Source organism: Corynebacterium sp. HMSC05C01, assembly GCF_001807155.1.
GTDB classification, from domain to species: Bacteria; Actinomycetota; Actinomycetes; order Mycobacteriales; family Mycobacteriaceae; genus Corynebacterium; species Corynebacterium coyleae.
On sequence record NZ_KV787976.1, the window covers coordinates 1 to 43,070 of the forward strand.

The window sequence follows — 43,070 nt, forward strand, 5'->3', positions numbered from 1 at the left end:
TCCATGTCCAAAATGTTCATGGACATAACACGTCTAGTTGTGCCGCGAGGGAGCTAGACGATCAGGGAGCAGGGCGGGCAACAGGGCGGCGCGGGGCAGGGCCGCGCGGGGCGAGCAGCGGGGCGAGGGCAGACCGCCGACGCAGGACGGGCTAGTCGAAGTCGAAGGTTTCGGGCTCGTACTTGGGGGTCGTGGAAGTAGGCACCAGGGCGGCGAGGGCGGACTCGCGGGACATGCCGCACACCATCAGCAGATCCACGATCAGGGAGCGGGTCTGCGCGAGGATGGCGTAGGCGGACAGGACGGCATCCTTGGGCACGATATCCATGCCGGCGGCCTGGCCCGCAGCACGCAACTCGTTGACGCATTCCGGGATGACGGTGGCCTGGGCGACGCGGGAGTTCACGTCGTAGACCTCGGAAAGTTCGAGGCAGACGCGGGACAAGGTGTCCAAGAGCTCGATTTGTTGTTCGGTGATGGTGTCGCTGTCCTCGACAAGAACGTGAGCCCGGCGCGCGAGCACACGGGAGGTACGCACCGCGTCGTCCACCGGCGGGATCACGCGCGCCAGGGAGTTGATGTAGCGGCGAGTGCCCCACAAAAACGGAGAGACACGGCTGGCTTCTTCGCCGGACTTGATCGCGGCGGCTAAGTCATCGATACCCGTTTGGGTGCCACGGATTTGCTCGAGGGCCTCGTCGATGATGTTGGGGTTGCGTTCGCGGAGGCCGGTGGCCACGTCGTCGAGAACCGAAGAGACGATGCCCATCACTTTGGACACTTCCGCGCGGGCCTCCGACATCGGAGCCTGAGGCACCAGGGCGATGACTGCCATTGCAATCAAGCAGCCGATGATGGCGTCGATGGTGCGGTCCACGCCGGTGAACTCGCTACCAGGCGGCATGATTGTCGCGATCAGGATCGAACCGATCGCAGCCTGGTTATTCACCAGAACCGACTTGCTCAAAAACGACGCGATCAACAACGACCCAGCGACAATCACCGCGATCTGCCAGCCGCCGGCGCCGAGCCGGTAGAAAATCAGGTCGCCCACCAGCACGCCGAGCACGCAGCCCATGGCCATCTCCACCGACTTCGACACACGGTCGCCGCCCGTCATGCCAATGATGATCACCGTGGCAATCGGGGCGAAAAACGGCCGCGCGTGACCCATCACGTCGTGCGCGATGTAGTACGCGAACCCGGCGGCCAAGGCGATCTGCAAAATTGGCAACAACCGTTTCCGCACACGCTTCACCCGCGACTGCAGCGACTTATCAACCAACTGCAGACGCGCGCGCGTGCCCATCCTCTGCTTAGCCATGGTTAAACAGCTTAGGCCCGAAAGGGAAAACCTCCCTGGGCTGTGGGCCCGGGGAGGTGGTGTCGTCGATAAGCAGTGGCTTACTTGGAAACCGACTTGCCCACCGAGTGGAGGTCCTGGCACGCCTCAATGACGCGCTCGGCCATGGCATTCTCGGCCTTCTTCAGGTACGAACGCGGGTCGTACATCTTCTTGTTGCCCACCTCGCCATCAATCTTGAGCACACCGTCGTAGTTCTCAAACATGTGCGACACAACCGGGCGGGTGAACGCGTACTGAGTATCCGTGTCCACGTTCATCTTGATCACGCCGTAACGCAAGGACTCCTCGATCTTCTCCTTCTCCGAGCCGGAGCCGCCGTGGAAAACGAAGTCGAACGGATTCGTGCCCTCAGCCAGGCCGAGCTTCTTCTCCGCAACCTTCTGGCCCATATCCAGGACCTCGGGGCGCAGCTTCACGTTGCCCGGCTTGTACACGCCGTGGACATTGCCGAAGGTCGCCGCCAGCAGGTAACGGCCGTTCTCGCCGGTACCCAGGGCATCAACGGTCTTGGCGAAGTCCTCCTCCGAGGTGTACAGGTTCGCGCCAGCCTTCGCCTCAACGCCGTCCTCTTCACCCCCGACAACACCAATCTCCACCTCGAGAATGATGTTCGCAGCGCGAGCCTTAGCAAGGAGTTCCTGGGCGATCTCCAGGTTCTCGTCGATAGGAACCGCGGAACCATCCCACATGTGAGACTGGAACAACGGCAGCTCGCCGGCGTTCACGCGCTCCTGGGAGTACGCGATCAGCGGACGCACATAGTCGTCGAGCACTTCCTTCTGGCAGTGGTCGGTGTGCAGTGCAATGTTGACGTCGTAATGCTTCGCCACCTCATGCGCAAACGCAGCCAACGCCTTCGCGCCCGTCACCTTGTTCTTCACAGCCTGACCAGACGCAAACTCCGCGCCACCGATGGAGAACTGAATGATACCGTCCGACTCCGCCTCCGCGAACCCCTTGATGGCCGCGTTGATCGTCTCCGAAGACGTGCAGTTAATCGCCGGAAACGCGTAGCCGCCCTTCTTGGCGGAATCCAGCATCTGGTTATAGACCTCGGGGGTTGCGATAGGCATGAAAATCCTCCTGGGATTGGGACCGTTTACGCACACCAGTATGCCCGTTTTAGAAAACTACCGCTGACGGAAAACCACAATGCCCCCAACAGTGGCCAAGAGGAGCCACGCAGCGAAAGAAAACGGGTGGGTAGCAAACGTGTTTGGGCGGAGTGGAAGCTCGACAAGAAGCTCGGCTAGACCCGCTACACCGAAAACCCACGCTGCGAATTCAATGAGTCTTCGGCCTTTTAGGTTCGAGCGTTCGTCGTAATACGCCATCGTTGCAACAGCAGATTCGAGGTTTGTCTCGGCTCGAGCTATTTCGGCGTCGAGATCACTCGAACGATTGATTTCGTCCAACAAGCTTGAGTGGAGTGCAGGTGAATGAGCCCCTAAGCGTTCACGGTGCCGTGCGACAACCAATACAAAGTCAGACTGGAGGAATCGCATTTTGGAGGATCCCTTCGAATCGAGTCCTGCGAGGTCAACCTGTGCTGCCATCTTCGCGGTCTTGTGTGCAGCGAGCCAGGTCGACTGAACTCTGAATTCACTAAGTGAGACGAGTTCCTCTAATCCTGAACAACTTGCCCCGATAACGCTGGCCGACCAGCTGCTCCAGAAACGGTGCCCTTGACTATCAATGATCGGGCACGGAAGATTTGGGATTGTTCCATTGATTCGGTCTACCAAGTGGTTGGTCGACGGAAGGTTGGCTTGATCCAGTCCTAGGGAACAACCAACATCTCTTGGATGCAGAAGCGCGTGGACCAAGCGATCGTCGACGGGCTCAGATACCGCGTAGACCGAGAATGAATATTCGTGCACCGCGTCGTTTGCAGAACCTCGGAAGAGTTCCCGCCGGTAACGCTCCTGAATCTTCCTAATATGCCGAATCAATTCTTCGACTTCACGCACTGTCTTATCTGGTGAATCGCTGAGTGATTGTTGGAACAGAACACGATCCCGAAGCGCGTTTGCCACGGATGCAACTGGCTCTTCCCCGATATCAGCGCGGTAGTCGAATTGGTATCGGGCCACTCCGTACCCGGACTGGGAAAGATAAAGCAAGGTATCGCCCTTTGAGACGATTGCATACGTGCGTGGTAGCAACAATGCGTGATCGCGCGTACCAAACACTTCCGTGCATTGCTCCCACCCGAGAGCTCGGAATTCGCCTTCGATACGAGCTATGACGCGCGCATCTGTGATCGGCCCACCGACATCTGTCGGTGCAAACTCGTATCTTGTAAACCCCCACTGCATTTCGCCCCCCCGAAATTGTTCTTACGCTGCGGTGTGTCCGCGCGTGTGTTTATAACCGATTGTCCGCCCCATCAGACGTGCCGCGGCAGCGTCTGCTTCGGGGCCACCGTTTGTGGCGCAACCCGCTAGGTCCACATCAACATTGACGCCATGGTCAAAGAGGTACGCAGCGTTTTGCAAAACGCACACGTCAGTATCAATGCCGACAAGGGTAGCCCCCGAAATCCCGTGAGACTTCAGTGCAGAAAGCAAAGCCTCGCCGCAACCGTAGGTGTCCTTGTCGATGATGATGTCCGCGCGCTCTTCCACGAGCCGATCGAGCTGCACTTCCTCAGGCGAGGACAACCGATCCCAGTTAATGCGGGTACGGAACGCCGACCCATCAGGGTTGAAAAACCTGGTAGCGATAACCAGGTCAAACTCATCAGAAGCGAGGAGCTCGTGCACGCGCGGTAGGCAACGCGACGTGTAGTCGGACAGGAATCCTGCCTGCACATCAACGACGATCAACGCCCGCTTGTTCTTCTGCATGCGTCCCGAGCACCTCCCTTTGCCACAACGGTGCCCACGATATTACGCCATTGCTGCAGACACCTTCGCCGCTGCTTCAAGCAGCATCCAGCCGGAGAGTTGGACGGAGAGGTCGCGTTCGTCGATACGCACGAGCCCCACGGCCTCGCTAATCGACGCCGGCCCCAACCCATAGTTATGCGGCAGCCGCGCATCCTCGGTCCACTCCGCGGCGAAAACCGGCAGGCCGTCGACCTCCAGGCGGTGCGACCACAGCGACTCCGCGGACTGCATGACCAGGCGCGCCGCGATCTTCTTCGTGGCGATGTTCTCCTTCGAATCCTCCGGCAGACGCGTGGCCACGTCGGCGAGGTAGCGCGCGAGGATGCCCTTGAACAGGCCGCCGTCGCCCTCGCCGGACTCCTCCGGCGGGCTCAGCAGCACGCCCTGCGGAGTGGCCATCTCCAGGGCGATGGCCTGCACGATCGCGCGGATGTGGGTGATATAGAACATGGAAGCATCGGCGCGCTCGGAGTTTTCGAACGAGTCGATGGGTTCGTCGTGGGCCAGGCCGACATCCTCACGCAGCGCGAGCGCGATCTCCAGGCTCGCGCCGAGCACCGTGCCCTGATTGTAGGTGTAAATCTTATCGACGACCTCAGGCCCCGACATACGCATCCGAACACCGTCGCTGAGCAGACCGTCCTCGCGCACCAGGTTGTCAAAGATCCAGTCGACGATCTCGCGCGCCTTATCCAACCGGCCCGTGCGCGCGAACACCATCGCGGCGGTCGCGTTCGACGGAATGTTGTAGAACGTCTCCCCCGTACGCCACGGCAGCACGCCCACCACCGGGTCGATGCCCGAGAGCAGGTCAAACTCCAGATCCTCGAGCACCTTCGAGCGTTTCGACGACACCTTGCCATTATTCTTCGGCAACTGCCCCACACGCGCCCAGGCAAGCGCAAGCCACGCCTTGTCGTCGTAGTAAATGTTGCGGGTCAAGCGGCCGCGGCTACGCCCCTGGATCGTGCGCATCGTCTGGAGGATCCGGCGCCGACGCGTCTTCGTCGGACGTCGCATCGCCGCATCCACCTGACAATCTAGGTACTGCGCCTGCCACCAGTAATGCCAGTGCCAAAACAGCTTGTCTTTCAGCCCCGGCGGCCAGGCGACGACGGCCATGTTGGTCTTCGGCAACATCCAGAGCTTCTGGGCGTGACGTTCAGTAATTGCCGATTCCGCCAAATCAGCACGATGCGCCCAGGTTTCAGGCACTGATGTCTCCTCTAAGTAGTGACGTTTCCACGTATGTTGCCAGTTATTTTGCCTGTTATATTGCCAGACCGCGCCGTTTTGCTACCACGCGTGAGACAGGTCTGCATGCTGGCGGATCCAGGCATGCATGGCGATCCCCGCCGCCACGCCCGCGTTAATCGAGCGCGTCGAGCCGAATTGGGCGATTGAGCAGGTCATCACCGCCGCCTCCTGGGCGGCCTCGGTCACGCCGGGGCCTTCCTGCCCGAAGAGGAGCACGCACTCGCGGGGCAGCTCGGCTGTTTCCAGGGGTACGCATCCGGGGGTGTTATCGATGGCCACGACAGCGATGCCCTCGCCGTTCGCCCACTCGATGAGATCCGCGACCGTTTCGTGGTGACGAATATGTTGGTAGCGGTCCGTCACCATCGCGCCGCGCCGGTTCCAACGCTTCCGGCCCACGATGTGGACCTCCTTGGCCAGAAACGCGTTCGCGGTGCGCACGACCGTGCCGATGTTCATGTCGTTTTCAAAGTTCTCAATCGCGACATGGAACGGGTGCCGGCGCGTATCCAGATCTGCGACGACCGCGTCCAGCGACCAGTAACGGTAGGCATCGACAACGTTTCGGGTGTCGCCGTGTTCGAGGTACTCCGGGTCGTAGCGCGGATCATCCGGCCACTCGCCCTCCCAGGGGCCCACACCGTGGCGGCCCTCCATCCACTCGGTCGGGCCCTTCCCGTTATCTAACTCAGGCAAGCCCGAGATCCTCCAGGCCCAGCAGGTAGCGGTACTCCAGGCCGGCGTCCGCAATCACCTTGTCCGCACCCGTCGCACGATCCACCACCGTGGCCACCGCAACCACCTCGGCGCCCTCCGCACGGCAGGCCTCCACGGCGGTCAGCGGGGAGTTGCCGGTCGTGGTGGTGTCCTCCACCACCAGCACGCGCTTGCCCTTGATGGACGGGCCCTCGATGCGGCGCTGCATGCCGTGCTTCTTCGCTTCCTTGCGCACCACAAACGCGTCGATCGGGCGCCCCTCCGCATGCATCACGGCAGTAGCCACTGGGTCCGCGCCCAGGGTCAGGCCGCCAACAGCGTCGAAGTCCAGGTCAGCGGTGAGTTCACGCAACAGTTTGCCGATCAGCGGGCTGGCCTCGTGGTGCAGCGTCGCGCGACGCAGATCCACGTAGTAATCAGCCTCCTTGCCCGACGACAGCGTTACCTTCCCGTGCACCACGGCAAGCTCTTTGACCAGTTCAGCAAGTTGTTCTTTCATCATTTCTCCTCAGAATCAAAAATCGACGACGGTCCCTGCACACGCTTTACCCGTGTCAGGTCGGTGCCGGTGCGCTCGTCGCCAGCAATCGCGGCAACATCGTCGCCACCAAGATCGCGCTCCTCGACCTCACCGCGCTCCCCACCCGTGACCCGCGTGGGCAGCTCCACCGGATCTTCCGGCCGCTCAGGGCCCGCTTGCTTTTCGACGACCCCCTGCACCTTCTCCTCCCCCACCCACAACGGAGCATCCTCGACCGGCGGGAGTGTGCGCGCAGCATCCGCCAGCAGCGCCACCGCGGCCAACGACGCATCCCAATCCTGCGCCGTTGACCCCGGCGCGAACTGGGCAATCACCCACGCCCCCTCGAACCACACCGCGTTGACTGCGGGCGGGAGGGTGGATAAGGCGGTGCGCACGCGGTCGTCGATAAGCCTGCGCGCAGGACCAACACTCGTGGCATGGACCGTGAACGCGCCCTCGCGGGTGGCCTCCACCAGGTCATCGTCGCGCTGTGTCGGCTCGAACCCGTCGCGGCGCATATCCACCACAACGTCCGCCTCGCAGCCCGTGGGCACTGCAAGCACCGTCGTCTCCCCCAAATCCGCCAAGTGCAGATCATGGCCGAACGCGGAGCCCGACACAACCTCGCGCGCCGTCGCCCCCGCAGACGCCGCACCACGACGCCACTCCGCCGCCAACAGATCGTCTACCTTGGCAAACGTAAATCCGTGCTGTCGCGCCCACGCACGCCGTGGGCTTCGTTCACGCGCATCAGCGACAAACAGCGCAACACCAGCGGCGAGCGCCACAAACGCGAGAACTAACAGCACAGCAATCATCAGCGACGATGTTACAGCGCCCGCCGACACGACACGCTAAACACGCGTAACCACGCGGTTCTCCTTATTCGCACTCCACTGCGACCAACCGCCCACATAGTGCGTCAACACCGGCAGGCCAGCGTGCTCCATCGCCGCCAACAACTTCGCCGAGTGGTTGCCCGAACCCGAATACGTAATCACGCTCTCCGGATCCGTGTTCTGGGTAATGCCGACCTCCGCCAGGCGGCCGCGGATGGTGTTGGTGTCCTTGATCAGGTGCGTGGTGTCGTCGAAAAGATCTGTCACCGGCAGATTCACCGCACCCGGAATGTGACCCGCGCGCAGGTCCAGGATCTCGCGGCGGCCTGCGAAACGGCGCGCGCTCCTCGCGTCCAGGATCATGCCCTCAAACTCGCGGACATCCTCCATCGACGCCGTCGGCATACTCCCCGGCTCCAGGCGCTCCGGCTCGCGCGGCACCACAATGCCACCCGGGCCCGCCACCGTGGGGAGCTTCTCGCGCTTCCACGCCGCAAACCCACCATCCACGATGTGCACATCAGTCACGCCCACCCAACGCAAAATCCACCACGTGCGCGCCGCGAACAGCCCGTTGCCACCGTCGTAGATGTACACCGGGCGATCCTCCTCGATCCCCCAATTCGCAACCGCCTTCTTCACCACACCAAACGCCGGCAACGGGTTACGCCCCGCCTTGCGCCCCGGCAGCCCCGCCAACTGCGACGACGGATCACAAAACAACGCCGTCGGCACATGCTCGGACTGAAACTTCGACCACGCCTTACCGGCCTCCGGCTCCCACAGCGAAGCAATAACGGTCTGCTTCAGGCCAGCCTGAATACGTTCATTGAGATCCGCGGCAGAAACGAAAACGCTCATGCGCGCAAGTGTAACGAGGTTTCGGGGTCGGGGCGCGGTGTAAGGCGGTTGGTGCCGCTGCTAAGCCATGTAGCCCGGAGCAAGCTGAATCGCACCCTGCTCCGCCAAACCGCCAAGCCACTCCGCGATCCCCTCGCGCGGACAATCCGCACCAATGCTCGCCGCCAACATGCCGCCAGGGCCCAACTCCACGCGACAACCAAACGCCAGCAGCGTCGCCGCAATCTCGTGCGGGCTCTCATCCTCCGGCAGCACACGCACCGTCGACGCACCCCCACGCACCACCACCTTGTCCACGTGGAACGCGCCCCCGACCAGCACGCACTCCACAATGTCCCCCAATGCGAGCGTCGTATCGACGAACGGCACACTCGCCACCACAAACAAATTCGACCCAATCTGCTGAGCCCGAAGCTGCTCACTCTCCACACCAGGAATGACAACACGGGTGAGAATCGTCGTAGTCGGCTGCATAAGGGGCAGTGTATCTCGGAGTGGCCGGATTGTTGGAAGGGTTGGTGGTTTGTAGGGTTTCGGTCGCTGTGCGCCGTCGCCCCCTTCGACGAAGTCACAGTGCTAAACGAAACGAGGGCCTTGCAAGCAACAAATGCTTCAACAAGACCCTCACCGCCGAAGACAAGGTCTATCAAGACGGTCTGTCGGCTAGTGTACAGAAAAACACTAAATACGGAATCCAAACGGGGGTTGGAATGAAAAGAAAAATCGAATGGGTTTCCCAAAAACGGCTGCAACCGTATCTTGAACAAACCGCTAACAAAGAAGAATCCGCTTGGGCTCTGCACGAGTGGAACGCAGCCGTGTCAGCAGCACTGTCCGAAGTAATTCACCACGTGGAAGTACTCCTAAGGAACTCCATGATGCAAAAGCTGGAGACCATCCACCCTCTTGCTTTCCCATGGAACGTTCACACCGACAACACAGTAGGCAAAGTTGCAGCGCGGTTGACTAACAAAACTCACCAAACCGCACCAGATGAAAACGACATAATCTCGCAGTTAAATCTCGGTTTCTGGGTCCAGCTCATTCATTCAAAAGATTTTCAAGTGGCTGAGCTTTGGAACACTCACCTGAACTCCGTGTTTCCAGGCAAGAGCGATAGGAAAGTAGTTGGGCGTGCACTCGAGGACCTTCGAGAGCTGCGCAATAGAGTCTCCCACCAGGACTCACTGCTCCACGTCGACCCCATCGTTGAACTCCGAAAGATCCTCAGACTCGCAAAATGGATTGATCCAGACGCGGCAACTTGGATCGAATCAATCTCAAAGGTTGATGAGGTCTTGCAAGACCGCCCTGGAAACGTTTACGAACCTGACACCGTTCTCTTCGCTTCTACGAGAAACACCACAGTTCAGCGTAGTGCGAATAAATCATTCCGATACCCACTGTTCGACACTTATCACCATCAATCGGCAATAATTCTTGAGGACTCAGTTCGAGTGAGCCGAGAGGTCAAACACCTAGGTTTCTACCTGCCGAAAGACGATCCTAAGAACAACCCTCAACCATCATCTTTTCTTCCTGATACCCCTGAAGCACACATCGCAAAAGTATTTCCCCTTATTCAAGAACGATTCGTCCCCCAAGACTGGTCTCACAACGAAGTCAAGCGGCTAAAGAATGGGGACCAGCGCGATCAAAGGATTGCAGCAGTCATGGGGTTCGGCCTAAGCAAGGGGTACCGCGCCGACCGGAGCTACATCATCTACCTGTTATCGGGACCTACAGACCCAGATACTGCTAGAACCTCAGCAGTGATCATCCACGATCAATCCGGTAAGGGTTCTGCTTTTGTGAAACTCAACCGGTATCTGAGACTCGACTCCCTCAAAGGAGCGCACCAAACCTCAGATCTCATTTAACTCACACAACGTGGAATCTTCGTTCCTCGCTCACTGCCTAACCGGCCTCCCTCACGTTTCTCCTGCAACGACGGTGAAGCCGAAGAACACCGAGAATAGGAAGCTAATCTTTACTCGACGATGTGTCTAGAACAGAGCGGGCATGTCAAGGTGCGGACCCGAACACGACAAAGCCCGGAGCCAGCCGGAAAAACCGTACTGACTGCGGGCTTTGGGCTGCAGGCTGCAGGCTAAACCACAGACGCCAAACGCCTAGTACTTGATGGACATACGGCCAGCGATCTTGCCGTTGCGCATGTCCTCAAACACCTTGTTCACGTCGTCGAGCTCGCACGCCGTGACATGCGGCTTCACCTCGCCGCGGGCGTAGAAGTCGAGCGCCTCCGCCATGTCCTGACGGGTGCCGACCAGCGAGCCGCGGATGGTGATGCCGCGCAGCACGATGTCGAAGATCGGTGCCGGGAACTCCCCCGGAGGCAGGCCGTTGAAGACGATCGTGCCGTTGGAGCGGCACATCGCGATGGCCTGGCCGAATGCAGCCGGGTGCACCGCCGTGACCAGCACGCCGTGCGCGCCGCCGTCGGTGAACTCCTGCACGGCCTCACCCGGGTCGGTGTTAGCAGCGTTAACGGTGAACTCGGCGCCGAGTTCCTTGGCCAGTTCGAGTTTGTCGTCGGCAATGTCCACCGCGATCACGCGCATGCCCATGGCCACGCCGTACTGCACTGCGAGGTGGCCGAGGCCGCCGATGCCGGAGATGACCATGAACTGGCCTGGCTTCGTCTGCGCTTCCTTCAGGCCCTTGTACACGGTGACGCCAGCGCAGAGGATCGGTGCGACCTCGACCGGGTCGGCGCCTTCCGGGATGCGCGGGGCGTAGCGCGTATCCACGAGCATGTACTCACCAAAGGATCCATTCACCGTGTAGCCGCCGTATTCTGCCTGCTTGCAGTACGTCTCACGGCCGGTGCGGCAGAACTCGCACTCACCACATGCGGACCAGAGCCAAGCGTTGCCGACCATGTCGCCAACCTTGACCGAATGCTCACCCGGCCCCAACTCGATGACCTCACCGACGCCCTCGTGACCAGGCACGAACGGCGGAGCCGGCTTCACCGGCCAGTCACCTTCCACTGCGTGGAGGTCGGTGTGGCAGATGCCGCTGGCGGAGAGCTTCACCAGTGCCTGGAACGGGCCCGGCTTGGGAAGGTCGATTTCCTTGACATTGACGGTTGGACCGAACTGTTCGGCAACTGCTGCGCGCATAGAAGTTGGGGTGGACATGTGGTGCTCCTTTCCTAAAGGGGACGGTCGTCATGAATGATACGGCTCACACCAGGGTACGTCGAGTGGATTGAAACACGTTTTCATTAAGCGACAAATGTCCGGGAAAAGGAGCGTACAGAAGAAAAGGCCGGGCGGATTTTCTCCACCCGACCTGGGCTTACAGCGACAGCGCCGAACTAGGCGGCGGTGGCGCCAGCGGTGACGTCGAGGAACTCGCCGCCGTCGGCAACATCGACGTGGACGGTGTCGCCGTCACAGATCTCACCGGCCAGCAACTTCTTCGCCAGACGGTCACCGATCGCCTGCTGGATCAGGCGACGCAGCGGACGAGCACCGTAGGCCGGGTCGTAGCCGCGATCTGCGAGCCAGGACTTCGCCGAATCCGACACCTCCAGCACCAGGCGGCGGGCGGCGAGACGCTCGGCCAGGCCCTCCAGCTGAATGTCGACGATGCCGACCAACTGGTCCTTGCTCAGCGGATCGAACACCACAACATCGTCGAGACGGTTGATGAACTCCGGCTTGAAGTGGCGCTTCACAGCCTCCATGATCTGGTCGCGGTCACCACCAGCGCCCAGGTTGGAGGTCAGAATCACCACCGTGTTGCGGAAGTCGACGGTGCGACCCTGACCGTCGGTGAGGCGCCCCTCATCCAGCACTTGGAGAAGCACGTCGAAGACGTCGGGATGGGCCTTCTCTACCTCGTCGAAAAGCACGAGCGAGTACGGGCGACGACGAACAGCCTCAGTGAGCTGGCCGCCAGCGTCGTAGCCGACGTATCCCGGAGGGGCACCGACCAGACGCGCAACCGAGTGCTTCTCGCCATATTCGGACATGTCGATGCGGATCATGGCGGTTTCGTCGTCGAAAAGGAACTCCGAGAGCGACTTGGCCAACTCCGTCTTACCCACACCGGTCGGGCCGAGGAAGAGGAACGAGCCGATCGGACGGTTCGGATCCGCCACACCCGCACGGGAGCGACGCACTGCGTCCGACACCGCGACGACAGCTTCCTTCTGACCGACGACACGCTCACCCAGCACAGATTCCATGTTGAGCAGCTTCTCGGTCTCGCCCTGCATCATCTTGCCGGCTGGAATGCCCGTCCAGGAAGAGACGACATCGGCGATGATGTCCGGCGTGACTTCCTCCTCCAGCATCGTCTTGTTGCTGGCCTCGGACTCCGCCTTGGCCACCTCCGCTTCCAGTTCAGGGATGCGCCCGTAGCGCAGCTCGGAGACCTTGGCATAGTCGCCGTCGCGCTCCGCGATCTCGGACTCGTTGCGCAGGCGCTCGAGCTCCTCCTTCGCGGACTGGACCTTGTTCACCTCAGCCTTCTCGTTTTCCCAACGAACCTTCATCTCACCGAGACGTTCGCGCTGATCAGCGAGTTCCTCGCGCAGGTGCTCGAGGCGCTGCTTCGACGCCGCGTCAGACTCCTTCTGCAGCGCGATCTCCTCGATTTCTAGACGACGAACAATACGCTCCAGCTCATCAATCTCCTGCGGGGAAGAATCGATTTGCATACGGAGGCGGGAGCCGGCTTCGTCCACAAGATCGATCGCCTTATCCGGCAGGAACCGGTTCGTGATGTAGCGGTTGGAAAGCTCCGCCGCCGACACCAGTGCCGAGTCCTGGATACGCACGCCGTGGTGCACCTCGTAGCGCTCCTTCAGGCCACGCAGAATGCCGATCGTGTCCTCGACCGTCGGTTCCCCAACGTAAACCTGCTGGAAGCGGCGCTCCAGGGCGGCATCCTTCTCAATGTACTGACGGTACTCATCCAACGTCGTCGCACCGACCAGACGCAGCTCACCGCGAGCCAGCAACGGCTTAATCATGTTGCCGGCATCCATCGCGGAATCACCGGTGGCGCCGGCGCCGACGATGGTGTGCAGCTCGTCGATAAACGTAATGATCTGGCCGTTCGACTCCTTAATCTCATCGAGCACAGCCTTCAGACGCTCCTCGAACTCACCGCGGTACTTCGCACCCGCAACCATCGAGCCAAGATCCAACGAAATCAGGGTCTTGCCCTTCAGGCTCTCCGGGACGTCGCCCGCCACAATGCGGCGCGCAAGCCCCTCAACGATCGCAGTCTTACCGACGCCCGGCTCACCGATCAGCACCGGATTGTTCTTCGTACGACGGGAAAGCACCTGAACCACACGGCGAATCTCCGAATCGCGGCCGATCACCGGGTCAATCTTGCCCTCACGCGCACGAGCAGTCAGGTCCGTCGAGTACTTCTGCAGCGCCTGGAACTGATCCTCCGGATTCTCCGAGGTGACCTTCTTGCCACCACGAACCGACGGGAACGCCTCCTTGAGCGCCTCAAACGTTGCGCCGCGCTTCTGCAGCAACTCAGCCGCATCGTCCTTACCCTTCGCAATCGCGGCGAGGAGAACATCGGCGGAAACGTACTCGTCGCCAAGTTCACCTGCAAGATCCTGCGCAACACTCAGCGCCGTCTGCAGATCCCTATTAATCCCCGGGTTGGCCATGCCCTGGCCCTCCGCGCTCGGGTAACCGCTAATCAGCTCGCCAGCCTCGCGCGCCACCGTCTCCGGATCCACACCCGTAGCCTTGAGCACCGGGGCAGCAATGCCGCCATCCTGCTTCAGCAACGCCTCAAGCACATGAGCCGGGCGCATATCCGGGTTCCCCGCAGCCGACGCACGCATCTGCGCTTGCTGCAAAGCCTCCTGCGTCTTCTGTGTGTACTTCGATGCCATATCGCATCATCCTTTCGTGCCTAAATTTTGTTTCGCACTATGTGTAACGCACGAGAAGTTGAGTCTGTTCCTGTCAACACGAAAAAAGTTGCGCGGGAGTGGCTCAAGGTGGGTTTGGTGGGGTGTTTTCGCTGGTCGTCTAGTTGCGTGGCAGTGCGTGCTAGACGATCAGCTTTCGTCGAAAATGTTTCCCCAGGTGATGATGGAAACGATGGTCGATAAAAGAAAGATCGTCTAGTCGCGCAAAAGAGCAGCTAGACGATCAGGGGGAGGCCAGCTCCTTTAAAAGACCAAAGGGCTTTGAAGACACGTTTTTCAACGTTTTTACCTCATGTTTTTTGCCCAACACTGCTCCCCGATAGGCAAATAAGTGTTGTGCAAGACAACATGTGCAATTAGCATTATGACTACAGCGCCAACCCGAGAAGGATAAAGCTGGGTTCCCGAATGGGAGTAGGGCTTCGGCCTGAGAATTCCTTTGCTCCGAGGGTTGGCGTTTTTATTTTTCTGCTTTTCTCTTAAGTGCGTCGAGGCACCCTTCTGGGTCCTTCTACAGATAACCAACTACAAACTCGACGGCCTGCTGGGAATATGTCCACATTGTCGCATTCTCTCCAGCCGTACTGCGGTCGTAGGCGTACCGTTCGTCGTCCCGGAGTTGAAAAACTTTGATGAAAAGATCGAAGTCATACTTGTTAAATCTGCGTTTTTCTCCACGGTGATAGATGGTTGTCTTCGACTTAGCGAGGCGCTTGAGCACCTCGTTAACCGCCAATTTTTTGGTGTATGGATAGTAACTAGCTGCATCGCGGACATCCTTGACAATGGCAATGCCCGCATCAGCATCGCTATCGATGTAGACATTGAGATCAGCATCCTTCGACTTCTTGACGATGCGGAGGTTCGTCTCATAAATCGCAGCAGCGGCTCCCCCTTCGCCTGTACCAGCCGCGTCTGCTGCAAACTGTCTCATTTTAAGGAGCTTCTCCGCGACGTGTGGTTCATATTTTGCCCGGATTACGTCGGGATCAATAGCGCCACGACGCACAGCAAGCGTGAGGTGATTCTCCGGAATTAATTCACTTACCGACTCCCCATGCAGCTCGAGCAGTTTGTCTGCATAATTCATCACCGACTTCTGCAAGAATGGACCGATAAAGATCTCATACTCATCAGTAATGAAGTGCGTATTGATGTTGCGGAAACGGATGATCTCGGCCATGTTCACCCGTAGTGGATCTTTGTCGTTCGTGAAAATTTTCTTCAGGCAATCTGCAAGCGCGATCGTCTTCCCCGACCCATCGGAGTAGTAGATTGCGTCGACCCCTCGGTCTTTAACTAAGTACGCCTTGAGCATGAGCTCCCAAGCATTACAAAGAAAGATCGAGCAGGACTCAGCGTGATATTTCAGAGTCGGGCGGTTGTAAAGCTCCAACGCAAGAATGAAGGCTTCTTTACTCTTCTCCAAAAGACGCTGGACGATTTCTTCATGCCCCATTTCCATAACGAATCAGTCTAACGATCAACGCGACACCCTTAATGCTGATCGTCTAGTTGCGCGGCAGTGCGAGCTAGACGATCAGCTTTCGGCAAAAACGTTTCCCCAGGTGATGATGGAAACGGTGGTCGATAAAAGAAAGATCGTCTAGTTGCACAAAAACGCAGCTAGACGATCAGGGGCGCGTTTGCCTCACGGTTGTTACGGGTTAAGCGACAAAAAGAAAGCCGCTGGGCGCGACTGCACCTAGCGGACATTCTCTTAATTACCGGATTTTAACCCGTCTTGTGAGAACCAACTGTATATATAGTTTTGTGCAGAAGCAAACTACATATTCGATTACGCGTGCTCTTTCTGACCCTCGCTTCAAAACTTACATACAGGCAGCCGGGGGCTCAGAAAAACAAGCACTTCTGCTCTACCTTTGGAATATCGAGATGGCGGGAGCTGTCGCTGCGACCACAGGTATGGTCGAAGTACAACTCAGAAACAGCATCAATTCACGCCTTCAAACTTGGAATGCATCCCAACCGGTTAATGATCCAAACCGTACTTGTGCGTACACAAGGGACTGGCTAAAGGATCCTGCACCTCGACTTCGCCAGATTATTTCGCCACCACGCAAAAGGCCACTTTGGCAAAAAGCGGAACCAGCCCTACGAGACGAACTTGGCAATTGTGCAAAGCCGAATCCTTCTCATGACGACCTTGTCGCGGCTTTGCCTTTCGGTTCATGGCTTTTCATCTTGCCTCAACCCCAGGTTTCTTCTCCTCAAAATCCCCGGATGCGGATTTGGGACGAGACTCTCAAGCATGCATTTACTGCTCGGAACGCTTCCGAATTCCAGAGCGCTAATCCCGCTGTCATTTACCAGTGGGCAAATGCAGTACGGCACGCACGAAATCGTGCAAGCCATCTAGAACCGCTGCTTGACCCTGGGCAATTGATCCGTGTTCATCGAATATCCGCACGCCTTATGCATTCAATGAACCCCGCTGCCGCATCCTGGCTAGCGGGGCAGCAATACATCCATTCAGTGCTTAAAAGGAAACCCGTGTAGCTACTCCCTTGCCGGGGAGGCGCTGCGGTCGTCGTTACGCACGGGCACCCACTTGAGCACGTAGGCGAGCACGACCACGCCCACGGCGACGGCGAAGGACACCCAGCCGAAACCGGTGGTGAAGCCGGCGATGACGGCGATCGGTGCGAGGATGGTCATGCCGATCTCGAAGGGGGCGAAGCCGACGTAGGCCACGCCGTACTCGTTGAGGGTGCCGGACTTGAGTTTCGGGTCGACCATCTTGAGCAGCGCGATGCCGGTGGCCACGGCGGCGGTGGCCCAGCCCCAGCCGAACAGGCCACGCTCGAGCCAGTTTTCGCCAAAGAAGGTCGGGCCGGCCCACAGCATCCAGACCACGCAGAACACGGTACCCAGGACGAACATGACAACCAGTGCCTGCCAGTAGCCGGCGAGTGCGGCGGGGACGATAGACGCGATGCCGAAGGCGATCATGTAGTCGGTGGCAGCGCCGGAGATGGAGTTGATGGTGGAGCCGTCGAGGTAGTTCGGGCGGCCTGCGAGTCGCAAGGCAAGACGGCCGACCAGACCGACCACGAACGACATGGCGAACAGCGGGATGGACACGTTTGGCCACTGCCCCTTGATCAGCGTGTTCAGCAGGTACGCGATGAGCACGGTGAACACGATGAAGCCGGCGTGCAGTGCGAGCGGTTCGATGGACGACGGGTTGGTGGTGGCTTTGCCGATGGAGGGGCGTTCTTCCTCGTTGCGGATGTAGCCGGTGCGCAGGTCGTCGGGAAGATCGCCCGCGAGCTGGGACGCCTTGCCTTTGCGGATGCCCCAGTTGGCCATGATCACGCCGCCGACAATCGCCACGAGGGTGCCCACGGTGGCGGAGGTGAAGCCGAGAGAGGATGCGCCTTCAACGCCGATCTCCTCAAGCGCGGAGCCGACGGCCGCTGCGGTGCCGAAGCCGCCGACGAAGCCGACGGGCAGCATCATGCCGAACCACGGCTCGGTGCCGAATACGGGTGCGAAGAGGTAGATGCCAAGCAGGATGAATAGGCCCCATTGCCCCATGAACATTGCGGTGGAATAGCCCCACATGTTGCGCGCACCGGTGGCCACGGACCCGCCGAATTGCATCGAGTACGCCATCGACGCGAACACCACCGCGATGAGCAGCGTGGTGTAGGTGCCCACCTGGTCGGACCAGTTGATCAGGCCAAGAATTTCGGGCCCGAGGATGAGCCCGAGCAGGCCTGCGGTGATCGGTGCGGGCAGCAGCAATGCTTGCAGTACGCGCAGTCGGTTGCGCAGGACGTTGCCGACGATGAGGAGGAGGGAGATCCATCCGATGTCGGTAAGCAGCGTGTATGGGGTGAATTCCATCGCAGCACCTTCCTTTATCCACTTATCGCATATAAAACAGTCTGTACTCTAACCCAGTACGCTGTTTTCATGACTTTTCCGGAGTCCGTTGAGTTGTTGCGCACCCACGGATCGCGCGTGAGTGAGGTGTGGCGCGCGAGGTTCGTGGAGGCGTATCCACATGCGTCGATGATGCTTGCTCCTGGTGAGCGCATGCCGCAGATGCTTATCGACGCCACCACGTTCCTCCTCAGCCACTCCCCCACCGAAACCACCGACCGTCTGCGCGCGATCGCGCTGGACCTGCGCCGCACCGGCTTCCCCGCCGAGGAGTACCCGAACGCGATGCAGTTGCTTGGCGACGCCATCCGCACCGTCGCCGGAGAAACCGGCGCCGAGGTCGGCACCGGTGCTGGCGGTGCCGACACCGAGGACCCCACCTCGGCGCTCGTGGCAGCGGGCGAGGTCATGCGCAAGGCAGCATCCCAAGCCGACTACGCGGGCGTGCCGGCGGCCTCAGCGGCGCAGGTCACCAGCGTGGACGTTCGAGACGGGGTGCAGATCGTGCGCCTCGAGGCAGGCACGCGCATCATCTATGCCCCCGGTGAAACGCTGCCCGTGATGTCGCCGGAAGCCCCCGGTGTGTGGACCGGGCTGATCCCGGCGCTGCCGTCGAACCCATTCGGACAAATGGAGTTTCACATCAGCACCGGCACCGATCTTGCGGTTGCGCCCGGCGCGTGGTTGACATTGGGTGTGGCGCGCGGGGGTCTGCAGGGGTTCGTCGATAAGCAAGTGCTCTTGGTGGCCGCGGGGACGGGGTTGGCTGCGGCGAAGGCGCTGGTTTTTCACTGGTTGGAATGCGAGGAGCACCCCGATGTGCACCTGGTTTCGGATGTGACGTACGACCGCGCGGCGCTGGACGCGTTGGCTGGCGCGCAGGACTGGCTGGACATGAGTTGGGTGGTGGAGTCGCGGCTGGGTGCGTCGCTGGAGCAGGTGGTGTCGGGCCCGGGAATGTGGTGGGGCCGCGACGTGATCGTGTGCGCGGACGAGGTGCGCGCGGCCGCGATCACCGACGCGTTGGAAGAAGCTGGCGCCGAGGGCGTGCAGGTCATCGCCCACGACGCGACGCCGGAGTGGTTTAGCGCATCGTAGTGTCCGCGCGGATCTGGCCGAGCGGAAGGCGTTTGCGCTGCTTGGCGGCCTCTTCGGGGTCGATGTCTACGACCAGGGTTTCGGGCCCGTAGCCGGCTTCGGCGATGCGCACGCCGGAAGGGTCGACCACGGTTGAGTGGCCCGCGCCGGTGGGACCGGACGGCTCGCCCGCTTTGGTTTCAAAATCCGGGCGCGACTGGCCAGCGGCCGCGATGAACACCCCGGCGTCGAGGGCGCGCGCGGCGGTTAAGATGCGCCACTGCTCCACCTTGCCGGGCCCGTCGGCCCAGCTTGTGGGTACGACAATGACTTGGGCGCCGCGGTCCGCAAGGGCCTGGAACTGCTCAGGGAAGCGAATGTCGAAGCAGGTGGCCACGCCCACCGTCACGCCGTCGTGTTCGAAGGTGACCAGGCGTTCGCCGGGGCGCACGGTGTCTGACTCGCGGTAGTTGAACGCGTCGTACGTATGGATCTTGTCGTAGCCCTCATGCAGGCCATTTCCCGTGATCAGGGCGGTGTTGTAGACGCGGTTGATGGTTTTCTCGCCACGCTGAACGGTATCGGCGGGCCGGAACATGCCAGCCACGATGGTCACGCCGAGCTCGCCTGCCAGGTCGCGCATGTTGGTGGCAAATGCGCCGTCGAGGTCCTCCGCCTGCGTATCCAGTCGGCCCTGCTCAAAGGCCTGACTGGCACCCTCCGGCAGCACGATCAGGCTCGCGCCCTTGGCGGCGGCGTCGCGCACCAGCGGAGCAAGGTGGGCAAAGTTGTCCATTGTGTCACTGCCTGTGACGGTTTGCACCAACGCGATCTTCATGTGGATAACTTTAGGTGGAGTTCGGGGCAGTTATCCACAGATTTTTCTTCGCCCCTTGTGGTTGTGTGCTGGTGCGCAGAGGATTCGGCCCATGACTCTTGAAATCTCAACACGCACCGCACCCGTCGCCCGCGGCCTCACCCGAACGTTCACACCGTTACCGTTTGCGCAGGTGGGGGTGTCGCGGACGGCGGAAGCGTTGTCGTCGATACGCAACAGCACGCACATGCTTATCGACGACACCACCGCCCACCTCAACACCCACCTTGATTCCATCGCGCGCTTTGCCCGCGCGGTGGAGGGCGTGGACGCCGACCTGGAAGCGAGGCTTGCGCCATGAGTGTTGCCACGTACCGTCCGGCGCTGGACGCGGCGGAACTCTCGGCGGCAGCGGCCGCGTTGCGCCTCGCCTCTGATGCCGCCCGGGAGCGCGCCGAGCATGTGCCAACCTCACGCGAGGCGTTAGCGTCCACCGGGTTTCGGGGTGTGGCGGCGGATGCGGCGTACGCGCGGTTAGATGCGTTCGGGTCTGTGTTTGCGCGCGGTGCCGACGACTTGGCCACGGCGGCGTCGTTGGTCGCCGCTGCGGCGGGGCTGCAACGGCAGTTGGACGAGGCCGCCATGTTTGCCACCCGCTACCTGCACTCGCGCACCGTGCTGTGGCTCAATGCGATGTCGATGGCGCTGGACCTGGAACTCGCACGGTCCTTGTTGCGCCTTGGCGGACACGAGCAGGACTACGACCCGCTGTTCGCCCACCCGGATGAGTCGTTTCAGGACCTGCACGCGCGTCATGTGCCGACCTTGCCCGCCGCGACTCGTGCCGCCGTGGAGGCTGCGGGCGGGACCGTTCTCGAGGCCGGACCCGCTTCGACCACCGTTGTCGTCGGTGATGTTGTAGACCCGGCGCGGGTGATCACCATGGTGGCCGGCGCGACCACGGGCGCGCCGGCAAAGTTGGAGGGTGAGTTGGCAAAGGCGTCGCGATTGGCGCAGCAGACCGGTGCTGCGGTGGTGGTGTGGCAGGGTTATGCACCGCCACGCTCGGTGCCGCGGGCGGTCTCTCCCCTGCGTGCGTCTGCCGGTGCGGATGATCTGGCGATGTTTCAGGCGGCGCTTGAGGAGCGCTTCCCGGACGCACAGAAGACCGTCGTCTCCCACAGTTACGGCACGCTGCTGGCCACCACGGCGGCGCGCGACCATGGACTTATAGCGGATGACTTATGGGTCCTCGGCAGCGCCGGCGTCGCAGGCCAGCACGTTTCCGAGCTCACACTTGCGGATGAGTACGCCACCGTTCACGTCGTCGATTCACCCCAGGACCCCATCCTGTTGCTGCGCTCTGGACCGTCGGCGGTGCTCGGTGCGTCGCCGTCGTATGTAGGGTGGGGCGCACAGCGCGTGGAGGGCGTGCGCGGCGGGCACTCCGACTACTTCACAGACCCGGCTTTTGTGTCTGCTTTGCAACAGCGCGCAAGCACAACTTAAGAAATGGCGTTACCATGGCGAACGTTTAAAGAAACTACCTTTAGGAGTCTGATAAACCATGGCAAACTTTGCAGAGCAAGTCGTCGAGCGCCTCGAGGCCCTCGGCATTAAACGCATTTACGGTTTGGTTGGCGACTCGCTCAATCCCCTTTCTGACGCGGTGCGCCAGAGCAACATCGAGTGGGTCCACGTCCGCAACGAGGAAGCAGCAGCGTTTGCTGCCGGTGCGGACTCGCTAGCTACCGACGAACTCGCCGTCTGTGGCGCGTCCTGCGGCCCGGGCAACACCCACTTCGTCCAAGGCCTGTTTGAGTCCCACCGCAACGGTGCGAAGGTGCTCGCCCTCGCGTCGCACATCCCGACGGCCGAGATCGGTTCCTCCTTCTTCCAGGAGACCCACCCGGAGATGCTGTTCCAGGAGTGCTCCTCCTACTGCGAGGTCGTCCACACCGCCGACCAGGGCATGCGCGTGCTGCACAACGCCCTGCAGAACACACTCGCCGGCAACGGCGTGTCCGTGATGGTCGTGCCTGGCGACGTGTTCGCCGCCGACGTTGCCGACGGTCCTCACACCGCCGACTCCGTCTACGCCACCGGCAAGGACAAGCGCGTCTACCCCGACCCCGCTGAGGCCGCACGGCTTGTCGAGGCCATCAACAACGCCGACAAGATCACCCTGTTCTGCGGCTACGGTGCACGCGACGCCCGCGACGAAGTCTTCGCTTTGGCCGAGAAGATCAAATCCCCGATCGGCCACTCCTTCCGCGGCAAGATGTACTTCGAGTACGACAACCCTTACGACGTCGGCATGTCCGGCCTCCTTGGCTACGGCGCCTGCCTCGACGCCATGGAAGAGTCCGACCTGTTCATCATGGTCGGCACCGACTTCCCGTACACCGACTGGCTGCCCGAGGAAAACGTCGCCCAGATCGACATCAACGGCACCCACATCGGCCGCCGCACCAAGGTCGACTACCCCGTCGTCGGCGACGTCAAGAGCGTCATCGAAAACATCCTCCCCCACATCGAGGAGAAGAAGGCCCGCAAGTTCCTGGACAAGATGCTCAAACGCCACTACCAGCTGCTGGACCACGTGGTGAAGAGCTACACCGAGGAAGCCTTCGAGTCGAAGAAGCCGATCCACCCCGAGCTCGCTGCCTCCGTGCTGGACAAGCTTGCCGACGACGACGCCTACTTCACCGTCGACACCGGCATGTGCAACGTGTGGTCCTCGCGCTACCTCACCCCGAACGGCAAGCGCGACGAAGGCGCATCCTTCCTCCACGGCACCATGGCCAATGCCCTGCCCATGGCCATCGGTGTCCAGGCCGCACAGCCGGACCGCCAGGTCATCTCCTGGTCTGGCGACGGCGGCCTGGGCATGCTCATGGGTGAACTGCTCACCATCAAGCTGCACCAACTGCCGGTGAAGGTGATCTGCTTCAACAACTCCTCCCTCGGCATGGTCAAACTCGAGATGATGGTCGCCGGCATGCCCTACTTCGGCACCGACCACGAACAGGTCAACTTCGCCGAGATCGCCAAGGGTGTCGGCATCAAGTCCTTCCGCATCGAGGAGCCCGAGGACCTCGAGCCGATGCTCAAGGAGGCACTTGCTTACGACGGCCCCGTGGTCGTCGACATCGTCACCGACCCCGAGGCTCTCTCCCTGCCGCCGGGAATCACCTGGGACATGATGAAGGGCTTTGCCAAGTCTGGCGCCCGCACCGCCTTCCTTGAAGGTGGCGTCGGCCGACTGTTCAACCTGGCCAAGTCCAACCTCCGCCACATCGGTGGTGCTGCCGCCATCGAATTCGGCGGGTAGGTCGCTGTAGTTCAGACGATGCGTTCGTCGCTACGAGTGTTAGAATCAAATCCGAAGGCGGGTGATTCAGAATGATACACGTAGAAAAGTCGATCGGCGAGCGCATCGTCGCAGCCCGACGCGCAGTTGGGATGACGCAGCGCGACCTTGCAGCGGTGAGTGGACTGTCTCAACCAACGATCCAAAGAGTTGAGACAGGAGCAAAGGAACCATCCACCCTTCAGCTCTCCGCTCTAGCCTTCGGGTGCGGTGTCTCACCAGAATCTCTTCGAGGTTCAGATTCCGCCCGAGCGAATGCATTGGTCGCAGGACGAACTGACGATGCTGGTTCCGAGGACTTAGCCAACTACCTCCTCTTCGCATTGGAGATGGCATGCTACCTCGACGAGCTAGGAGTTCCCGAACAGCCATGAGCAACGAGTCAATTGGAAAGCGTGCAGCAGAGCGCTGTCGAGACGAGTGGAACCTTGGGTTAGCACCAGTCAATAACCTCCCCAAGCTCATCGAAGAGAACACCGGGGTCGGGGTCGCACTCATTCGAAGCAAAGCACCCGGCCACGGTATGACCATGCGTCTATCCCGACACACCATCATGGCTGCTGCATGCACAGAACACCCGATGAGGCTTCGGTCGACTCTTGCCCACGAGCTCGGGCACCTCCGGCTGGGCAGCGTGAATCGACGGCTCGATGAGGGGAATTGGAACGATCGTCGGGCAGAGGAAATTCAGGCAGATGTTTTTGCCCGTCATTTCCTCCTTCCTTTGGGTGCGTTGCAAGGCACATCGTTGTCTTCGGATCTCGGGAACCATGTGTCGTACCTTGTCCAAACCTTTGGGGTGTCACCTGCAATCGCGGCAATTCAGCTAAAGGAGGCTGGACTCATCGACGATGCTGCGTGTGACCTATTCAGGCAGCGAACGACCAAATCGATGGCGTTGCAATACGGGTGGCTGTCCGAATACCAAACAATTGTCGTTGGTTCGTCCACCCCTCGTGCACCTCAAATGCTCATGGCTCGAGCAACAGAGGCGTACAGGTGGCACCAGCTGAGCTATCCAGCTCTCGCACGTTTACAAAGCGAAGAAAACGCATCACGCTTTGCCGAACTACTTTCACAGCAAGGCATCGCACCTATTGTTGACGACGAAGCTCCTGCTCGCCCAGTACCCAAGGATGGAGGCCTTACCGCTGAGGAACTCCACATTCTCATGAATGGATAGTCCGCGTGCACATTCTGGATACTGGCCCGATCTTTAAGTTTCTTGCAACCGATTCTGTTCCACAACTGATCGCGGCACTGGGTAACCATGCAATCCATGTACCGGAAGCAGTCGAGTACGAAATCAAGGACACTCCAACACGCAGGCCACAGTTCGCGAGGGCTGCCGAGCTCTGGCCACGCCTACCCGACCGCTTTAAGGTCTCCCTCTCAGACACGCCAACCGACGAGTTACGGCAACTCTGTCAGTCCATTCTGCATATTGGCTTCGACGAAATGTATAAGCAGACTCGTGACCGTGGAGAAAATATGGCCATTCTGCATGCCGTTGCACTAGCCCGAAAAGGTGAGCACGTCATCGTGGTGTGCGACGAAGAGGTAGGCACCGCAAAAATTCGTCGAGAGTCAAACGCATTAAAAATGCAGCAGACGTTTGGCCACCACATCCCTGGTGGCCGAATCCAGCATGCGGACACCATCACCTTGCTGCGCTGGGCTATCGAAGCTAATGCCTTCGACTCCCACGAAGCGTTTTTGAAGAAGTACCAGGCCATGACGAGCCTTGATGAAGCACTTCCAAAAGATGTGAAGACGACCGGACTAACCGGCCGTCCACCATGGCCACTTCTCAACTAGATTTCACAGCCAACCAACCTGGCTTGATCGGAATGTGTCCGATGATTGAAGCGACCTGGGGACTGTGCTCCCCAGGTCGCTTTGTTTTTCGTGCCGCCTTGTTATCTATGTCGCCAGCGGTGCGTTCCCGATTAGGCGTCGGGGGTGAGGTTGCGGCGACGGCGTCGTCGTGAAGCAGCTGGCTCCCATGCCACGATCGCGGTGGAACGTGGCACGTGCACCAACTCGCCGCCACGACGGGAACCGTTGCGCAACTTCTGACGCAACTCTTCGTTGTGACCGCGCTGGGCATCCAACTCGTCCTGCAGTTCCTCGATCTGCGCGGAGAGCTCAATGATCGTCTTGATGCCCGCCAGGTTCACGCCTTCCTCCTGGGAGAGGTACTGGATGCGGCGCAGCATCGAGATGTCGCGGCTGGAGTAGCGGCGACCGCCCCCCTTGGTACGCATCGGGGTGACCAGGCCGAGCCTGTCGTAGGTGCGCAGGGTCTGGGCGTGCATGCCGGTGAGCTCGGCGGCGACAGAGATGACGAAGTATTCCTTCTCTTCTGCCATGGTTACACCTCCTTTCGCCGTCTAGCGCTCGGACCAGCCGGCGCGCGGGTCAAAGCCGGAATCCTTCTCGGCCTGGGCGTACGCGCGCAGCGCACTGGTTGCGGACGGGTCCAGGTCCTTCGGTACCTTCACCTCGACGGTGACTAACAGGTCGCCGGCGTTGCCGGAACGCTTCGGGATACCGCGGCCACGCACGCGCAGGGTGCGACCATTCGGGGTACCTGCGGGAACCTTGACCTTCACTGGGTTGTCCAGGGTCGGCACCGCGATGGTGGCGCCGAGGGCGACTTCTGCAAACGAGACGGGGACCGTGACTTCGAGGTCGTCGCCGGAGCGGGTAAAGGTGTCGTCGCTACGCACATGCACAGTGACAAACAGGTCGCCTGCGGGAGTGCCATTGGGACCTGCCTCGCCTTGACCGGCGAGGCGCACCTTCTGACCATCGATGACGCCTGCGGGGATGCGGACCGTGATCGAACGGGTACGTCGGACGGTACCGGTGCCGTTGCATGTGGTGCACGGATCCTCGATGACTTCACCGGTGCCGTGGCAGTTCGTGCAGGGACGAGCCATGCCGAACGCGCCGGAGTTCTCCCGGATGTAGCCGGAGCCGGAGCAGACCTCACACGTGTGCGTCTTGCCGGACTTCGAACCGGAGCCGTGGCAGGTGGTGCACGGTGCGTCGCCGGTGAGCTCGACGGGGAACGTCGTGCCCTTGGCTGCTTCGCGGAAGTCGAGGGTTATTTCCGTTTCGACGTCGGCCCCCCGCGACGGCCGAGCGTTCCTGCCAGCACCGCCGCGGCCGCCAAAGAAGCCACCGAAGATATCACCAAGGCCGCTGTCTCCAGCTTGTCCACCAGCGGCTGATCCGAAGATGTCCGAGAGGTCGAATTCCGTTTCCGTGCCGCGAAACCCGCCCGGAAAACCGGACGCTCCTCCCCGCCCGAACCGGCCAAAGCCGCCCGAGCCGATCATGGACTTCAACTGGTCGTATTCTTTGCGCTTCTGCTCGTCGCCAATAACGTCGTACGCTTCCGCGACCCGCTTGAACTTCTCCTCGGCCTTCTTGTTGCCGGGGTTCGAATCCGGGTGGTTTTCGCGTGCGAGCTTGCGGTACGCCTTCTTAATATCGGCCTGGCTTGCCGACGACGACACACCTAAGTCGCCGTAATAATCCTTGTCGGCCCATTCCTGTTGCATAGCCATCTCGCACCCTCCTTTCGCTGTAAATCGGTGTGGAGTTGTTGTCTTCTAAATTTCGTTCACTAAATAATCTAAGTAAAAAGGCCGGGGATCAGGCCGCTTCTTGTTTGCGTGTACCCATTCCCCGGCCCTGCCACCAAGTTGTTGTTACTCGGTGGTATCGGCACTTTCGGCCGGATCGGCGATGATCACCATGGCGTTTCGCACCAAGCGGTCACCCACCGTGTAGCCCTTGCGCAGCACCGTTCCCAGAACCTTTTCATCGCCCTGGGACAGATCCTGCACGGCCTCGTGGACCTCCGGGTTGAACTCGTCACCCTCAGCACCGAACTCCTTCACTCCCTGGCCGGCGACGATGGAACGGAACTTATCCGCGAAGGCCTTCAGCGGGCCTTCTTCCAGGTCGCCGTGCTGCTGGGCGAGATCGAGATCGTCGAGAAGCGGCAGCAGCTCGGTGGCAAACTTTGCCTTCGCGGTGGTGGCAATCTCGCCACGCTCACGCTCGGTGCGACGGCGGTAGTTGGCGTATTCGGCGCTGACGCGCTGCAGGGACTCGGTGCGCTCTGCGAGCTGCAACTCGATGTCGCTGACCGCGCCGTCACCATCGACGTCCGGGTCTACCTCGCCGTCGGCGATCTGCGCTGCATCTTCCAAGTCTTTCAACTCAGCTTCCGCGGCAACGAGGGGATCCTCGTCCGTGGACAGTGCCTCGGACTCAGCCGCCTCGTCGGCCAGGGCTTCCGCCTGATCTGGGGAGACGTACTGTTCGTCCGTCGCCTCCGGATTACCCGGGTTGTCGGGCATCTGCTCGTTGTTCGGGTTCGTCATCAGACGTCGCCTCCTTACACGTACTGGGTTGGATTACTTGTTGTCGGCGTCGGTGTCGTCGTCCTCGACAACCTCGGCGTCCACAACGTTGTCGTCGCCAGCATCAGCCTGGGTAGCACCCTCGTTGGCCTGAGCCTCGTAGAGCGCGGTGCCCATTGCCTGGGACTCGGTGGTCAGCTTCTCCACTGCAGACTTGATGGCATCCAGGTCCTCGCCCTTGAGGGCCTCGTCGACAGCATCGGCAGCCTCGGTGACGCGGGTCTTGATGTCCTCGGAAAGCTTCTCGCCGTTCTCGTCCATGAACTTGCGGGTCTGGTACGCCATGGTCTCCGCGTTGTTGCGGGTCTCCTGCTCCTCGCGACGCTTCTTGTCCTCGTCAGCGTGAGCCTCGGCGTCCTTGATCATGCGATCGATCTCTTCATCAGACAGACCAGAGCCGTCCTGGATCTTGATCGTGTTCTCCTTGCCGGTGGCCTTATCCTTCGCGGACACGGACACGATGCCGTTGGCGTCGATGTCGAAAGTGACCTCGATCTGCGGAACACCACGCGGTGCCGGAGCGATACCTGCCAGTTCGAAGGAGCCGAGTAGCTTGTTCGCGGAAGCGATCTCGCGCTCACCCTGGAAGACCTGGATCTGCACGGACGGCTGGTTGTCCTCGGCCGTGGTGAAGGTCTCCGAACGCTTCGTCGGGATGGTGGTGTTGCGCTCGATGAGCTTGGTCATCACACCACCCTTGGTCTCAATACCGAGGGACAGCGGGGTGACGTCGAGCAGCAGCACGTCCTTGACATCGCCGCGCAGGACACCAGCCTGCAGAGCAGCACCCAGAGCCACAACCTCGTCCGGGTTCACGGACTTGTTCGGCTCCTTGCCAGTGAGCTCCTTGACCAGTTCGGTCACAGCCGGCATACGGGTCGAGCCACCAACCAGAACAACGTGGTCAATATCGCCGACAGACATGCCAGCATCCTTGATCACCTGGTTGAACGGAGTCTTGGTGCGGTCCAGCAGGTCAGAGGTGATCTTCTGGAACTCGGTGCGGGTCAGGGTCTCGTCGAGGAACAGCGGGTTCTTCTCAGAGTCAACCGTGATGTACGGCAGGTTGATAGAAGCCTGCTGTGCAGACGAGAGCTCAATCTTGGCCTTTTCCGCAGCCTCACGCAGACGCTGCATAGCCATCTTGTCCTTGGACAGGTCAACGCCGTTCTGGGACTTGAACTTGTCCACGAGCCACTCGACTACGCGGTTATCCCAGTCGTCGCCGCCGAGCTCGTTGTCACCAGCGGTAGCCAGTACCTCAACAACGCCATCGCCGATCTCCAGCAGGGACACGTCGAAGGTGCCGCCACCGAGGTCGAAGACCAGGATGGTCTCTTCCTTCTCGGCCTTATCCAGGCCGTAAGCCAGTGCCGCAGCGGTCGGCTCGTTCACGATACGCAGGACGTTCAGGCCTGCGATCTGGCCAGCCTCCTTGGTGGCCTGACGCTGAGCGTCCTCGAAGTAAGCCGGAACGGTAATAACAGCCTCAGTGACCTCATCACCCAGGTAAGCCTCCGCGTCGCGCTTCAGCTTCTGCAGCGTACGAGCGGAAATCTCCTGCGGGGTGTACTTCTTGCCATCGATATCTACGGTCCAGTCCTCGCCCATGTGACGCTTAACGGAGCGGATCGTGCGATCGACGTTGGTCACCGCCTGGTTCTTTGCAGACTGACCAACAAGCACCTCACCGTTCTTCGCAAAAGCTACAACCGACGGGGTGGTGCGGGAACCCTCAGCGTTAGCGATAACTACCGGCTCGCCGCCCTCAAGGACGGAAACAACCGAGTTCGTGGTGCCAAGGTCAATACCAACTGCGCGTGCCATAAAAGTAATTCCTCCTGTTGAAATGTGGTTTATCAGTAAGTTGATGCGCTCCGGCTCAACTTGACGGCCACCACTATAACACCGGTGGACACATCCTTGAGCCTGTTGCACTCAATCTATGTAACGGCACTGTACCCAAAGTTGTTCCCACTCGACGCAACTTTATTTGTTTCCGCAGGTAGAAGCACGCAAAAACACCCTCACCGACCGGGAACATAAGTGGGCGGTGAGGGTGTCGTCGCTAAGCAAATGCTCTTAGAACAGGCCGGTTTCCTTCTCAGAGTAGGACCAGAGGAGGTTCTTGGTCTGCTGGTAGTGGTCGAGCATCATCAGGTGGGTTTCGCGGCCGATGCCGGACTTCTTGTAACCACCGAACGCCGCGTGAGCCGGGTAGGAGTGATACTGGTTCACCCATACACGACCCGCTTGGATCGCGCGACCGGCCTTGTAGGCGGTGGTGCCGGAGCGCGCCCAGACACCGGCGCCGAGGCCGTAGATGGTGTCGTTGGCAATGCGGATGGCCTCGTCAAAGTCCTTGAACGTGGTCACGGACATCACCGGGCCGAAGATCTCCTCCTGGAAGATACGCATGTCGTTGGTGCCCTTGAACACGGTCGGCTCGATGTACATGCCGTTTTCCAGGCCCTCAATCTTGTTCACGCCGCCGCCGGTGAGCACCTCAGCGCCTTCCTGGGGCCCAAGCTCGAGGTAGGACTTAATCTTGTCCATCTGCTCGGTGGAGGCCTGCGCACCCATCATCGTTTCGGTGTCCAGCGGGTTGCCGGTCTTGATCTGCTTGACGCGCTGCACACCCAGCTCAAGGAACTCGTCCGCAATGGACTCATGCACCAGCGCACGGGACGGACAGGTGCAGACCTCCCCCTGGTTCAGAGCGAACATTGCGAAGCCCTCGATGGCCTTCTTCTTAAAGTCATCATCCTTGGCAAAGATGTCCTCGAAGAACAGTGCCGGGGACTTGCCACCAAGCTCGAGGGTGACCGGGATGATCTTGTCGGCCGCGGCCTTGTTAATGATCTTGCCCACCTCAGTCGAGCCGGTGAACGCAATCTTGGCAATGCGGTCAGAACCAGACAGTGCCGCGCCGGCCTCGTCGCCCATACCGTTGACAATGTTTAGCACACCCGCCGGAATGAGGTCGCCGATCAGATCCATCAGATACAGGATCGACGCCGGGGTCTGCTCCGCCGGCTTGAGCACGATCGCGTTACCTGCAGCCAGCGCCGGAGCAAGCTTCCAGGCCGCCATGAGCAGCGGGAAGTTCCACGGAATGATCTGGCCAACAACGCCGAGCGGCTCGTGGAAGTGGTAGGCGACGGTGTCGTCGTCAATCTGGCTCAGACGACCTTCCTGTGCACGCAGCGCGCCTGCGTAGTAACGGAAGTGGTCAATCGCCAGCGGAATATCGGCAGCGAGCGTCTCACGCACAGCCTTGCCGTTCTCCCAGGTTTCCGCGACGGCGAGCTCCTCAAGGTGCTCCTCCATGCGGTCCGCGATCTTCAGCAGGACGCCGGAACGCTCCTGCGGGGAGGTCTTCCCCCACGCGGGTGCGGCCTTGTGTGCGGCGTCGAGCGCCAGGTTGATGTCGGCTTCCTTACCGCGTGCAACCTCGCAGAACACCTCGCCGGTGACCGGGGTGATGTTCTCGAAGTACTCGCCATCTACCGGCGGAACCCAGTCGCCGCCGATGTAGTTGTCGTAGCGCTTACGGAACTTGACGTTCGAGCCCTCGGTACCAGGGTTGGGATACACTGTCATCGTTGTGGCCTTTCTCGGTCGTGGAATGAATTGTGGGCCACACTACACCCAAATCCCTTTATGGTCTAGGACAACTTCCCCTTGCGCGCACTTTTCGACGACCCCACGCTCCTTCCCCTTATGCATAACCACACATCTCTGACACAATGACCACGTGAGTGAACGTAAAAAACCAAAATATGTGGGAGCTCTGGACACGGCTGTAGACCCGATCCAAACGCTGCCCACACCGGCCGACGCCGCCCAGGACCTCTCCCGCGAGCCGGTCGACCGCGGCGAGATCATCGCCTCCGACGGCCGCACCGCCGCCGCCTGGGCACTGCGCTTCATCATCGTTGTCGCAGCCACGGCTATCCTGCTCTACCTGCTCAAATGGGTCTGGATGGGCCTTCTGCCGATTCTTCTGGCACTGATCGTGTCCACCGTCCTGTGGCCACCGGTGCGCTGGATGCGCGACCACAAAATCCCCGCATCCCTGGCCACGTTCATCACCCTGATCGGATTCTTCGGCATCATCGGCGGCATCTTCGTCGCCATGGCGCCAACCGTGAAAAGCCAAGGCAGCGAGCTCGCACGACAGGCCGAGCAGGGCGTGAACCAGATCGTCGATTGGCTGAAAGAGCGCGACCTCGAAGTCCTCGAGCCGGAGCAGATCCAGCAGACCGTCGATCAGGTCACCGCCTTTGCCAAGGGCCAGGCCTCCAACATCGCGTCGGGAGTGTTCTCGGGCCTGGGCGCGATTGCGTCGGTAGGCACCACGCTCGCACTGACCCTGGTGCTCACCTTCTTCTTCCTCAAAGACGGCGACCGCTTCCTGCCATGGGTGCGCAAGTACACCGGCGTGCGCGCTGGTTGGCACCTCACCGAAGTGTGCAGCCGCTCCTGGAACACCCTGTCTGGATTCATCCGCACCCAGGCCATCGTGTCCGGTGTTGACGCCATCTTCATCGGTCTCGGCCTACTGTTCCTCGGCGTGCCACTGTGGCCGGTGCTCGCGGTGATCACGTTCTTCGCCGGCTTCATCCCGATCGTCGGTGCGATTTCTGCAGGCGCTCTGGCGGTGATCATCGCGTTGGTGTCCAACGGGTTCATGAACGCCGTGTTCGCGCTCATCCTCATCATCGCCGTGCAGCAGCTGGAGAGCAACGTTCTCTCGCCGATCCTGCAGTCCCAGGCGATGGGCTTACACGCCGCCGTGGTCCTGCTCGCCGTCGCTGTCGGCGGTACCCTGTTCGGCATCGTCGGCGCGTTCCTCGCGGTTCCGGTTGCCGCTGTCGCCGCCGTGTGGCTGCGTTACTGGGCTGAAATGGTCTCGCTGCGCTCCGGCGAGATCACCGCCGACGAGATAGCCATGGCCACCCAACAAACTCAGACCATGGATTCCAAGGAATCCTTCCTCGCCGTGCGCGACCACATGATGCGCCTGGCCAAACGCGAGAAGGAGCCCGTGAAAGAGGGGCTTGGCTCCACGCGCGTCCCGCTTGACGACGACACCCCGTCCGACATCGACACCAACCCACCCGGTCGCCTCCCCGGCGTGAACGACGAAGACTAGGTACGGTGGTGTGCCGCAATTGGTTATCGACGAAAGGAAATACCAATGGCCGATCTGAATAACAAGACCATCGCAATCCTCGCGACCGACGGCTTTGAAGATTCCGAACTGACCTCCCCGAAGGAGGCCGTCGAACAAGCCGGCGCAACCACCAAGGTCGTCTCCACCGAAACCGGTGAGATCGAGGGCAAGAAGGGCGCCAAGGTCGCCGTCGACGTCACCACCGCCGATGCCAAGGCTGCCGACTACGACGCCCTCATCCTCCCGGGCGGCACCCTCAACGCGGATGCCATCCGCGTTGATTCTGACGCCGTCGCCCTGGTCAAGGCGTTCAAGGACGCAGGCAAGCCGATCGGCGTGATCTGCCACGGAGGCTGGATCATGACGGATGCCGACATCTTGAAGGACGTGAAGATCACCTCCGTTGCCAACGTCAAGACCGACCTGGTCAACGCAGGTGCCGAGTGGGTCGACGAGGAAGTTGTCATCGACTCCGGCGTCATCTCGTCGCGCACCCCGGACGACCTGCCGGCCTTCAACGCCGCACTCGTCGAGGAGTTTGCAAAGTAACTCGCGAACAGTCAAGCCCGCTGGTTTTCGCCAGCGGGCTTTTTCCATGCCCGCACCGCGCCTCGCTCTTCCCAAAAGCCTGATCGTCTAGCTCGTTGCGAGTCCTGCTAGACGATCATCCTGCTGATGAAAATCATCCCCAACATCACCTGGCAAGACGCGGGGGTGATGTGAGATCGTCTAGCTCCCGCCCTGGCCGAGCTAGACGATCAGCCCGGAAGGGCCCCACGGGATCGCGAGAAGCGTTACTTCACATGCTCACGCAGCGCCTGCTCGAGTTCGACGCGGGCGCGCTCAAGGGCTGCTTCCCAAACGGCGGAAGCGCCTTCGTCGGCGGAGTCCGAAACCTGCTTAAGCAGGGTCAACGGAACGTTGAAGGTGGAGCATACGGCGGCAAGTGCGTAGCCCTCCATGTCGACGAGTTGGCATTCCTTAGCGAGCTCGTCGCGAAGATCGGAGCGGTTCACAAACGCATCACCGGTGGCCAGCTTGGCTTTCGGCAGGTCGGTGAGGGGCTCGAAGGAGAACCAGCGTGGGTAGACGAAGTCGGTGATGTCGGAGGTGCCGCCAACCTTGAAGTCGTGCTTGACGGCGCCGGAAATCTCGTAGACGCCGGGGGCGAGGTCCACAAGCGCGCCTGCCGTGCCGACGTTGATCACGCGCGACGGCAGTGGGCCTTCGGAGAGGCGGCGGGTCAAGGCGATTGCGGCGGGCAGGGTGCCGATGCCGGTGATGAGTACTTCGTGGTCGCCCCCGGACATGATGTCGGCGGCTTCCTCTTTCATGGCTGCGACGATGAGCAAATCAGACATGGTTGCTTATCGTAGGCGGGCAGGCTGTGGCTCCACCACTGTTGCGCCTTCGCGCTCGGATGCGGCACGGGAGTTGGCGCGGGCGCGTTGGATGCCTCGCCAGGAAAGGGCGGCTCCGGCGGCGATGATGAGGGCGCGGACGACCCAGAGCCCGCTGGTCATGCCAGCAAACGACAGGACGACGGGCAGGTTCAGCAGCACGATCAGGGTGCCGACAACGCCGCCGAGCGCGATGGGGTTCATGCGACTGACCATCCAGGCTCCGATGGGTGCGGCGATGACACCACCGATAAGCAAGGCCAACACGCCAGCGAGATTTGCGACGAGGTCGCGCCACATCCCGACCGCGAACCCGAGTGTTGCGGCGAGGGTGACCAGGAACTCGGCGGTGTTGACGGTGCCGACGATCCGGCGCGGCTCGGCACGGCCTGCGGTAAGCAGCGTGGAGGTGGTGACGGGCCCCCAGCCTCCGCCGCCGGTGGCGTCGATAAACCCGCCGAAGAGTCCGAGACCTGCAAGGAAGCCGCGCGAGTGAGGCTTCGTGGCGAGTTTGCGTTGGGTGAGCCCTCGGGCGAAGCGCAGCATGAGGTTCAGGCCGATCAGTGCGAGGATCAGCGACATCACCGGGCGCGCCGCGTCGGTGGAGAGTCGCACGAGCACGGTTGCGCCGATAAACGCCCCGATGGCGCCGGGGATGCCGATTGCGCAGGCGGTGCGCCAGTCCACGTTGCCGAAACGCGTGTGGGCTACGCCGGAGGCGAGTGTGGTGCCCAGTTCCGCGGTGTGGACAACGGCGGAGCCAGCGGCCGGAGTGATACCGGCGAGCGCGATGAGCATGGTGGAAGAGGTGGCGCCGAAGCCCATGCCGAGGCCGCCGTCGACAAGTTGCGCGGCGAACCCGGCGACTGCGATGAGCAGCAGTGTTTCGAGTTTGTACATGTCAGGCGCCTTTCTCGGCGGCGCGGTATCGGTTGGCGACGATCCGCGCGAGGTCTGTGGTCAGCGGCCCGGATGCCGGCAGGTGGTCTGGGATCCGGTCGAGCAGGGTTCCGTGGGTGACAAACAGTGGGAGCACATGCGTATCTGTGAAGCGCCGCTGACCACGCGTCGCCGACACCACTGCCGTTTCCACCCCGGCACGCTTGGCCACTTCGGCGGCGAGGCGGTCGTAGTTGGCGGCTTGTTCAGGGTTGGAGGTGCCGACTGGGAAAAGGGTTGCGTGGGTGGCGGTGGGGTCGTCGATACGCAAGCGGCGCGCAAGGACATCGGCGATGTCGCTGCCGGTACCGAGCGGCTCAGCAAGCACGAGGTCGCAGTGCTGGCGGGCTTCGGCGAGGTGGCGCGGCACGTCGACTTTGGCGTGGAATGCGCGGGTGAACAGCAGCGGAACCACAATCGCGCGCGACGAGGATAAGGAGGCGGCCGCCTCGGCGAGGGTGGGTGTGTCGAACTCCAGGTGGGCGTCGGCCCACTCCACACCGAGTTGCGTAGCCGCGGCTTGGGTGAGCGCGCGGATGCCTTCCTTGGCGCGGGGGTGCCGCGAGCCGTGAGAAAGGGTGATCAGCGCAGTCATGGTTGTTACCGCAGGCGCTTTCCGACGAGCCCAGCCGCCAACGTGTTCCCACTTGCCTGATCGACGAGCAGGAAGTTGCCCACCGCACCGCGGGCTGCGTACTGCTCGACGGGCAGTTCGTCGGCGGTTTGGATGGTCACGTGCGCGATGTCGTTGAGTGCGACTGCCTCGGCTGCGGTGTTGTCGCCTTCGGCGCCGTCGATGTCCAGGACGCGCTCGACGCTGGCCACGCGGGCGCGGACGAACGCAGTGCCGATGCGCAGCTTCACAGCTTGGCCTGCGCGCAGGTCCTTTTCGTTGAGGCCGACGACGGTGGCATCGAACTCCCGTGTGTCTTCTGGCCGAGTGTGCGCGGCCAGCAGGTCACCGCGGGTCAGGTCGATGTCGTCGGTCAGCCGCAGCGCTACGGAGTCGCCGGCATGGGCGGTGTCCACGGGGCCGTCGGCGGTGTCGATGCCGGCAACGGTGGTGGTGCGGCCGTAGGGGGCGAGGATCTCGTCGCCAACCGTGATCGATCCGGCGTTGACGCGGCCAGCGTAGGCACGGTAGTCGGAGGCGTGTTCGCGCAACACGACCTGGATGTTGAAACGGAAGTCCAGGTCATCGGCGCGGCCGCGCTGCACCGGGATGCTCTCCAGCAGCTCGAGCACCGTCGGGCCGGTGTACCAAGGCGTCGCGTCGCTGCGCTCCGCGACGTTGTCGCCGCGCAGCGCGGAAATCGGCACGACGTGCGGCTCCTCGATGCCGAGTTCGCCGGCCTTGGCGTCGAATTCGGCCTTGATCTCGTCGAAACGCTGCTGCGAATAATCAACGAGGTCGATCTTGTTCACCGCCAGGATCACGGTGCGTACGCCGAGCAGTTTGGCCACGGTGAGGTGGCGGATGGTTTGTTCGACGACGCCGTTGCGGGCGTCGACAAGCAGTACCACCACTTGGGACGTGGACATGCCGGTCACGGTGTTGCGCGTGTACTGCACGTGGCCAGGCGTGTCGGCGAGGATGAACGTGCGCTTGTCGGTGGCGAAGTAGCGGTAGGCCACGTCGATAGTGATGCCCTGCTCACGCTCGGCGCGCAGGCCGTCGACCAGCAGCGACAGGTCGAGGCCCTCGAAACCGCGGTCGGCGGAGGTGCGCTCCACGGAGGCGAGTTGGTCGGCGAGCACCGACTTGGTGTCATGCAGGAGGCGGCCGACGAAGGTGGACTTGCCGTCGTCGACAGAACCGGCGGTGCACAAGCGCAGCGTCTCGCGGGCGGACAGCGCGGCGGTGGCAGTTTCGGCAGCGCCGGTTTCAGGGGCGTTTTCGGAGGTAGTAGCGGGGGCGATGGTTGGGGCGGTCATCAGAAGTAGCCTTCCTTCTTGCGGTCTTCCATGGCGGATTCGCTCAGGCGGTCGTCGGCACGAGTTGCGCCGCGTTCGGTCAGAGTGGAGTTGGCGATCTCGACGAGGACCTCGTCGATCGTTTCTGCGTCGGAGTCGACGGCGCCGGTGCAGGACATGTCGCCGACGGTGCGGTAGCGCACCCGGCGCGTTTGAAGCTGTTCGCCGTCGCGGGGGCCTCCCCATTCGCCGGGGGTGAGCCACATGCCGTCGCGGCCGAACACTTCGCGGTCGTGGGCGTAGTAAATGGATGGCAGTTCGATGCCACGCGCGCCGATGTACTCCCACACGTCGGCTTCGGTCCAGTTGGAGATTGGGAACACGCGGACGTTTTCGCCGGGCAGGGTCGCGCCGTTGTAGAGGTCCCACAGTTCGGGGCGTTGGCGGCGCGGGTCCCAGCCGCCGAAGGAGTCGCGGACGGAGAAGACGCGTTCTTTGGCGCGGGCACGTTCTTCGTCGCGACGCGCCCCGCCCAGCACGGCGTTGTATCCGACCTCGGCGATGGTTTCCACCAGCGGCACGGTCTGCAGCGGGTTACGGGTGCCGTCGGGGTGTTCTTGCAGGTCACCGCGGTCGATCCAATCCTGCACATGCGCGACTCGCAGACGGAGCCCATGCTTATCGACGACACCATCCCGGAACTCAATCACCTCCGGGAAGTTATGCCCCGTATCCACGTGCAGCAGCTCAATCGGCGGCTTCGCCGGGTAAAACGCGCGGCGCGCCAGCTCCAGCACCACGCAGGAATCCTTCCCGCCCGAAAACAGCAGGCCAACCTTGTCGAACTGCCCCGCCACCTCACGGATGATGTGGATCGACTCGTTTTCTAAATCCTTCAGGTGCGGCGATAGCTGCGTTGCCGTTGCCGTTGCTTGCGTCATTGTGTTGCTCCTTGTTGTCCGGTTGTTGCGCTTCTCGGCTATTCGTGCAGACCGCACTCTGTCTTGGTGGCAAACGCCCACCGTCCGGCGCGTGGGTCCTCCCCTTCCGCCACGGGCAGGGTGCAGGTGGCACAGCCGATGGAGGGATAACCCTTCCGGGTCAGCGGGTGGATGATCAGGTCGTTGTCGCGCTCGAAGGCGGCGGTGTCCTCCAAGGACCAGGTGACCAGCGGGGAGATCTTCAACCGGCCGGTCGCATCGAGGCTGAGCGCGGGCGCGTCGGCACGGGTGGGCCCGTCGGCGCGGCGCAGCCCGGTGATCCAGCCGGCGTACGGGCTCATATGCACCGCCAGCGGCTCGACCTTGCGCATGCGGCAGCACGCACCCGGGGCGCGCAGGTACAGGTTCGGCCCATACGTCTCGTCCTGCTGCGCGCGGGTCAGTTGCGCCTTCGCCCGCACCAAGCGGTGCGAGGGGTAGCGCGCCTCCACCTGGTCGGCCACCTCCAGGGTTTCCGGGAAGTGGTACTCGGTGTCCAGGAACAGAAAGTCCGCGCCGGGAAGGTGGCGCTCGGCCAGTTCGGCGAGCACCGTGTTTTCCATAGACAGGGTCACGACGAGTGGGCCCGGCGCGTACTCGTTCGCCCACTGAAGAATCTCGGAGGCGGGGGCGTTGTGGAGTTTTGCGGCCCAGTCGTCGACAAGCAATGCGTTTTGCTGCGCCACCCTGTGTGGCAGCGGCGATGTCCGCCTCGGCCCCTTTGGGCTGACCTCGGGGTCGCGGAAGTTGCTGGGCTGGTTGAGCAGGTTGATCATTGGTTGCCTTTCAATGCGCCGGTGTGGCCGTGGCGTGCGAGCGAGGCCTGCAGCGCTTCTTCCGTGGATGGCGCCTTCGACGGCGCGCCTTGCGGGTCGTCCTGGCCGTGGAACTTCACCTCGAATACGCGGAGGCACTCGCAGCACTTCCACGCGAATTCGGTCTGTTCGTTCGGCCACAGGTCCTCGCCGCCGCAGTACGGGCAGAAAGTGGGAAAGTTGCGGTTCGGGTTTGGTTCGCGGCGAAAGCTCATCGCAGGTCCTCCTCATCGGCGCGCGCGACCCAGTCACGGAATGTCTCAGCGCCCTCACGCTTATCGACGAAGCGCTGCACCACCCGGGCCACATACTCCGTCAACTCACTGGACAACACCTTGTGACCACGCAGTTTCCGGCCAAAGTTCGCGCCCTCGCCGATCGTGCCGCCAAGGTGCACCTGGAAGCCCTCGACCTTCTCGCCGTGGCCGTTGTCCACCATCTGGCCCTTCAAACCGATGTCGGAGACCTGGTGGCGGGCGCAGGCGTTCGGGCAACCGTTGAGCGAAATGGTGATCGGCGAGTCCAGGTCCCCGAAGCGCTCCTCCAACTCATCGGCGAGTTCGATGGCGCGGGACTTGGTGGTCACGTGCGCCAACTTGCAGTACTCCAGGCCAGTGCACGACAGCAGGCCGCGGCGGAATTCGGAGGGCTTGGAGTACAGGCCCATCTCCTCCAGGTCCGCCTGGAGGTCTTCCACGGCACCCGGCTCGACCCCAAGCAGCAACACCTCCTTGAACGGGGTGAAGCGCAGATCCGTCACGCCGTACTTCTCCGCCAGGTCAGCCAGGGCGATGAGTTGCTCGCCCGACATGTGGCCAAGCGTCGGCTTCACACCGATGTACAGGTTGCCGTCCTTCTGCTCGTGCACGCCGATGTGGTCGCGGTCTACCAGGTTGTTCGGGGCGTGCGGGCCGTCCGGCAGCTTGTATCCCAGGTAGTCCTCTTCGAGGATCTCGCGGAACTTCTCCACACCCCACTCCGCAACCAGGAACTTCAGACGGGCACGGTTGCGCAGGCGACGGTAGCCGTAGTCGCGGAAGATGCGCACAACGTTCGCCCACACGTCCGGGACCTGCTCGAGGGTGACAAAGGCGCCGAGGGATTGTGCCAGCATCGGGTTCGTCGACAAGCCTCCGCCCACGTAGCACTCGAAGCCGGGGCCGAGTTCAGGGTGCTCGACGCCGATGAATGCGAGATCGTTGATCTCGTGGACCACATCTTGGCGTGCGTTGCCGGAGATCGCGGACTTGAACTTGCGCGGCAGGTTTTGGAACTCCTCTGCGGTAACGATCTCCTGGATCTGCCGAATCGCGGGCGTGGCGTCGATGATCTCATCCTTGGCAATGCCGGCCACCGGCGAGCCTAGGATCACGCGCGGCACATCCCCGCAGGCATCCCAGGTGTTCAGGCCGTTCGCCTCCAGCTTCTCCCAGATCGCCGGGACGTCCTCGATGCGCACCCAGTGGAACTGGATGTTCTGCCGATCCGTCAGGTCCACCGTGGAGCGGGCGTAATCGCGGGACAACTCCCCGACGGCGCGGGCTTGCGCGGTGGAGCAGATGCCTCCGTCGAAACGGATGCGCATCATGAAGTACTTGTCCTCAAGCACCTTGTTGTCCTCGCCGGTGAACTCGCCACCCAGGTTCTGTTTGCGCTGGGTGTACAGGCCAAGCCACTTGAAGCGCGGGTACAGGTCCTCGCGATCGATCGAGTCGAAGCCGCCCTTGGAATAGGTATCGATCACACGCTGCTTCACGTCGAGGACCGGGGACGCCTGCTTGATTTCTTCATCGTGGTTGAGCGGCGCGGTGCCGTCGATAAGCCATTGCCCCTGCGGCTTCTTTGCGCGCGGTTTCGCGGTTTTCGTTGGTGCGGTCACGGGCCCTCCAAAAAGTAGACCGGTCGGTTCGGCGATGCTGTTCATTTCGGTGTTGATGGGCAAGCATGCCGTACCGGCCTGTCTAGCACAACCAAAACGCCGAAACTGCCGGTTAAGCGCGTGAATGTAATAGGTTGACCGCGTCCATCAAGGCCTGTTTTACTTGTCCCGCGAAACACGAATGTAAATCGCTGACACTTTAAGACCGATCTGTCTATGCGCTATAGTGTCGGTCATCGAAAAAATTCCCCTTTTGCGAAAGGACCATCACCTATGAGCTTGCGCGTCGCCGTCATCGGCGCCGGCCCCGCCGGCATTTACGCCTCTGACCTGCTCATCCGCAACGAAGAGCACGACATCCACGTCGACCTTTTCGAGCAGATGCCCGCCCCGTTCGGCCTCATCCGCTACGGTGTTGCGCCCGACCACCCGCGCATCAAGGGCATTGTGAAATCCCTGCACAACGTGCTGGACAAAGACAAGCTGCGCCTCATCGCCAACGTGACCGTCGGCCGCGACATCACCATCGATGAGCTGCGCGACTACTACGACGCCGTCGTCCTCTCCACCGGCGCTGTACGCGACCGTGAACTGCTCATCCCGGGCGGCGATAAGTCCATCGGCGCTGGCGAGTTCGTCGGTTTCTACGACGGCAACCCGCGCTTCGAGCGCGATTGGAACCTCGAGGCCAAGGAAGTCGCCGTTATCGGCGTGGGCAACGTGGCCCTGGATATCTCCCGCGTGCTGGCCAAGACCGCCGACGAGCTCGCCGTCACCGAGATCCCGGACAACGTCTACGAGTCCCTGAAGAAGAACCAGGCCGAGACGGTCCACATGTTCGGCCGCCGCGGCCCCGCCCAGGCGAAGTTCACCCCGAAGGAACTGCGCGAACTCGACGAGTCCGACACCATCCAGGTGCTCGTCGACCCGGAGGACATCGACTACGACCAGCTCTCCGAAGAGGTCCGTCGCGCCGACAAATCCATCGACCTCAACTGCCAAGTGCTTGAGCAGTACGCCATGCGCGAGCCGGACGACTCCCCGCACAAGATCTACATCCACTTCTTCCAGGAACCGGTCGAGGTGCTTACCGACGACGCCGGCAACATCACCGGCCTGCGCACCGAGCGCCAGGAACTCGACGGCAAGGGTGGCATCCGTGGCACCGGCAAGTTCACCGACTGGCCGGTCCAGCAGGTCTACCACGCCGTTGGCTACCGCTCCGAGCCGGTCGAGGGCGTCCCGTTCGACCTTGAGCGCCATGTCATCCCGAACGACGGCGGCCGCGTCCTGGTCACCGCCGAAGAGGGTGCCACACCGGAGGAGAAGCTCTACGTCACCGGCTGGATCAAGCGCGGCCCGGTCGGCCTGATCGGCAACACCAAGTCGGACGCGAAGGAAACCACCGACATGCTCATCGCCGACGCCGACGCCGGCAAGCTCGCCGCACCGACCCACACCGGCAAGGACGAGATCCTCGACCTGCTTCGCGAGCGCGGCATCGACTACGCCACCTGGGCCGGCTGGTACAAGCTCGACGAGGCCGAGCGCGCCCTCGGCGCCGCCGACGCGACCTTCCCGCGTGAGCGCAAGAAGATCGTCGAGTGGGAAGACATGCTGGGTCACTCCCGCGCCGGCGAGTAACGCCGGCGCCCCGGCGCTCCGGCGCCCCCGTGGCGTGCGCCAGAAGCGCGCCTCGTCATGTACACCGAATCGACACGTCCACGCGACGTGTCGATTTTTTGTTGCAAAACCGACATGACGCACCCCGCGCACCGTAGCGGCCCCCACAGCCCAAAAGGCGATATCGTCTTTTGCACCGACCGGCGAGACGCGACCTGGGGTTTTGCAACAGCGCACCCTGTAAAAGGCGATATCGTCTTTTGGGCAGTCGCGGTGCCACAGCAGCACGGCAGGTCACAGCAGCGCAGCAGCACGCCACAGCAGC

Annotated in this window: 40 protein-coding genes; 12 read left to right on the forward strand and 28 right to left on the reverse strand. The window is 61.6% G+C overall.

The annotated features are described in order from the left end of the window. Positions 1-151 precede the first annotated feature (151 nt). The 10 genes from HMPREF3145_RS10865 to HMPREF3145_RS10910 all read right to left on the reverse strand — a co-directional run bounded on the left by HMPREF3145_RS10865 (position 152) and on the right by HMPREF3145_RS10910 (position 8,928). Positions 152-1,324, reverse strand: coding sequence for an FUSC family protein (locus HMPREF3145_RS10865; protein ID WP_070423258.1), 1,173 nt, complete (start codon positions 1,322-1,324; stop codon positions 152-154). Positions 1,325-1,404: 80 nt separating this feature from the next. Beyond that, the gene (gene fbaA / locus HMPREF3145_RS10870; RefSeq protein WP_070423259.1) at positions 1,405-2,439 is read right to left on the reverse strand and encodes a class II fructose-bisphosphate aldolase; all 1,035 of its coding nucleotides are present in this window, start codon (positions 2,437-2,439) and stop codon (positions 1,405-1,407) included. A gap of 57 nt (positions 2,440-2,496) precedes the next feature. Beyond that, the gene (locus HMPREF3145_RS10875) at positions 2,497-3,558 is read right to left on the reverse strand and encodes a hypothetical protein (protein ID WP_141740871.1); all 1,062 of its coding nucleotides are present in this window, start codon (positions 3,556-3,558) and stop codon (positions 2,497-2,499) included. Positions 3,559-3,705: 147 nt separating this feature from the next. Continuing rightward, complete coding sequence (locus HMPREF3145_RS10880; RefSeq protein WP_070423261.1) at positions 3,706-4,215, reverse strand: cysteine hydrolase family protein; 510 nt, start codon at positions 4,213-4,215, stop codon at positions 3,706-3,708. Positions 4,216-4,257: 42 nt separating this feature from the next. Continuing rightward, the gene (locus HMPREF3145_RS10885) at positions 4,258-5,472 is read right to left on the reverse strand and encodes a glycoside hydrolase family 76 protein (RefSeq protein WP_070423262.1); all 1,215 of its coding nucleotides are present in this window, start codon (positions 5,470-5,472) and stop codon (positions 4,258-4,260) included. A gap of 81 nt (positions 5,473-5,553) precedes the next feature. Continuing rightward, positions 5,554-6,171, reverse strand: coding sequence for a TrmH family RNA methyltransferase (locus HMPREF3145_RS10890; RefSeq protein ID WP_070423341.1), 618 nt, complete (start codon positions 6,169-6,171; stop codon positions 5,554-5,556). Between the two features lie 31 nt (positions 6,172-6,202). After that, a complete protein-coding gene (pyrE, locus tag HMPREF3145_RS10895; RefSeq protein ID WP_070423263.1) occupies positions 6,203-6,733 on the reverse strand; it encodes an orotate phosphoribosyltransferase in 531 nt (176 codons plus the stop codon). Further along, entirely contained in the window at positions 6,730-7,572 is an 843-nt protein-coding gene (locus HMPREF3145_RS10900) for a type III secretion system chaperone family protein (protein WP_070423342.1), read from the reverse strand. The genes pyrE and HMPREF3145_RS10900 overlap by 4 nt, the downstream gene beginning before the upstream one ends. A 36-nt stretch (positions 7,573-7,608) precedes the next feature. Continuing rightward, on the reverse strand, positions 7,609-8,454 hold the full coding sequence (locus tag HMPREF3145_RS10905) for a sulfurtransferase (protein WP_070423264.1): 846 nt from the start codon (positions 8,452-8,454) through the stop codon (positions 7,609-7,611). A gap of 60 nt (positions 8,455-8,514) precedes the next feature. Next, positions 8,515-8,928 carry a DUF4265 domain-containing protein gene (locus HMPREF3145_RS10910; RefSeq protein ID WP_070423265.1) on the reverse strand — a complete coding sequence of 138 codons (414 nt, stop codon included), beginning with the start codon at positions 8,926-8,928 and terminating at the stop codon, positions 8,515-8,517. Positions 8,929-8,948: 20 nt separating this feature from the next. Between HMPREF3145_RS10910 and HMPREF3145_RS10915 the strand changes: the two genes are divergently transcribed. After that, entirely contained in the window at positions 8,949-10,334 is a 1,386-nt protein-coding gene (locus tag HMPREF3145_RS10915; RefSeq protein ID WP_141740872.1) for a hypothetical protein, read from the forward strand. A gap of 252 nt (positions 10,335-10,586) precedes the next feature. Here HMPREF3145_RS10915 and adhP read toward each other — a convergent pair whose 3' ends face one another. From adhP to HMPREF3145_RS10935, 4 genes are all read right to left on the reverse strand, one after another. Continuing rightward, complete coding sequence (adhP, locus tag HMPREF3145_RS10920; protein ID WP_070423267.1) at positions 10,587-11,618, reverse strand: alcohol dehydrogenase AdhP; 1,032 nt, start codon at positions 11,616-11,618, stop codon at positions 10,587-10,589. 179 nt (positions 11,619-11,797) lie between these two features. Further along, positions 11,798-14,356, reverse strand: coding sequence for an ATP-dependent chaperone ClpB (clpB, locus tag HMPREF3145_RS10925; protein ID WP_070423268.1), 2,559 nt, complete (start codon positions 14,354-14,356; stop codon positions 11,798-11,800). Between the two features lie 550 nt (positions 14,357-14,906). Continuing rightward, on the reverse strand, positions 14,907-15,860 hold the full coding sequence (locus HMPREF3145_RS10930) for a DUF3644 domain-containing protein (protein ID WP_141740873.1): 954 nt from the start codon (positions 15,858-15,860) through the stop codon (positions 14,907-14,909). A gap of 1,055 nt (positions 15,861-16,915) precedes the next feature. Then, positions 16,916-18,268, reverse strand: a complete 1,353-nt coding sequence (locus HMPREF3145_RS10935; RefSeq protein ID WP_070423269.1) for a sodium/glutamate symporter — start codon at positions 18,266-18,268, stop codon at positions 16,916-16,918. 69 nt (positions 18,269-18,337) lie between these two features. Between HMPREF3145_RS10935 and HMPREF3145_RS10940 the strand changes: the two genes are divergently transcribed. After that, positions 18,338-19,405 carry a ferredoxin reductase domain-containing protein gene (locus HMPREF3145_RS10940; protein ID WP_141740874.1) on the forward strand — a complete coding sequence of 356 codons (1,068 nt, stop codon included), beginning with the start codon at positions 18,338-18,340 and terminating at the stop codon, positions 19,403-19,405. On the opposite strand, the gene HMPREF3145_RS10945 is transcribed toward HMPREF3145_RS10940, so the two are convergent. Beyond that, positions 19,392-20,222, reverse strand: coding sequence for a carbon-nitrogen hydrolase family protein (locus HMPREF3145_RS10945; protein ID WP_070423271.1), 831 nt, complete (start codon positions 20,220-20,222; stop codon positions 19,392-19,394). The two genes, HMPREF3145_RS10940 and HMPREF3145_RS10945, sit on opposite strands and share 14 nt — an antisense overlap. 91 nt (positions 20,223-20,313) lie before the next feature. On the opposite strand from HMPREF3145_RS10945, the gene HMPREF3145_RS10950 reads away from it, so the two are divergent. From HMPREF3145_RS10950 to HMPREF3145_RS10970, 6 genes are all read left to right on the forward strand, one after another. Continuing rightward, complete coding sequence (locus tag HMPREF3145_RS10950) at positions 20,314-20,562, forward strand: hypothetical protein (RefSeq protein WP_070423272.1); 249 nt, start codon at positions 20,314-20,316, stop codon at positions 20,560-20,562. After that, on the forward strand, positions 20,559-21,710 hold the full coding sequence (locus HMPREF3145_RS10955; RefSeq protein ID WP_070423273.1) for an alpha/beta hydrolase: 1,152 nt from the start codon (positions 20,559-20,561) through the stop codon (positions 21,708-21,710). The genes HMPREF3145_RS10950 and HMPREF3145_RS10955 overlap by 4 nt, the downstream gene beginning before the upstream one ends. A gap of 58 nt (positions 21,711-21,768) precedes the next feature. Beyond that, positions 21,769-23,535 (forward strand): pyruvate dehydrogenase, encoded by a 1,767-nt coding sequence (locus HMPREF3145_RS10960; RefSeq protein ID WP_070423274.1) that lies wholly within the window; start codon positions 21,769-21,771, stop codon positions 23,533-23,535. A 71-nt stretch (positions 23,536-23,606) separates the two neighbouring features. Next, positions 23,607-23,948, forward strand: a complete 342-nt coding sequence (locus HMPREF3145_RS11555) for a helix-turn-helix domain-containing protein (protein ID WP_083279541.1) — start codon at positions 23,607-23,609, stop codon at positions 23,946-23,948. Then, entirely contained in the window at positions 23,945-24,757 is an 813-nt protein-coding gene (locus HMPREF3145_RS10965; protein ID WP_070423275.1) for an ImmA/IrrE family metallo-endopeptidase, read from the forward strand. Before HMPREF3145_RS11555 ends, HMPREF3145_RS10965 begins: the two co-directional genes overlap by 4 nt. 5 nt (positions 24,758-24,762) lie before the next feature. Further along, the gene (locus HMPREF3145_RS10970) at positions 24,763-25,392 is read left to right on the forward strand and encodes a PIN domain-containing protein (protein ID WP_070423276.1); all 630 of its coding nucleotides are present in this window, start codon (positions 24,763-24,765) and stop codon (positions 25,390-25,392) included. A gap of 131 nt (positions 25,393-25,523) precedes the next feature. Here HMPREF3145_RS10970 and HMPREF3145_RS10975 read toward each other — a convergent pair whose 3' ends face one another. From HMPREF3145_RS10975 to HMPREF3145_RS10995, 5 genes are all read right to left on the reverse strand, one after another. Next, positions 25,524-25,946 (reverse strand): heat shock protein transcriptional repressor HspR, encoded by a 423-nt coding sequence (locus tag HMPREF3145_RS10975; RefSeq protein WP_070423277.1) that lies wholly within the window; start codon positions 25,944-25,946, stop codon positions 25,524-25,526. Positions 25,947-25,967: 21 nt separating this feature from the next. Beyond that, positions 25,968-27,152 carry a molecular chaperone DnaJ gene (gene dnaJ, locus HMPREF3145_RS10980; protein ID WP_070423278.1) on the reverse strand — a complete coding sequence of 395 codons (1,185 nt, stop codon included), beginning with the start codon at positions 27,150-27,152 and terminating at the stop codon, positions 25,968-25,970. 144 nt (positions 27,153-27,296) lie between these two features. Then, positions 27,297-27,977: a nucleotide exchange factor GrpE gene (grpE, locus tag HMPREF3145_RS10985; RefSeq protein ID WP_070423279.1), complete on the reverse strand. Its 681-nt coding sequence runs from the start codon at positions 27,975-27,977 to the stop codon at positions 27,297-27,299. A 33-nt stretch (positions 27,978-28,010) separates the two neighbouring features. Then, positions 28,011-29,843, reverse strand: a complete 1,833-nt coding sequence (gene dnaK, locus HMPREF3145_RS10990) for a molecular chaperone DnaK (protein WP_070423280.1) — start codon at positions 29,841-29,843, stop codon at positions 28,011-28,013. Positions 29,844-30,098: 255 nt separating this feature from the next. Beyond that, positions 30,099-31,619, reverse strand: coding sequence for an acetaldehyde dehydrogenase ExaC (locus HMPREF3145_RS10995; RefSeq protein WP_070423281.1), 1,521 nt, complete (start codon positions 31,617-31,619; stop codon positions 30,099-30,101). Positions 31,620-31,773: 154 nt separating this feature from the next. Here HMPREF3145_RS10995 and HMPREF3145_RS11000 point away from each other — a divergent pair, with 154 nt between their 5' ends. Continuing rightward, the gene (locus HMPREF3145_RS11000; protein WP_141740875.1) at positions 31,774-33,174 is read left to right on the forward strand and encodes an AI-2E family transporter; all 1,401 of its coding nucleotides are present in this window, start codon (positions 31,774-31,776) and stop codon (positions 33,172-33,174) included. Between the two features lie 45 nt (positions 33,175-33,219). Further along, positions 33,220-33,744, forward strand: a complete 525-nt coding sequence (locus HMPREF3145_RS11005; protein WP_070423283.1) for a type 1 glutamine amidotransferase domain-containing protein — start codon at positions 33,220-33,222, stop codon at positions 33,742-33,744. A 245-nt stretch (positions 33,745-33,989) separates the two neighbouring features. Here HMPREF3145_RS11005 and HMPREF3145_RS11010 read toward each other — a convergent pair whose 3' ends face one another. Genes HMPREF3145_RS11010 through HMPREF3145_RS11045 form a run of 8 tightly spaced genes read right to left on the reverse strand, consistent with a single transcriptional unit; the run spans position 33,990 to position 41,167 of the window. Next, positions 33,990-34,556 (reverse strand): nucleosidase, encoded by a 567-nt coding sequence (locus tag HMPREF3145_RS11010; RefSeq protein ID WP_070423284.1) that lies wholly within the window; start codon positions 34,554-34,556, stop codon positions 33,990-33,992. 6 nt (positions 34,557-34,562) lie between these two features. After that, the gene (locus tag HMPREF3145_RS11015; RefSeq protein ID WP_070423285.1) at positions 34,563-35,495 is read right to left on the reverse strand and encodes a sulfite exporter TauE/SafE family protein; all 933 of its coding nucleotides are present in this window, start codon (positions 35,493-35,495) and stop codon (positions 34,563-34,565) included. 1 nt (position 35,496) lies between these two features. Continuing rightward, positions 35,497-36,129 (reverse strand): sirohydrochlorin chelatase, encoded by a 633-nt coding sequence (locus tag HMPREF3145_RS11020; protein WP_070423286.1) that lies wholly within the window; start codon positions 36,127-36,129, stop codon positions 35,497-35,499. 5 nt (positions 36,130-36,134) lie between these two features. After that, positions 36,135-37,469 carry a sulfate adenylyltransferase subunit 1 gene (locus tag HMPREF3145_RS11025; RefSeq protein ID WP_083279543.1) on the reverse strand — a complete coding sequence of 445 codons (1,335 nt, stop codon included), beginning with the start codon at positions 37,467-37,469 and terminating at the stop codon, positions 36,135-36,137. Beyond that, complete coding sequence (gene cysD, locus HMPREF3145_RS11030; protein ID WP_070423287.1) at positions 37,469-38,389, reverse strand: sulfate adenylyltransferase subunit CysD; 921 nt, start codon at positions 38,387-38,389, stop codon at positions 37,469-37,471. Before cysD ends, HMPREF3145_RS11025 begins: the two co-directional genes overlap by 1 nt. Before the next feature lie 38 nt (positions 38,390-38,427). After that, positions 38,428-39,204, reverse strand: coding sequence for a phosphoadenylyl-sulfate reductase (locus tag HMPREF3145_RS11035; protein ID WP_070423288.1), 777 nt, complete (start codon positions 39,202-39,204; stop codon positions 38,428-38,430). Then, on the reverse strand, positions 39,201-39,458 hold the full coding sequence (locus tag HMPREF3145_RS11040; RefSeq protein WP_070423289.1) for a hypothetical protein: 258 nt from the start codon (positions 39,456-39,458) through the stop codon (positions 39,201-39,203). The genes HMPREF3145_RS11035 and HMPREF3145_RS11040 overlap by 4 nt, the downstream gene beginning before the upstream one ends. Then, complete coding sequence (locus tag HMPREF3145_RS11045; RefSeq protein ID WP_070423345.1) at positions 39,455-41,167, reverse strand: nitrite/sulfite reductase; 1,713 nt, start codon at positions 41,165-41,167, stop codon at positions 39,455-39,457. The genes HMPREF3145_RS11040 and HMPREF3145_RS11045 overlap by 4 nt, the downstream gene beginning before the upstream one ends. Before the next feature lie 228 nt (positions 41,168-41,395). On the opposite strand from HMPREF3145_RS11045, the gene HMPREF3145_RS11050 reads away from it, so the two are divergent. Both HMPREF3145_RS11050 and HMPREF3145_RS11955 read left to right on the forward strand, forming a co-directional pair. Then, positions 41,396-42,766 (forward strand): FAD-dependent oxidoreductase, encoded by a 1,371-nt coding sequence (locus HMPREF3145_RS11050; protein ID WP_070423290.1) that lies wholly within the window; start codon positions 41,396-41,398, stop codon positions 42,764-42,766. Between the two features lie 57 nt (positions 42,767-42,823). Continuing rightward, a partial coding sequence (locus HMPREF3145_RS11955) for a hypothetical protein (RefSeq protein WP_210384195.1) occupies positions 42,824-43,070 on the forward strand: 247 nt, incomplete at its 3' end.

What these genes read in the sequence shown, in the direction of transcription:
- HMPREF3145_RS10865 (WP_070423258.1), bottom strand. Translation starts at nt 1,324, where the DNA reads ATGGCTAAGCAGAGGATGGGCACGCGCGCGCGTCTGCAGTTGGTTGAT.
- fbaA (WP_070423259.1), bottom strand. Translation starts at nt 2,439, where the DNA reads ATGCCTATCGCAACCCCCGAGGTCTATAACCAGATGCTGGATTCCGCC.
- HMPREF3145_RS10880 (WP_070423261.1), bottom strand. Translation starts at nt 4,215, where the DNA reads ATGCAGAAGAACAAGCGGGCGTTGATCGTCGTTGATGTGCAGGCAGGA.
- HMPREF3145_RS10890 (WP_070423341.1), bottom strand. Translation starts at nt 6,171, where the DNA reads ATGGAGGGCCGCCACGGTGTGGGCCCCTGGGAGGGCGAGTGGCCGGAT.
- pyrE (WP_070423263.1), bottom strand. Translation starts at nt 6,733, where the DNA reads ATGATGAAAGAACAACTTGCTGAACTGGTCAAAGAGCTTGCCGTGGTG.
- HMPREF3145_RS10900 (WP_070423342.1), bottom strand. Translation starts at nt 7,572, where the DNA reads ATGATTGCTGTGCTGTTAGTTCTCGCGTTTGTGGCGCTCGCCGCTGGT.
- HMPREF3145_RS10905 (WP_070423264.1), bottom strand. Translation starts at nt 8,454, where the DNA reads ATGAGCGTTTTCGTTTCTGCCGCGGATCTCAATGAACGTATTCAGGCT.
- HMPREF3145_RS10910 (WP_070423265.1), bottom strand. Translation starts at nt 8,928, where the DNA reads ATGCAGCCGACTACGACGATTCTCACCCGTGTTGTCATTCCTGGTGTG.
- adhP (WP_070423267.1), bottom strand. Translation starts at nt 11,618, where the DNA reads ATGTCCACCCCAACTTCTATGCGCGCAGCAGTTGCCGAACAGTTCGGT.
- clpB (WP_070423268.1), bottom strand. Translation starts at nt 14,356, where the DNA reads ATGGCATCGAAGTACACACAGAAGACGCAGGAGGCTTTGCAGCAAGCG.
- HMPREF3145_RS10930 (WP_141740873.1), bottom strand. Translation starts at nt 15,860, where the DNA reads ATGGAAATGGGGCATGAAGAAATCGTCCAGCGTCTTTTGGAGAAGAGT.
- HMPREF3145_RS10935 (WP_070423269.1), bottom strand. Translation starts at nt 18,268, where the DNA reads ATGGAATTCACCCCATACACGCTGCTTACCGACATCGGATGGATCTCC.
- HMPREF3145_RS10940 (WP_141740874.1), top strand. Translation starts at nt 18,338, where the DNA reads ATGACTTTTCCGGAGTCCGTTGAGTTGTTGCGCACCCACGGATCGCGC.
- HMPREF3145_RS10945 (WP_070423271.1), bottom strand. Translation starts at nt 20,222, where the DNA reads ATGAAGATCGCGTTGGTGCAAACCGTCACAGGCAGTGACACAATGGAC.
- HMPREF3145_RS10950 (WP_070423272.1), top strand. Translation starts at nt 20,314, where the DNA reads ATGACTCTTGAAATCTCAACACGCACCGCACCCGTCGCCCGCGGCCTC.
- HMPREF3145_RS10955 (WP_070423273.1), top strand. Translation starts at nt 20,559, where the DNA reads ATGAGTGTTGCCACGTACCGTCCGGCGCTGGACGCGGCGGAACTCTCG.
- HMPREF3145_RS10960 (WP_070423274.1), top strand. Translation starts at nt 21,769, where the DNA reads ATGGCAAACTTTGCAGAGCAAGTCGTCGAGCGCCTCGAGGCCCTCGGC.
- HMPREF3145_RS11555 (WP_083279541.1), top strand. Translation starts at nt 23,607, where the DNA reads ATGATACACGTAGAAAAGTCGATCGGCGAGCGCATCGTCGCAGCCCGA.
- HMPREF3145_RS10965 (WP_070423275.1), top strand. Translation starts at nt 23,945, where the DNA reads ATGAGCAACGAGTCAATTGGAAAGCGTGCAGCAGAGCGCTGTCGAGAC.
- HMPREF3145_RS10975 (WP_070423277.1), bottom strand. Translation starts at nt 25,946, where the DNA reads ATGGCAGAAGAGAAGGAATACTTCGTCATCTCTGTCGCCGCCGAGCTC.
- dnaJ (WP_070423278.1), bottom strand. Translation starts at nt 27,152, where the DNA reads ATGGCTATGCAACAGGAATGGGCCGACAAGGATTATTACGGCGACTTA.
- grpE (WP_070423279.1), bottom strand. Translation starts at nt 27,977, where the DNA reads ATGACGAACCCGAACAACGAGCAGATGCCCGACAACCCGGGTAATCCG.
- dnaK (WP_070423280.1), bottom strand. Translation starts at nt 29,843, where the DNA reads ATGGCACGCGCAGTTGGTATTGACCTTGGCACCACGAACTCGGTTGTT.
- HMPREF3145_RS10995 (WP_070423281.1), bottom strand. Translation starts at nt 31,619, where the DNA reads ATGACAGTGTATCCCAACCCTGGTACCGAGGGCTCGAACGTCAAGTTC.
- HMPREF3145_RS11005 (WP_070423283.1), top strand. Translation starts at nt 33,220, where the DNA reads ATGGCCGATCTGAATAACAAGACCATCGCAATCCTCGCGACCGACGGC.
- HMPREF3145_RS11010 (WP_070423284.1), bottom strand. Translation starts at nt 34,556, where the DNA reads ATGTCTGATTTGCTCATCGTCGCAGCCATGAAAGAGGAAGCCGCCGAC.
- HMPREF3145_RS11015 (WP_070423285.1), bottom strand. Translation starts at nt 35,495, where the DNA reads ATGTACAAACTCGAAACACTGCTGCTCATCGCAGTCGCCGGGTTCGCC.
- HMPREF3145_RS11020 (WP_070423286.1), bottom strand. Translation starts at nt 36,129, where the DNA reads ATGACTGCGCTGATCACCCTTTCTCACGGCTCGCGGCACCCCCGCGCC.
- HMPREF3145_RS11025 (WP_083279543.1), bottom strand. Translation starts at nt 37,469, where the DNA reads ATGACCGCCCCAACCATCGCCCCCGCTACTACCTCCGAAAACGCCCCT.
- cysD (WP_070423287.1), bottom strand. Translation starts at nt 38,389, where the DNA reads ATGACGCAAGCAACGGCAACGGCAACGCAGCTATCGCCGCACCTGAAG.
- HMPREF3145_RS11035 (WP_070423288.1), bottom strand. Translation starts at nt 39,204, where the DNA reads ATGATCAACCTGCTCAACCAGCCCAGCAACTTCCGCGACCCCGAGGTC.
- HMPREF3145_RS11040 (WP_070423289.1), bottom strand. Translation starts at nt 39,458, where the DNA reads ATGAGCTTTCGCCGCGAACCAAACCCGAACCGCAACTTTCCCACTTTC.
- HMPREF3145_RS11045 (WP_070423345.1), bottom strand. Translation starts at nt 41,167, where the DNA reads ATGAACAGCATCGCCGAACCGACCGGTCTACTTTTTGGAGGGCCCGTG.
- HMPREF3145_RS11050 (WP_070423290.1), top strand. Translation starts at nt 41,396, where the DNA reads ATGAGCTTGCGCGTCGCCGTCATCGGCGCCGGCCCCGCCGGCATTTAC.